54 protein-coding genes (1 of these 54 cut by a window edge) are annotated in these 56149 nt (G+C 61.5%); 30 read left to right on the top strand and 24 right to left on the bottom strand.

Annotated elements, in window-relative coordinates; all coding sequences use genetic code 11:
• The 6 genes from ACTJLA_RS22060 to pilG form a co-directional block, all read right to left on the bottom strand.
• On the bottom strand, window positions 1-455 hold a 455-nt coding region (locus ACTJLA_RS22060; protein WP_034128932.1), incomplete at its 3' end, for a chemotaxis protein CheW.
• Window positions 448-6267, bottom strand: a complete 5820-nt coding sequence (locus ACTJLA_RS22065; RefSeq protein WP_314548928.1) for an Hpt domain-containing protein — start codon at window positions 6265-6267, stop codon at window positions 448-450. The genes ACTJLA_RS22060 and ACTJLA_RS22065, both read right to left, overlap by 8 nt.
• A gap of 175 nt (window positions 6268-6442) precedes the next feature.
• Complete coding sequence (locus ACTJLA_RS22070; RefSeq protein ID WP_014720318.1) at window positions 6443-8494, bottom strand: methyl-accepting chemotaxis protein; 2052 nt, start codon at window positions 8492-8494, stop codon at window positions 6443-6445.
• Window positions 8491-9015 carry a chemotaxis protein CheW gene (locus ACTJLA_RS22075; protein WP_034128935.1) on the bottom strand — a complete coding sequence of 175 codons (525 nt, stop codon included), beginning with the start codon at window positions 9013-9015 and terminating at the stop codon, window positions 8491-8493. Before ACTJLA_RS22075 ends, ACTJLA_RS22070 begins: the two co-directional genes overlap by 4 nt.
• An 11-nt stretch (window positions 9016-9026) precedes the next feature.
• Window positions 9027-9392 carry a twitching motility response regulator PilH gene (gene pilH, locus ACTJLA_RS22080; protein WP_014720320.1) on the bottom strand — a complete coding sequence of 122 codons (366 nt, stop codon included), beginning with the start codon at window positions 9390-9392 and terminating at the stop codon, window positions 9027-9029.
• Between the two features lie 46 nt (window positions 9393-9438).
• Entirely contained in the window at window positions 9439-9846 is a 408-nt protein-coding gene (gene pilG / locus ACTJLA_RS22085; protein ID WP_014720321.1) for a twitching motility response regulator PilG, read from the bottom strand.
• Between the two features lie 238 nt (window positions 9847-10084).
• Between pilG and gshB the strand changes: the two genes are divergently transcribed.
• From gshB to ACTJLA_RS22120, 7 genes are all read left to right on the top strand, one after another.
• Window positions 10085-11038 (top strand): glutathione synthase, encoded by a 954-nt coding sequence (gshB, locus tag ACTJLA_RS22090; RefSeq protein ID WP_054897572.1) that lies wholly within the window; start codon window positions 10085-10087, stop codon window positions 11036-11038.
• 77 nt (window positions 11039-11115) lie between these two features.
• Window positions 11116-12021, top strand: coding sequence for an energy transducer TonB (locus ACTJLA_RS22095; protein WP_034128937.1), 906 nt, complete (start codon window positions 11116-11118; stop codon window positions 12019-12021).
• 181 nt (window positions 12022-12202) lie between these two features.
• Window positions 12203-12772, top strand: coding sequence for a YqgE/AlgH family protein (locus tag ACTJLA_RS22100; protein WP_017139445.1), 570 nt, complete (start codon window positions 12203-12205; stop codon window positions 12770-12772).
• Window positions 12772-13209 carry a Holliday junction resolvase RuvX gene (ruvX, locus tag ACTJLA_RS22105; protein WP_003195067.1) on the top strand — a complete coding sequence of 146 codons (438 nt, stop codon included), beginning with the start codon at window positions 12772-12774 and terminating at the stop codon, window positions 13207-13209. Before ACTJLA_RS22100 ends, ruvX begins: the two co-directional genes overlap by 1 nt.
• 132 nt (window positions 13210-13341) lie before the next feature.
• Window positions 13342-13848 carry a bifunctional pyr operon transcriptional regulator/uracil phosphoribosyltransferase PyrR gene (gene pyrR, locus ACTJLA_RS22110; RefSeq protein ID WP_019817751.1) on the top strand — a complete coding sequence of 169 codons (507 nt, stop codon included), beginning with the start codon at window positions 13342-13344 and terminating at the stop codon, window positions 13846-13848.
• A gap of 24 nt (window positions 13849-13872) precedes the next feature.
• Window positions 13873-14877, top strand: coding sequence for an aspartate carbamoyltransferase catalytic subunit (locus tag ACTJLA_RS22115; RefSeq protein WP_034128938.1), 1005 nt, complete (start codon window positions 13873-13875; stop codon window positions 14875-14877).
• Entirely contained in the window at window positions 14874-16145 is a 1272-nt protein-coding gene (locus ACTJLA_RS22120) for a dihydroorotase (protein WP_054897574.1), read from the top strand. Before ACTJLA_RS22115 ends, ACTJLA_RS22120 begins: the two co-directional genes overlap by 4 nt.
• Before the next feature lie 125 nt (window positions 16146-16270).
• Here ACTJLA_RS22120 and ACTJLA_RS22125 read toward each other — a convergent pair whose 3' ends face one another.
• Entirely contained in the window at window positions 16271-16699 is a 429-nt protein-coding gene (locus tag ACTJLA_RS22125) for an NINE protein (protein ID WP_054897575.1), read from the bottom strand.
• A gap of 249 nt (window positions 16700-16948) precedes the next feature.
• Here ACTJLA_RS22125 and ACTJLA_RS22130 point away from each other — a divergent pair, with 249 nt between their 5' ends.
• The gene (locus tag ACTJLA_RS22130; RefSeq protein WP_060763954.1) at window positions 16949-17587 is read left to right on the top strand and encodes a C40 family peptidase; all 639 of its coding nucleotides are present in this window, start codon (window positions 16949-16951) and stop codon (window positions 17585-17587) included.
• 148 nt (window positions 17588-17735) lie between these two features.
• On the opposite strand, the gene ACTJLA_RS22135 is transcribed toward ACTJLA_RS22130, so the two are convergent.
• Window positions 17736-18770, bottom strand: coding sequence for a type IV pilus twitching motility protein PilT (locus tag ACTJLA_RS22135; protein WP_060763953.1), 1035 nt, complete (start codon window positions 18768-18770; stop codon window positions 17736-17738).
• 57 nt (window positions 18771-18827) lie between these two features.
• On the opposite strand from ACTJLA_RS22135, the gene ACTJLA_RS22140 reads away from it, so the two are divergent.
• The 9 genes from ACTJLA_RS22140 to ACTJLA_RS22180 all read left to right on the top strand — a co-directional run bounded on the left by ACTJLA_RS22140 (window position 18828) and on the right by ACTJLA_RS22180 (window position 25532).
• Window positions 18828-19514, top strand: coding sequence for a YggS family pyridoxal phosphate-dependent enzyme (locus ACTJLA_RS22140; protein ID WP_054916915.1), 687 nt, complete (start codon window positions 18828-18830; stop codon window positions 19512-19514).
• Window positions 19515-19548: 34 nt separating this feature from the next.
• The gene (proC, locus tag ACTJLA_RS22145) at window positions 19549-20367 is read left to right on the top strand and encodes a pyrroline-5-carboxylate reductase (RefSeq protein ID WP_072445590.1); all 819 of its coding nucleotides are present in this window, start codon (window positions 19549-19551) and stop codon (window positions 20365-20367) included.
• 25 nt (window positions 20368-20392) lie between these two features.
• On the top strand, window positions 20393-20980 hold the full coding sequence (locus tag ACTJLA_RS22150) for a YggT family protein (RefSeq protein ID WP_003195087.1): 588 nt from the start codon (window positions 20393-20395) through the stop codon (window positions 20978-20980).
• Between the two features lie 192 nt (window positions 20981-21172).
• Entirely contained in the window at window positions 21173-22324 is a 1152-nt protein-coding gene (gene metX / locus ACTJLA_RS22155; protein ID WP_034128945.1) for a homoserine O-succinyltransferase MetX, read from the top strand.
• The gene (gene metW, locus ACTJLA_RS22160; RefSeq protein ID WP_003195091.1) at window positions 22321-22941 is read left to right on the top strand and encodes a methionine biosynthesis protein MetW; all 621 of its coding nucleotides are present in this window, start codon (window positions 22321-22323) and stop codon (window positions 22939-22941) included. The genes metX and metW overlap by 4 nt, the downstream gene beginning before the upstream one ends.
• Before the next feature lie 21 nt (window positions 22942-22962).
• On the top strand, window positions 22963-23397 hold the full coding sequence (locus ACTJLA_RS22165; protein ID WP_054916920.1) for a DUF4426 domain-containing protein: 435 nt from the start codon (window positions 22963-22965) through the stop codon (window positions 23395-23397).
• The gene (gene rdgB / locus ACTJLA_RS22170) at window positions 23394-23990 is read left to right on the top strand and encodes an RdgB/HAM1 family non-canonical purine NTP pyrophosphatase (RefSeq protein WP_057976466.1); all 597 of its coding nucleotides are present in this window, start codon (window positions 23394-23396) and stop codon (window positions 23988-23990) included. Before ACTJLA_RS22165 ends, rdgB begins: the two co-directional genes overlap by 4 nt.
• Window positions 23987-25189: a radical SAM family heme chaperone HemW gene (gene hemW / locus ACTJLA_RS22175; protein ID WP_200583585.1), complete on the top strand. Its 1203-nt coding sequence runs from the start codon at window positions 23987-23989 to the stop codon at window positions 25187-25189. Before rdgB ends, hemW begins: the two co-directional genes overlap by 4 nt.
• A gap of 19 nt (window positions 25190-25208) precedes the next feature.
• Window positions 25209-25532, top strand: a complete 324-nt coding sequence (locus ACTJLA_RS22180; protein ID WP_003195099.1) for a DUF3392 domain-containing protein — start codon at window positions 25209-25211, stop codon at window positions 25530-25532.
• A gap of 138 nt (window positions 25533-25670) precedes the next feature.
• Here the strand turns inward: ACTJLA_RS22180 and trmB are convergent, their stop codons facing one another.
• From trmB to ACTJLA_RS22200, 4 genes are all read right to left on the bottom strand, one after another.
• Window positions 25671-26396, bottom strand: coding sequence for a tRNA (guanosine(46)-N7)-methyltransferase TrmB (trmB, locus tag ACTJLA_RS22185; protein WP_003195101.1), 726 nt, complete (start codon window positions 26394-26396; stop codon window positions 25671-25673).
• Between the two features lie 9 nt (window positions 26397-26405).
• Window positions 26406-27200: a thiazole synthase gene (locus ACTJLA_RS22190; protein WP_054897581.1), complete on the bottom strand. Its 795-nt coding sequence runs from the start codon at window positions 27198-27200 to the stop codon at window positions 26406-26408.
• A 54-nt stretch (window positions 27201-27254) separates the two neighbouring features.
• On the bottom strand, window positions 27255-27455 hold the full coding sequence (gene thiS / locus ACTJLA_RS22195) for a sulfur carrier protein ThiS (protein ID WP_020301926.1): 201 nt from the start codon (window positions 27453-27455) through the stop codon (window positions 27255-27257).
• 79 nt (window positions 27456-27534) lie between these two features.
• A complete protein-coding gene (locus ACTJLA_RS22200; RefSeq protein ID WP_054917012.1) occupies window positions 27535-27909 on the bottom strand; it encodes a DUF423 domain-containing protein in 375 nt (124 codons plus the stop codon).
• Between the two features lie 74 nt (window positions 27910-27983).
• Here ACTJLA_RS22200 and mtgA point away from each other — a divergent pair, with 74 nt between their 5' ends.
• Window positions 27984-28706 (top strand): monofunctional biosynthetic peptidoglycan transglycosylase, encoded by a 723-nt coding sequence (gene mtgA, locus ACTJLA_RS22205; RefSeq protein WP_200583588.1) that lies wholly within the window; start codon window positions 27984-27986, stop codon window positions 28704-28706.
• Window positions 28707-28894: 188 nt separating this feature from the next.
• Here mtgA and rpoH read toward each other — a convergent pair whose 3' ends face one another.
• The 4 genes from rpoH to ftsY form a co-directional block, all read right to left on the bottom strand.
• Window positions 28895-29749 carry an RNA polymerase sigma factor RpoH gene (gene rpoH / locus ACTJLA_RS22210; RefSeq protein ID WP_003176698.1) on the bottom strand — a complete coding sequence of 285 codons (855 nt, stop codon included), beginning with the start codon at window positions 29747-29749 and terminating at the stop codon, window positions 28895-28897.
• A 130-nt stretch (window positions 29750-29879) separates the two neighbouring features.
• Window positions 29880-30905 (bottom strand): permease-like cell division protein FtsX, encoded by a 1026-nt coding sequence (gene ftsX, locus ACTJLA_RS22215; RefSeq protein ID WP_160049728.1) that lies wholly within the window; start codon window positions 30903-30905, stop codon window positions 29880-29882.
• Window positions 30902-31573: a cell division ATP-binding protein FtsE gene (gene ftsE / locus ACTJLA_RS22220; protein ID WP_003195112.1), complete on the bottom strand. Its 672-nt coding sequence runs from the start codon at window positions 31571-31573 to the stop codon at window positions 30902-30904. The genes ftsX and ftsE overlap by 4 nt, the downstream gene beginning before the upstream one ends.
• Window positions 31570-32970, bottom strand: coding sequence for a signal recognition particle-docking protein FtsY (gene ftsY / locus ACTJLA_RS22225; protein ID WP_197900333.1), 1401 nt, complete (start codon window positions 32968-32970; stop codon window positions 31570-31572). Before ftsY ends, ftsE begins: the two co-directional genes overlap by 4 nt.
• Before the next feature lie 232 nt (window positions 32971-33202).
• Here ftsY and ACTJLA_RS22230 point away from each other — a divergent pair, with 232 nt between their 5' ends.
• The 4 genes from ACTJLA_RS22230 (at window position 33203) to ACTJLA_RS22245 (ending at window position 37817) form a co-directional block, all read left to right on the top strand.
• Window positions 33203-34558 (top strand): M16 family metallopeptidase, encoded by a 1356-nt coding sequence (locus ACTJLA_RS22230; RefSeq protein WP_003195117.1) that lies wholly within the window; start codon window positions 33203-33205, stop codon window positions 34556-34558.
• Window positions 34551-36041 carry a M16 family metallopeptidase gene (locus tag ACTJLA_RS22235; RefSeq protein WP_440842134.1) on the top strand — a complete coding sequence of 497 codons (1491 nt, stop codon included), beginning with the start codon at window positions 34551-34553 and terminating at the stop codon, window positions 36039-36041. The genes ACTJLA_RS22230 and ACTJLA_RS22235 overlap by 8 nt, the downstream gene beginning before the upstream one ends.
• Window positions 36041-36658 carry a 16S rRNA (guanine(966)-N(2))-methyltransferase RsmD gene (gene rsmD, locus ACTJLA_RS22240; RefSeq protein ID WP_034128953.1) on the top strand — a complete coding sequence of 206 codons (618 nt, stop codon included), beginning with the start codon at window positions 36041-36043 and terminating at the stop codon, window positions 36656-36658. Before ACTJLA_RS22235 ends, rsmD begins: the two co-directional genes overlap by 1 nt.
• Before the next feature lie 160 nt (window positions 36659-36818).
• On the top strand, window positions 36819-37817 hold the full coding sequence (locus tag ACTJLA_RS22245) for a hydrolase (protein ID WP_314548852.1): 999 nt from the start codon (window positions 36819-36821) through the stop codon (window positions 37815-37817).
• A 116-nt stretch (window positions 37818-37933) separates the two neighbouring features.
• Here the strand turns inward: ACTJLA_RS22245 and ACTJLA_RS22250 are convergent, their stop codons facing one another.
• Complete coding sequence (locus tag ACTJLA_RS22250) at window positions 37934-38788, bottom strand: sulfurtransferase (RefSeq protein ID WP_440842137.1); 855 nt, start codon at window positions 38786-38788, stop codon at window positions 37934-37936.
• Window positions 38789-38821: 33 nt separating this feature from the next.
• On the bottom strand, window positions 38822-39493 hold the full coding sequence (locus ACTJLA_RS22255; RefSeq protein ID WP_005792294.1) for a TetR/AcrR family transcriptional regulator: 672 nt from the start codon (window positions 39491-39493) through the stop codon (window positions 38822-38824).
• 145 nt (window positions 39494-39638) lie between these two features.
• Here ACTJLA_RS22255 and ACTJLA_RS22260 point away from each other — a divergent pair, with 145 nt between their 5' ends.
• The 5 genes from ACTJLA_RS22260 (at window position 39639) to ACTJLA_RS22280 (ending at window position 44287) form a co-directional block, all read left to right on the top strand.
• Window positions 39639-41066: a coniferyl aldehyde dehydrogenase gene (locus ACTJLA_RS22260; RefSeq protein WP_197881949.1), complete on the top strand. Its 1428-nt coding sequence runs from the start codon at window positions 39639-39641 to the stop codon at window positions 41064-41066.
• Window positions 41067-41095: 29 nt separating this feature from the next.
• The gene (locus tag ACTJLA_RS22265) at window positions 41096-41641 is read left to right on the top strand and encodes a hypothetical protein (RefSeq protein ID WP_020301931.1); all 546 of its coding nucleotides are present in this window, start codon (window positions 41096-41098) and stop codon (window positions 41639-41641) included.
• 53 nt (window positions 41642-41694) lie between these two features.
• Window positions 41695-43290 carry a GMC family oxidoreductase gene (locus ACTJLA_RS22270; RefSeq protein ID WP_057976454.1) on the top strand — a complete coding sequence of 532 codons (1596 nt, stop codon included), beginning with the start codon at window positions 41695-41697 and terminating at the stop codon, window positions 43288-43290.
• Window positions 43291-43393: 103 nt separating this feature from the next.
• Window positions 43394-43873 carry a pantetheine-phosphate adenylyltransferase gene (gene coaD / locus ACTJLA_RS22275; RefSeq protein ID WP_003195136.1) on the top strand — a complete coding sequence of 160 codons (480 nt, stop codon included), beginning with the start codon at window positions 43394-43396 and terminating at the stop codon, window positions 43871-43873.
• Between the two features lie 162 nt (window positions 43874-44035).
• The gene (locus ACTJLA_RS22280; protein WP_003195146.1) at window positions 44036-44287 is read left to right on the top strand and encodes a YfhL family 4Fe-4S dicluster ferredoxin; all 252 of its coding nucleotides are present in this window, start codon (window positions 44036-44038) and stop codon (window positions 44285-44287) included.
• Between the two features lie 123 nt (window positions 44288-44410).
• Here ACTJLA_RS22280 and mutM read toward each other — a convergent pair whose 3' ends face one another.
• Together mutM and ACTJLA_RS22290 are read right to left on the bottom strand one after the other, a co-directional pair.
• Complete coding sequence (gene mutM / locus ACTJLA_RS22285) at window positions 44411-45223, bottom strand: bifunctional DNA-formamidopyrimidine glycosylase/DNA-(apurinic or apyrimidinic site) lyase (RefSeq protein WP_003195148.1); 813 nt, start codon at window positions 45221-45223, stop codon at window positions 44411-44413.
• Window positions 45224-45244: 21 nt separating this feature from the next.
• Window positions 45245-46057: an HDOD domain-containing protein gene (locus tag ACTJLA_RS22290; RefSeq protein WP_169918786.1), complete on the bottom strand. Its 813-nt coding sequence runs from the start codon at window positions 46055-46057 to the stop codon at window positions 45245-45247.
• A 276-nt stretch (window positions 46058-46333) separates the two neighbouring features.
• Here ACTJLA_RS22290 and ACTJLA_RS22295 point away from each other — a divergent pair, with 276 nt between their 5' ends.
• The 3 genes from ACTJLA_RS22295 to ilvD all read left to right on the top strand — a co-directional run bounded on the left by ACTJLA_RS22295 (window position 46334) and on the right by ilvD (window position 50917).
• Window positions 46334-47530, top strand: coding sequence for a class I SAM-dependent rRNA methyltransferase (locus tag ACTJLA_RS22295; RefSeq protein WP_003195152.1), 1197 nt, complete (start codon window positions 46334-46336; stop codon window positions 47528-47530).
• A 125-nt stretch (window positions 47531-47655) separates the two neighbouring features.
• Window positions 47656-48846 carry an MFS transporter gene (locus ACTJLA_RS22300; protein WP_314548807.1) on the top strand — a complete coding sequence of 397 codons (1191 nt, stop codon included), beginning with the start codon at window positions 47656-47658 and terminating at the stop codon, window positions 48844-48846.
• 229 nt (window positions 48847-49075) lie between these two features.
• On the top strand, window positions 49076-50917 hold the full coding sequence (ilvD, locus tag ACTJLA_RS22305) for a dihydroxy-acid dehydratase (protein WP_003195159.1): 1842 nt from the start codon (window positions 49076-49078) through the stop codon (window positions 50915-50917).
• Between the two features lie 205 nt (window positions 50918-51122).
• On the opposite strand, the gene ACTJLA_RS22310 is transcribed toward ilvD, so the two are convergent.
• The 4 genes from ACTJLA_RS22310 to ACTJLA_RS22325 form a co-directional block, all read right to left on the bottom strand.
• On the bottom strand, window positions 51123-53564 hold the full coding sequence (locus ACTJLA_RS22310; protein WP_089041484.1) for a TonB-dependent siderophore receptor: 2442 nt from the start codon (window positions 53562-53564) through the stop codon (window positions 51123-51125).
• 129 nt (window positions 53565-53693) lie between these two features.
• Window positions 53694-54641 (bottom strand): FecR family protein, encoded by a 948-nt coding sequence (locus ACTJLA_RS22315; RefSeq protein WP_054917027.1) that lies wholly within the window; start codon window positions 54639-54641, stop codon window positions 53694-53696.
• Window positions 54638-55171: an RNA polymerase sigma factor gene (locus ACTJLA_RS22320; RefSeq protein WP_034128963.1), complete on the bottom strand. Its 534-nt coding sequence runs from the start codon at window positions 55169-55171 to the stop codon at window positions 54638-54640. The genes ACTJLA_RS22315 and ACTJLA_RS22320 overlap by 4 nt, the downstream gene beginning before the upstream one ends.
• 212 nt (window positions 55172-55383) lie before the next feature.
• Window positions 55384-56149: the 3' portion of a hypothetical protein gene (locus ACTJLA_RS22325; protein WP_054917029.1), read on the bottom strand. The gene runs 296 nt beyond the window's last position; only the last 766 of its 1062 coding nucleotides appear in the window; the start codon falls outside the window, past its right edge; its stop codon occupies window positions 55384-55386.

The raw sequence follows: 56149 nt of genomic DNA on the forward strand, positions 1-56149 counted from the left end.
CAGGCCAGGCCGGACTCTACCAGCAGCGCTTCAAGCCCCATCAAGTCCGGCACCTTCGCCACCTGCTCCCCCACTTGCACTGCCGCCAGTTCCAGCGGGCACAGGGGCACGTCCACGTAGCTCAATTCGCTGTCGAGCTTGTACGAGCGGGGAATACCCTGGATCACCAGGGCAATGAACTTCAACGTGGGCCTGCCACCCAACGCATTCAACACCACGATCCTCGAGCGTTCGCCCGTCACGCTGGCTTCGCCGCAGGCCGCTTCAAAGCTGATCAGCGGAATCTGTCGATCGCGCCAAGTGACCTGCCGCAGGTACCACGGCGGCGCATCGCTGGCCGGTTCGCCACGCTGGAAATCGATCAGTTCGGCCACGGCAACGTTGGGCAGCACCAAGTGGCGGTCGGCCAGGGGCAGCAGCAGGCCGGTGAGTTGGCTGGTGCGGTGCTCAAGCATGGGACTTGCTCCAGTAGGCGATGCTCTCCAGCAGCACCGACTCTTGGTACGGTTTGCCGAGGTAGTCGTTGACGCCAATGGCCATGGCGCGGTCGCGGTGTTTCTGGCCGGTGCGTGAGGTGATCATGATGATCGGCAAGCGCATCAGGCGTGGGTCGTTGCGTATCTGGATGGCCACTTCGAAGCCGTCCATGCGCGGCATTTCGATGTCAAGCAGCATCAGGTCCGGGGTATGTTCTTCCAGGATGGCGAGGGCGTCGATACCGTCTTTGGCGGTAAGCACGTTCATACCGTTGCGCTCCAGCAGGCGGCTGGTGACTTTGCGCACGGTGACCGAGTCGTCCACCACCAGCACCAGCAGCGGGCGTTTTTTCAGTGGGTCGTTGAGGATCAGCGGCGCATCCACTGCCTGGGCCGGCAAGGCCGGTTGCCGAGCGCGGATGTGCGCCAGCAGGTCGATGATCAGCACCACATGGCCGTCGCCCAGGATGGTCGCGCCGGTCACGCCCTGCACCCCGGAGAATTGCGGGCCCAGGCCCTTGACCACGATCTCGCGGGTACCGGCCATGGCATCCACGTGCACCGCCACGCGGCGTTCATTGCAGTGCACCAGCAGCACCGGCACCGGCTGGTACTGGCCCAGCAGTTTAGGGCGGCTGGCGGTGTGCAGCAGGTCACCGAGGTAGAACAACTCGTAGCGCTGGCCGGCGTATTCATAGTGCGGCGGGTCTTGCTGGTAGTGCCCCGCCAATTCGTGGGGCAGCACGCGCACCAAGCCTTCGATGGTGTTGAGCGGGATCGCGTATTGGTCGTCCGCGCAGTGCACCATCAGCGCACGATTGACCGACACGGTAAACGGCAGGCGAATGCGAAAATGCACGCCCATGCCCGGCGTCGAGTCGATCACCATCGAGCCGCCGAGCTGGCGCACTTCCTCATGCACCACGTCCATGCCCACGCCGCGCCCGGAAATCTGGGTGATTTTTTCGGCAGTGGAAAAGCCCGGTTGCAGGATGAACTGCAACACGTCACGGTCGCTGATCTCTTGATGGGGGGCGAGCAGGCCGCGCTTGATCGCCTTGCGTCGCACCGCTTCGAGGGGTACACCCGCGCCGTCGTCACGCATGTCGAAGACGATGTCGCCGCCTTCGTGGGTCAGGTCCAGGGTGATGCGGCCCTTCTCCGGTTTACCCGCAGCCAGCCGCACTTCGCGGGACTCCAGGCCGTGGTCGACCGCGTTGCGCAGCATATGCTCCAAGGGGGCCGCCATGCGTTCCAGCACATTGCGGTCCATCTCGCCTTCGGCATTGCCGACGATAAACTCCACGTCCTTGCCCAACTCGCCCGCCACTTGCCGCACGATGCGCTTGAGGCGTGGCAACATGCGCTCGAAAGGCACCATGCGCGTGCGCATCAGGCCTTCCTGCAATTCGGTGTTGATGCGTGCCTGTTGCTGCAGCAGGTTGTAGGCATCCTGGTTGCGACGCTCAAGGGTCTCTTTGAGATCGAGCAGGTCGGAGGCAGATTCGGACAGCGCACGGGCCAGCTGTTGCAGCTGCGAGTGGCGGTCCATTTCCAGCGGGTCGAACTCTTCGTAGCCCAGGCGTTCGGCCTCGGCTTGCTGGCGGCTCAAGAGGCGGCCCTGGGTTTCGCTGTCGAGCCGGCGCAATTGGTCGCGCATGCGCTCGATGGTGGTTTCCATCTCACTCAAGGCAATGCGCGCATCCTTGACTTGCTGCTCGATACGCCCACGGAAGATCGAAGTTTCGCCGGCCAGGTTGACCAGGTCATCGAGCAAGTCGGCAGAGATTTTCACCATGTCGGCGGCCGGGTCGGCGACCGCTTCGGCCTTGCCCGCCGGCAGCGCCACCGGTGTGACCGGCTCATCACTGGGGTGCACCAGGCTCTTGATGCGCTCGATGAGTTTATCCACCGAACCCACCGGCAATCCCTCGGCCACGGCGTCGATCATTTGCGCCAGGCGATCATGGCAACCTTGCAGCAGTGCGAACAACTCAGGGGTCGGCGCGAGCAAACCGGCGGAAAGCCCTTCGTAGAGAAATTCCAGCTCATGGGCCAGATCGCCGATCGGCCCGATCTCGACCATGCGTGCACCGCCCTTGAGGGTGTGCAGGTCACGCAGCAGGGTTTCCACTTCCTGGCGATTGCCCGGCTCGTCCTGCCAGCGCAAAAGCGCGCTGCCTGAGCTGTCGAGGATATCGGCGGCTTCTTCGAGGAATATATCCAGCAATTCCGGGTCGGCACCCGAGGCTGGCGCCACCGCAGCCGGCGCTGCCGGGCTGCTGGCCTGGCGCAATTCCCGCAGCCTTTCGACCAGTTCGGCGCCGTCACTCAGGGGTTGCTGTTGTTGCAGCTCTTCCAATTGTTGAGCCAAGCGTTCGTGGCTGGCCATCAGTGCCTGGGATAGCTCGACAGAGTAGCTATAGCGGCGGTCCACCAGCCCCTCATAAACGCATTCCAGCTCGTGGGCCAAGTCGCCCACCGGGTCGATTTCGGCCATGCGCGCGCCGCCCTTGAGGGTGTGCAGATCCCGCTGCAACGAGGACAAGGGCGCAGCGCTGTCGGGCTCCAGTAACCATCGCTTGAGCGACTGGCCGGCGCTGTCGAGGATGTCTACGGCCTCCTCAAGGAAGATCTCAACAATCTCGTCGTCCATCGCGGTGGCGTGATCCAGCTGCGCGGTGGCCGCGCCCAATTCGGAGATACTCAGGGCGCGGCTGCCGTCGCTTTTGATCAGGCCTGTGGCGGACGGGTCTAAGGCTTCGTCCAGCAACGCGCGTAACGCCTGCAGCCGTGCAGGCGCGGGGCTGATTTCCTGGCCGGCGGCCAACTGGTCGAGCATGTTGATCAGCGCGTCGTGGGCCTGTTCAGCCTCTTGGAAGAACCGGGCGCTGACCGCCAGGCTGCTTTCCTCTACCGCGCCATACAGGTCGAGCAAGGCTTCGCACAACGCGTCGATAGGGTGCAGGTCGGCAAGGTGAGCGCCCTCGCCCAACGTAGTCAGCTCGTCCAGCAATGCCGTGAGTTCCTGACGGTCGCCGGGGTGCTGCTGCCAGCGGCGCAGCAGGCTTTCGGCGTCGAGCAGGATGTCCATGCCCTGGGCCAGGAAGTTGGTGATCAAGTGCGGGTCACGCTTGACGTGCAGGCCGGTCGTGGGCGCGTCGAGCAAGGCGGCAAGTTGATGCTCCAGCAGGTGTTGGGTGCGGCTGATCACGCTGGCCGCGCCGTGGATCGGCGCCAGGGGATTGTTGTCCAGGTCACGCACCCCGCGCTGGAACAGCCCTTGTGCCTCAAGCAACAACGCCACTTCGTCCTTGCCCAGCGGCACGCGGTGGGCCTTGTACTCACGGGTGAGGTGATCCAACGGGCGCGCCAGTTCGGCAATGGGCAACACGCCGGCCATGTAGGCGCTGCCCTTGAGGGTGTGCAAGGCGCGTTGCAGTTCATCACTGACCTGCAGCGGCACCTGCTCGGCGGCCTGTTGCAGGAAGTGGTCGAGGCTGTCCAGATGGCCCTGGGCTTCGTTGCGAAAGATCTCCAGAAGCATTGGGTCATGGGGCTCGGTGGTCGACGTTGCAGCGCCACTGGCCAGGGCATGGGCACGGGCGGCCAAGGCGTCGACTTCATCGCGCTGGCGCTGGTCGTCGCTAGCGAAATCGGCGATCAGCTCCGGCAGCAGGGCCACGGTCTCATCCAACACCTGCTGCACCTCAGGGCCAAGGACTAAGCTGCGTTCCAGCACGCGATTGAGCAGGTTCTCCACGGCCCAGGCCAGCTCGGCCAGCACCAGGGCGCGCACCATGCGGCCGCTGCCCTTGAGGGTATGGAAAGCCCGGCGCATTTCGCCCTGGGCGGCTTTGTCCGCGCTGTCGGGCAGGTAGCGATGCAGCACGTCGAGGACTTCATCGGTTTCTTCAAGGAAAACTTCGCGCAGTTCATCGTCAATCGGTTCTTCACCGGCCGGCGGCGGCAACAGGCTACCGGGACGCTGCAAGGCTGGAGGGTTGAGACGTGATGCAGGGCTGGCCAAGGCATCGAACTGGGATTGGTTTGGCGCAGCCTCGGTGGACAGCGCCCCCTCAGGCGCAGCCAGGGCCTGGCGCCAGGGTTTTTCCACCGGCAGGTAGCCCAATGCGTTCAAGCCCTGGGTGGCCAACTCCAGCACTTTTTCCCCTGCCGCGTCAGGGTCTTGAAGCATGCGCTCGAGGTAGTACTCCAGGCTGCTGACCACCTCGGCGAAATGCGCCAGTTGTGGCGCCGAAGGGGCGGCCTCGCTGATCATCAATTGCTCGTCGACGTAATCGGTGCAACCGCGCATCAGGCTCGCCGCACGCGGCAAGGGAATCATCGCCAGGGCACCACGCACCTGGCTCAGTAGCTCGGGCAAGGACTCCAGGCGCTGACGATCCCAATCAGCCTCAATGCAGTCGATCACCAGCTCCTTGGCTTGGCGCAGGCACTGGCACGATTCACGAATCACCAACTGATGGATCTGGGTCAGGTCGGTGGTGGGCAAGCGGCTGTCTTCACTGCTTTGCGGTTCGACGGTGCCGATCATCCCGGCCAACGTCGCTTCGACATACAGCAACGCGCCGGCCACATCCATCAACACCGCGTCATTGGGTTCGCGCTGCCCCTGGACCAGGCTCAACACCACGGCGAGTTGGTCGATGATCACTTTGCGCGGCTGACCGAAACCCAGCACCGCGAGGGTATCGGCTATCTGCCGCAACGGCGCCAGCAACGGATCGAGGTCCTGGGTGTGCTGGCGATCACTGCGCACGAACAGATCCAGGCGTTCCTTGACCCGCACCAGTTCCTCACACAACGCCCCGAGTACCGAGCCCATGGCATTGCGATCCGGCCCGGCCAGCCGTGCACGTTCAGCATCGACCACGGCGCTGTCGGGCAAGGCTTCGTCCAAGCCGTAGCGCTCCTTCAGGCTCTGCATGCGCGGCGTCGGCCGGGTGACTTTGGCGACGTAGAACAACAGGCTCTTGAGCAACTCGTCCGGTGCCGGCTGGTTGATACCATTGATGCCTTGAACCAGCAAGCGCTTGAGTTGCTTGTCGCTGGCCTTGAGCAGGCTGCGTAGCGCCGGGCTGTTGGCGACCACGCCGGTGAGCATGCCTTCGACCAGCGCCGAGGTGACCTGCCACAACGGCAGCAGCGGCGCACCCTGGCATAGCGCTTCAAGGCGTGCGAACACCCGCGCCATGTCTTCCAGGTTGCTGGGGCCGTGGTCTTCACGCAGCAATCCGGCGAGGGCTTGTTGCAGCAGGTGGCGCCATTGGCGCAACTGCTCATGCAGATCCGGCGTGGCCCGCTGGGCCAGGGCTTGCTCAGGCAACGGTTCGATCGATAGCAGTTGCGGGCTGAACAGGCTGGTCTCCGATAGCAGGCTTTCACCACGGGCGCTGCGCAGGTCGTTGAGCAGCGGTAGCACCACCAGCGGCAAGTCGCGGCGGGCACTGTGCACGCGGTCGAGGTACAGCGGCAGTTGGCCGAGGGCTTGTTGCAGCAGCCGGATACCTTCATCGCGTTGGCCAACGTGCCCGGCCTGTAGTGCCAGGGCCAGTTCCTCGATTTCTTCGGCCAGCAGCGCCGCGCCGTAGAACTCGACTATTTGCAGCGCGCCATGTACCTGGTGAATACCGGCCAGGCATTCGTTTAGAGCGTCGTCATCATGGGTTTCAACGTACGCGTCCAGGGCCGACCGGGCCTGCTTCAGGGTTTCGGCAATATCGCCCTTGACCCATTCGAGGGCCACATAGTCGTGCCGATCAACCATAACTGCTCCGCTTAGAATTCATGAGTTGCTGGTATCTCACAAACAATGGAGATCCAATGTGGGAGCTGGCTTGCCTGCGATAGCGGTGGGTCAGCACTATTTCTGTATCTGACAGACCGCTATCGCAGGCAAGCCAGCTGCCATAGTTGGACTGTGGTGTTCTTCAGGTCGTATTTCAATCATCGACCTGCTTGGGCGGCGGCAAGGTAAAACCCGATACCGACCTGCGCAACTGGCTGGCCATCTTCGCCAGGTTACCAATGCTTTCTGCGGTGGCGGTGGAACCCGACGACGTCTGGGTGGTGATCTGCTGGATCACGTTCATGGTCAGGGAAATCTGCCCCGCCGATGAGGTCTGTTGCTGCGCCGCGTTGGAAATACTCTGGATCAGCGCCGCCAGGGTTTTGGACACGCCTTCGATCTCTTCCAGCGCCACCCCGGCGTCCTGGGCCAGGCGCGCGCCGCGCACCACTTCCGTGGTGGTCTGTTCCATGGAGATCACCGCTTCGTTGGTGTCGGCCTGGATGGTGCGTACCAGGGTTTCGATCTGCCGGGTGGCCGCCGAGGAGCGTTCGGCCAACCGTTGCACTTCATCGGCCACCACCGCAAAACCGCGCCCGGCGTCACCGGCCATGCTGGCCTGGATCGCGGCATTGAGGGCGAGGATATTGGTCTGGTCGGCGATATCGTCGATCAGGCTGATGATGTCGCCAATTTCCTGGGACGACTCGCCCAAACGCTTGATGCGCTTGGCGGTGTCCTGGATCTGCTCGCGAATGTTGTCCATGCCGTGGATGGTGTTGTGCACCACCTCGTTGCCTTTGTTGGCGATCTCTACCGAACGTTCAGCTACCGCCGAGGATTCGGCCGCGTTGGCCGACACCTGGTCGATGGACTGCGCCATCTGGTTGATCGCCGTGGACGCTTCGGCAATCTGCTGGGCCTGATGCTCCGACGCCTGGGCCAGGTGCATGGCGGTGGCCTGGGTGTCCTGCACGGCACCGGCGACCTGCCCGGCAGTGAGGTTGATGGTGGCGACCAGGTCGCGCAGTTGGTCCACGGAATAATTGATGGAGTCTGCGATGGTGCCGGTGAAGTCTTCGGTGACCGAGGCGGTGACGGTGAGGTCGCCGTCAGCCAGGTCTTCGATTTCATCCAGCAGGCGCATGATCGCGTTCTGGTTGCGCTCGTTCTTCTGCGCGGTTTCATGCAGTTGGCGGTTGGTCTCGCGCACCATGACCAGGCCGATCAGGATGATCGAGGCCAGCGCCAGCAAGCCCAGCACGTAACCGCCGATGGTGTCGAAGCTGCGCCCGCTGGCGAGGTTTTCAAAACCCGTGGCCAGGTGCGAGGCTTCATCGAGCAGGGTTTGCGACAGGTTGAAAATATTGCTCGCCGAGGCGCGCACCTGGAACAACTGTGGCGAGGTCTCGAGAATTTCATCCACGGAGCCGGAGACAAATTCGAACAGCTCGGCGATGTCCGCCAGCCGCGCACGGGCGTCCGGGTCTTCGACCTGGGTGATACGCAGGCCCGGGTTGCCGTTGAGCATGCCATTGAGCACCACGCCAAAACGGTTGGCATCGCGGCCAAAGGCATCGGCGGCCTGCACGGCGGTTTCATCCCCCGCCAGCACAGTGTTGACCGCCCCCAGGATACGTTCGGCCAGCAGCGACTGGCGTTGGGCCAAGGCAACTTGGCTGGCCGGGGCGCCGCGTTGCAGCAGGATATCCACGACCTTTTCCGACTCGATCTGCAGTTGCGGCACGGTTTCGGCCAGGGTCGCCGCCACCTGGTGCAACGACAATACGGTCTGCTCGCTGGCCAGGATGGCGTCGGTGTTTTTCAGCAGCGCCTCCCAGTCGGTCTGCACCGCCCGCATTTCGGCGCGCACCGCACTGGGCGCCGCCGGCAAGCCAGTTTGCGGGTCACCTTTTTTCAGGTAACCCCAGCGCTGGGCAAAATCGTTGCGCGCATCGCCCAGCAGCTTGAACGCCGCCGCTTTCCCGGCAGCGGCCTCGGTGGCGTTCTTGGCAATGCGCTGGGACAGCACGCGCAGCTCACCGGCGTGGCCGATGTACTGTTTATCGTAGGTGGACTGGGTGTTGAGGTACGCGAAGTTGGCGAACAGCAGCATGATGAACACGATCAAGGCGATAAACAGCACGATGATCTGCGAACGGCTGCGCGAAGCGGCCTGGGGTTTGGGCGTGGTAGCGGTGCTCATGCGGCAACATCCATGAAGCCAGGGGCCTGGGCCAGGGCGAAGGGGCTGAAGACTTGCCACGGCGGGTCGCCGTCGAACTGGCCCTGAATAAACGGCGCGCTCGAGGCAGCGCTCGCCACCCAGGCATCCAATGGGAAATGCTGCATGCCTACCACCTCATCTACCAGCAGCCCGACAAACAGGTCGTTGAACTCCACCACCAGCACCCGCCGTTGCTTGCGCGCCCTGGACAACTCAAGGCCCAGGAAACCGCCCAGGTCCATCACCGGAAGCAAGCGCCCGCGCAGGTTGGCCACGCCCTTGACCCAGGGCTTGACCCCCGGCATCAAGGTGCAACGTGGCTCATGCAACACCTCGGCGACTTCGCCCATGGGCGCCACGTAGGCGTTTGGCCCTATGCGGAAAGCGATGCCGCTCCAGCGTTGCAGGCGCGTTTCCTGGGACGGCAGGTCCGCGGCCAGCAAGCGGCAGCGGCGGTCGATGTCCAGCAGCAGCTCGAAGGCGGTTTGCGACTCGGTCATGATCGCAAGCCTTAGCCGGCCAGCACCTTGTTCAGGGTGGCAATCAGGGTTTCTTCATCCACAGGCTTGGTCAGGTAGTCCTTGGCGCCCTGGCGTGCGCCCCAGATCTTGTCGGTTTCCTGATCCTTGGTGGTGATGATGATGATCGGGATACCGTTGGTTTCCGGCTCCTTGGACAACTGGCGCGTGGCCTGGAAGCCGTTGAGGCCGGGCATCACGATATCCATCAGCACCGCGTCGGGCTTTTCCTGACGGGCCAGGGCCACGCCGTCCGCGCCGTTTTCGGCCTTGAGCACCTGGTGGCCATGCTTTTCCAGCATGCCGGTGAGTTTGTACATTTCGGTCGGCGAATCGTCGACGATCAGAACACGTGCCATGGTTTTCCCCGCTACATTGGTCGGCGCCGGCCCTCGTGAGGCGGCGTCAGTGTGCTTGTTCTACTGCGGCGAACCCAGGCACATAGGCCTTGATCGCCCCCAGCAGTTCTTCCTTGCTGAAAGGCTTGGTCAAAAATTGATCGACACCCACGATGCGCCCCTTGGCCTTGTCGAACAGGCCGTCCTTGGAAGACAACATGATCACCGGGATCGACTTGAACGCCGGGTTGTTCTTCACCAGGGCGCAGGTCTGGTAGCCGTCCAGGCGCGGCATCATGATGTCGACAAAGATAATGTGCGGGTGATGATCGACAATACGGGCCAGGGCGTCGAAACCGTCGATCGCCGTGATGACCTCGCACCCCATGTTCTTCAACAGCGTCTCGGCGGTGCGGCGGATCGTTTTCGAATCGTCGATTACCATCACCTTCAAGGCGTTGGAATGCTGTTCCATATCTGCTCTACCATCGCCACAGCGAATCGGTTTTCGGTGTGTACTGCCTGATGTTGCACAGGATGAACGCCGCAAGCCTTGGAATTCAAGGGCTGCTGCGCCGTGCCAGCCTTTTTAGCACAGTCTCCTGGCGCAATCTATCGAGGCACCCGCCCAGTGGTTTTTCCTTGACCCACAACAGCCGCAGCGCCACTCTGACGCCACTTTTATGCGCCCTAATTTGCTAGAGGAAATCCCCATGAGCGTTCGCGTCGGCATTGTCATGGACCCTATCGCCAGCATTTCCTATAAAAAGGACAGTTCGCTGGCCATGCTCCTGGCCGCCCAGGCCCGCGGCTGGACCTTGTTCTATATGGAGCAGCGCGACCTTTACCAGGGTGACGGCGAGGCCCGCGCACGCATGCGCCCGCTGCAGGTGTTTGCCAACCCCGAGAAGTGGTTCGAGCTTTCTGACGAAATCGACAGCCCGCTGAGCGACCTCGACGTGATCCTGATGCGCAAGGATCCGCCGTTCGACATGGAATTTGTGTACTCCACCTACCTGCTGGAGCAGGCCGAACGCGCGGGCGTGTTGATCGTCAACAAGCCGCAAAGCCTGCGCGACTGTAATGAAAAACTGTTCGCCACCCTGTTCCCGCAGTGCACGCCACCGACCGTGGTCAGCCGCCGCGCCGATGTACTGCGTGAATTCGCCGCCAAGCATGGCGACGTGATCCTCAAGCCGCTGGACGGCATGGGCGGCACCTCGATCTTCCGTCACCGCGCCGGCGACCCGAACCTGTCGGTGATCCTCGAAACCCTGACCGCCCTGGGCACCCAGCAGATCATGGGCCAGGCCTACCTGCCGGCGATCAAGGATGGCGACAAGCGTATCCTGATGATTGACGGCGAGCCGGTGGATTATTGCCTGGCGCGCATCCCGGCAGCCGGCGAGACCCGTGGCAACCTGGCCGCCGGTGGTCGCGGTGAAGCGCGGCCATTATCAGAAAAAGACCGCTGGATTGCCGCTCAAGTCGGTCCAACCCTGCGGGAAAAAGGTCTGCTATTTGTCGGACTAGACGTAATTGGCGAGAACCTCACTGAAATCAACGTCACCAGCCCGACCTGTATTCGCGAGATCGACAACGCATTTGGCACGAACATCGGCGAAATGCTGATGGTCGCCATTGAACGCAAGCTACAAGCCAAGTGACATAGAACAGCCGGACACCTACCAACATTGCGTTATCATGCGCCACCTGTGAAACGCGCGATGTTGGTTTTCTTGTCATGACACTCCCGTCCGATCTGCCCCCCGAATTCTCCCCCAGCGGCGTGCGCCCGGCCGATCGTCTCGGTTTTACCCTGTTTCTCGCTGCCTTGATTCATCTCGCCCTGCTCCTGGGTGTGGGGTTCACCCTGGTCGAACCCAAGCAGATCACCAAGACCCTGGAAATCACTCTCGCCACGTTCAAGAGCGAAAAGAAGCCCGAAAAGGCTGACTTTCTCGCCCAGGACAACCAACAGGGCAGCGGCACCCTTGACAAGAAAGCCGTGCCCAAGACCACCGAGGTAGCGCCCTTCCATGACAACCAGGTCAAGAAGGTCACTCCGCCGCCAGCGCCCAAGCCTGAGGTCAGGCAGGCCACGCCCAAGGCCGCGGTGACCACTGTCGCGCCCAAACCGCAAAAAGCCCCGACCCAGCGCGAAAAGGCCAAGACCGAACCCAAGCCCGAGCCAGTGAAACCTGCGCCGACGTTCGACAGCTCGACGTTATCCGACGAAATTTCCAGCCTGGAAGCCGAACTGGCCCATGAGCAACAGCTTTATGCCAAGCGCCCGCGCATCTACCGCCTGAACGCCGCCTCAACCATGCGCGATAAAGGTGCCTGGTATAAGGACGAGTGGCGCAAGAAAGTCGAACGCATCGGCAACCTCAATTACCCGGACGAGGCGCGGCGCCAGCAGATTTATGGCAATTTGCGCTTGCTGGTGTCGATCAACCGTGACGGCTCGCTGTATGAGGTGCAGGTGCTGGAGTCCTCCGGCCAGCCGCTGCTGGACCAGGCTGCGCAACGCATCGTGCGCCTGGCCGCGCCCTTTGCGCCGTTCAGCGGCGACTTGAGCGACGTGGACCGCCTGGAAATCATCCGCACCTGGCGGTTCGCCAAGGGCGACCGGTTGTCCAGCAACTGATCACGCCCGCACTACAGATCATTCCCACGCTCCGCGTGGGAATGCCGCCTGGACGCTCTGCGTCTGCTCTTGGGACGCGGAGCGCCCCGGGATGCGTTCCCACGCGGAGCGTGGGAACGATCAGCGATCAGGCTCGCGCCCGCACTTGTCAGTTCGCCCCTCCAACGCCACACTAGCGGACATGAAAAACGTCAGCCCGACCTACCTCAAGCACCAATTCCTGATCGCCATGCCCCATATGGCCGACCCGAACTTTGCGCAGACCTTGACCTACATCGTCGAGCACACGGCCAATGGTGCCATGGGGCTGGTGGTCAACCGCCCGCAGGAGCTGAACCTGGCCGATATCCTTGAGCAACTGCGCCCGGAGATCGACCCGCCGGCGCGTTGCCAGGGCGTACCGATCTACATCGGCGGGCCGGTGCAGACCGATCGCGGTTTTGTGCTGCACCCCACCGGGCCCAAGTTCCAGGCCACGGTAGACCTTGAGGGTGTGTCATTGTCCACATCCCAGGACGTGCTGTTCGCCATCGCCGACGGCGTCGGCCCTGAGCAAAGTGTGATCACCCTGGGCTACGCCGGCTGGGAAGCCGGGCAACTGGAGGCCGAACTGGCCAGCAATGCCTGGCTGACCTGCCCGTTCGACGCTGACATCCTGTTCAACACCGCCAGCGAACTGCGCCTGGAAGCGGCAGCAGCCAAGCTGCGGGTCAACCTCAGCCTGCTGACCAGCCAGGCGGGGCACGCCTGATGGCCTTGCGTCTGATCCTCGGTTTTGACTACGGCACCAAACAGATCGGCGTAGCGGTTGGCCAGGTCATCACCGGCCAGGCCCGCGAGCTGTGCACCCTCAAGGCCCAGAACGGCGTGCCGGACTGGAACCAGGTCGAAGCCCTGATTAAAGAGTGGAAGCCTGACGCGGTGGTGGTCGGCCTGCCCCTGAACATGGATGGCACCCCCAGTGACATGTGCCTGCGCGCCGAGAAGTTCGCGCGCCGCCTCAATGGCCGCTACAACCTGCCCTTCTATACCCACGACGAACGCCTCACCACCTTCGAAGCCAAGGGGGAGCGCCGCGACCGTGGCGGGCAAAAGGGCAGTTACCGCGACAACCCGGTAGACGCCATCGCCGCGGCCTTGCTGTTGCAGGGCTGGCTGGATGAAAACACCGCTTTATTTGAATCCTGACCCGCCGCGATCCTGTGGGAGCGGGCTTGCCCGCGAAGAACGTTAACGATACCGCGAGAAGACTGGATGAACGCGGTGCCCATGAGTTTTTCGCGAGCAAGCTCGCTCCTACACACTTGATAAGGAGCCACCATGAGCTTGCCGAACCCTGCCGAACTGATCAGCCAGATGGCGATACGCCTCAAGGCGCACCTGGAACACCGTGCCATCAGCGAACCGCGCTTTATCGGCATACGCACCGGTGGCGTGTGGGTGGCCCAGGCATTGCTGGAAGCACTGGGCAGCGATTCGCCCCTGGGCACCTTGGACGTGTCCTTCTACCGCGACGATTTCAGCCAGAACGGCCTGCATCCACAAGTGCGCCCTTCGGCCCTGCCCTTCGAGATCGAAGGCCAGCACCTGGTACTGATCGACGACGTGCTGATGAGCGGCCGCACCATCCGCGCCGCCATGAACGAACTGTTCGACTATGGCCGCCCGGCCAGCGTGACCCTGGTGTGCCTGCTGGACCTGGATGCCGGCGAACTGCCGATCAGCCCGGACGTCGTAGGCGCGACCCTGTCGCTTGCCCCCCAGCAGCGGGTAAAATTGTCCGGTCCCACGCCGCTCGAACTCGAACTGCAAGACCTTGCCCTTTAAACCGCCTTGTAAAGAGTCCCCGCGATGACGCCTCTAGATGCCAAGCGCCCGCTGCAGCTCAATGCTCAGGGCCAGTTGCAACACTTCTTGTCCCTCGACGGTTTGCCCCGCGAACTGCTCACCGAAATCCTCGACACCGCCGATTCGTTCCTGGAAGTCGGTGGCCGGGCAGTGAAGAAAGTCCCGCTGTTGCGCGGTAAAACCATCTGCAACGTGTTCTTCGAGAACTCCACCCGCACCCGCACCACCTTTGAACTGGCGGCCCAGCGGCTGTCGGCCGATGTGATCACGTTGAACGTGTCCACCTCGTCGGCGAGCAAGGGCGAAACCCTGCTCGATACCCTGCGCAACCTGGAAGCCATGGCAGCCGACATGTTCGTGGTACGCCACGGCGACTCCGGCGCTGCGCATTTCATCGCCGAGCATGTGTGCCCGAACGTGGCGATCATCAATGGCGGCGACGGCCGTCACGCGCACCCGACCCAGGGCATGCTCGACATGCTCACCATTCGTCGGCACAAGGGCAGCTTTGAAAACCTCTCGGTAGCCATCGTCGGCGACATCCTGCATTCGCGGGTTGCACGTTCGAACATGCTGGCTCTCAAGGCCCTGGGTTGCCCGGATATCCGCGTGATCGCGCCCAAGACCCTGTTGCCAATCGGCATCGAACAGTATGGCGTGAAGGTCTACACCGACATGGCCGAGGGCCTCAAGGATGTGGACGTAGTGATCATGCTGCGCCTGCAACGCGAGCGCATGGCCGGGGGCTTGTTGCCCAGCGAAGGTGAGTTCTACCGCCTGTTCGGCCTGACCACCGCACGCCTGGCCATGGCCAAGCCGGATGCAATCGTGATGCACCCGGGGCCGATCAACCGCGGCGTGGAAATTGAGTCGGCGGTGGCCGATGGCCCGCAGTCGGTGATTCTCAACCAAGTGACCTACGGCATCGCCGTGCGCATGGCCGTGCTGTCCATGGCCATGAGCGGGCAAACCGCGCAACGTCAATTCGAGCAGGAGCAGGCCCAGTGAAGCTCAGCATTCTCGGCGCCCGAGTCATCGACCCGGCCAGTGGCCTGGACCAAGTTACCGATCTACACCTGGACGCCGGCAAGATCGTCGCCATGGGCTCCGCCCCCGCAGGCTTCAACGCCGGCCAGAGCATCGATGCCAAGGGCCTGGTGGCCGCGCCTGGGCTGGTGGACCTGAATGTCGCACTGCGCGAGCCGGGCTACAGCCGCAAAGGCAATATCGCCAGCGAAACCCAGGCCGCCGCGGCCGGTGGCGTGACCAGCTTGTGTTGCCCGCCCAACACCAAGCCGGTGCTGGACACGTCGGCCGTGACCGAGCTGATCCTTGACCGCGCCCGCGAAGCCGGCAACTGCAAAGTGTTTCCCATTGGTGCCTTGAGCAAGGGCCTGGATGGCGAACAACTCGCCGAATTGATCGCCCTGCGTGACGCCGGTTGCGTGGCCTTCGGCAATGGCCTGGAAAGCTTTCGCAGCACGCGCACCTTGTGCCGCGCCCTGGAATACGCGGCCACCTTCGACTTGACGGTGATCTTCCATTCCCAGGACCGCGACCTGGCCGAAGGCGGCCTGGCCCATGAAGGCGCAGTGGCCAGCTTCCTCGGCCTGCCGGGCATTCCGGAAACAGCAGAAACCGTGGCTCTCGCTCGTGACCTGTTGCTGGTGGAGCAAAGCGGCGTGCGTGCGCATTTCAGCCAGTTGACCAGCGCCCGGGGCGTGGCTCTGATCGCCCAGGCCCAGGCCCGTGGCTTGCGGGTCACCGCAGATGTCGCCCTGTACCAACTGATCCTGACGGATGAGGCGCTGATCGACTTCTCCAGCCTGTACCACGTACAGCCCCCGCTGCGCACCAAGGCTGACCGTGACGGTTTGCGTGCGGCGGTGAAGTCGGGTGTGGTGTCGGCGATTTCCAGCCATCACCAACCTCACGAGCGAGACGCCAAGCTGGCACCGTTTGGCGCGACCGAGCCAGGCATCAGCAGCGTGGAGTTGTTGTTGCCACTGGCGATGACGCTGGTGGAAGACGGCTTGCTGGACCTTCCGACACTGCTGGCACGCCTGAGCGCCGGCCCGGCCGAGGCCCTGCGCTTGCCGGCGGGCCAGTTGTCGGTGGGTTCACCGGCGGACCTGGTGCTGTTCGACCTGGCAAACTCGACGGTGGCTGGTGAGCGTTGGTTGTCCAAGGGCGAAAACTGCCCGTTCATCGGCCACAGCCTGCCGGCGACGGTGCGGTATACCTTGATGGATGGGCGGATCAGCTACCAGGCTTGACGCGCAAGCTCGTTCCCACGCTCTGCGTGGGAACGCATCCTGTGACGCTCTGCGTCAGCACTCCAAAGGTGGACGCGAAGCGTCCTGGGCTGCATTCCCACGCGGAGCGTGGGAACGATCAGTGCTCAGCGCCCGCTGTTGCGCTCGGCATTGCGGATCGAGATCTGCGTGTTCAGCGTCCAGAAGTCATACAGCACCCCGATCAGGAACAAACCGCCGGTCAGCAGGTAGATCAGGCCGGTGATCCATTTGCCCTGGTACATACGGTGCACACCAAACACCCCCAGAAACGCCAACAGAATCCACGCGACGCTGTATTCAATCGGCCCAGCGGTAAACCGCAGGTCGGCTTCACGGTCCATGGCCGGGATCAGGAACAAGTCGATCAACCAGCCAATGCCGAACAAGCCGAAGGTGAAAAACCAGATCGTGCCCGTCACAGGCTTGCCGTAATAAAAACGATGAGCCCCGGTAAAACCGAAAATCCACAGCAGGTAACCAATCGCCTTGCTGTGGGTGTCTTGCTGCTGAGCAACCTGTTGATAGGTGTTCATGAAGGACCTCTTTTGCTTCGATAGATAAATTTTTTCATTTTCTTTGTGACTTTTTTACGGGCGCCCGACGTACGGCAAATGGTATCGTCCTGCCCTCAAAGCCTTGTAGGGCCTGACTTGTGTAGGACAATTGCGGCGAATCGTCGCGTTTTTCCTGAATTTGACCCCAAGGTTCAATCGACAAACGGGCTGAGAACAGCACAAAAAGCTGTTATAAAGTTGCGCGCAAACCCATAAGAGCCACGCCTAATGCGACCATTTTTCAAGACATGGCTAACCATTTGCCTATTAATGCCACTGGCCGCCCACGCCACCAATCGTGAGCAACGACTTCCGAACGTTAACGGTTTCACCCCTAAAGTCCATAGCACGCCCAGCACTGCCAAATCGGCAAAGCCGACCGTCAGCCGTCCGACTCAACTGAGCAAGGCCCACGGCAAAGCGCTTTCCACCCAGCTGGCCGTGAACACCAAGCAAAGCAGCAACGTCTTGAGCCGTGCCGTCAACGTGCTCGGTACACCTTATCGTTGGGGCGGCAGCAGCCCAAGTAAAGGGTTCGACTGCAGCGGCCTGGTGAAATATGCATTTAACGATGTAAAAGCGGTGGACCTGCCACGCACCTCCAACGCCATGGCCGCCGGCCATGGGTTGAAGGTTGATCGCAAAGACCTGAAGCCGGGCGATCTGTTGTTCTTCAAGTTGAAGAGCCGCCAGGTGAACCACGTTGCCATCTACCTGGGCAATGACCGCTTTATTCACGCACCGCGCCGTGGCAAGTCGGTGAGCATCGACACGCTGAAAAAGCCGTTCTGGGACAAGAACTACGTGATTGCCAAGCGGGTACTGCCTAAAGAGCAGAACAGCAACCTGCGGATCGTGCAGCGCTAAGCCAGGCACCACTGAAGCTCCCCCTTTGAAATGCAATCAAATGTGGGAGCTGGCTTGCCTGCGATGACGGTGTGTCAGTTGGCAGAGAGAGTGCCTGACAGTCCGCTATCGCAGGCAAGCCAGCTCCCACATTGTGTATCTGTGCGCTTTAGATATCTGCCGGCACCCTCGCCTTCTCCCGCGCTTCTTCCCGGCTAATCACTCCTACGCCCACCAACGCCTTCAAACTCATATCCAGGGTCTTCATCCCCAACGCACCACCGGTCTGAATAGCCGAAACCATCTGCGCCACCTTGTCTTCGCGAATCAAGTTACGAATCGCCGGGGTGCCCAGCATGATTTCATGAGCGGCCACGCGCCCACCGCCCACCTTCTTCACCAGCACCTGAGACACCACCGCTTGCAACGACTCCGACAGCATCGAGCGGACCATGGCCTTCTCCCCGGCAGGGAAGACATCTACCAGCCGGTCCACTGTCTTTGCCGCCGACGAGGTGTGCAGGGTGCCGAACACCAGGTGCCCGGTCTCTGCCGCCGTCAGCGCAAGGCGGATGGTTTCCAGATCGCGCAATTCACCCACCAGGATCACATCCGGGTCTTCTCGCAGGGCTGAACGCAGGGCCACCGAGAAACTGTGGGTGTCGCGATGCACCTGGCGCTGGTTGACCAGCGCCAGTTTCGGCCGGTGGATAAACTCGATGGGGTCTTCCAGCGTAAGGATATGCTGGCGTCGATGCCGGTTGAGGTCGTCGATCATCGCCGCCAGGGTCGTAGACTTGCCCGAGCCGGTGGGCCCGGTCACCAGCACCAGGCCGCGAGGAAGGCGGGCGATACGCTGGAACACCTCGCCCAGTCCCAGGTCCTCCAGGCTTTGGACCTCAGTCGCAATAGCCCGGAACACCGCACCCACGCCGCGATCCTGGCGGAACACGTTCGCCCGGAACCGGGCGACGCCTGGCAATTCGAAGGCAAAATCCGTTTCAAGAGATGTTTCGAAATCCTTTTGTTGATGTTTATTCAGCAAAGGGCTCAATAAGTCGACCACTTGGGTAGCGTTCAGCGCTGGCCCATCCAGCGGCCAAACCTCGCCATCAATGCGCAGCATCGGTGCCAGGCCGGCTGACAGATGCAGGTCTGAGGCGCCTCGGCTTACGCTGGCCGTCAGCAATTGCGTGATATCCATAGGGCTTTCCATTTCCAGTAGAATGCCGCGGACTCCATATCCACGGGCGCATCTTGAATGTCGACGATAGCAGACAACATCGGCCTGGTTATCCAGCGCATCCGCGCCGCAGCCGCCGCCGTGCAACGTGACGCAAGCAGCATCCACCTGCTGGCCGTGAGCAAGACCAAACCCGCGCAGGCGGTACGCGACGCCTATGCCGCCGGGCTGCACGACTTTGGGGAAAACTACCTGCAGGAAGCCTTGGGCAAACAGGCGGATTTGACCGACCTGCCCTTGAGTTGGCACTTCATCGGCCCCATTCAATCGAACAAGACTCGCGCCATCGCCGAGAACTTCGCTTGGGTGCATTCCGTGGACCGCCTGAAAATCGCACAACGCCTGTCCGAACAACGCCCGACCGACCTGCCGCCGCTCAATATCTGCATTCAGGTCAATGTCAGTGGCGAAGCCAGCAAGTCCGGCTGCACACCCGCCGACCTGCCGGCCCTGGCCACGGCGATCAGCGCCCTGCCGCGCTTGAAGCTGCGGGGTTTGATGGCAATTCCCGAGCCGACTGAAGACCGGGCGGAGCAGGATGCGGCGTTTGCCACAGTGCGCGACCTGCAAGCCAGCTTGAACCTGCCGCTGGACACACTTTCCATGGGCATGAGCCATGACCTTGAGTCGGCCATTGCCCAAGGCGCCACCTGGGTGCGGATCGGTACCGCCCTGTTTGGCGCCCGCGACTACGGCCAGCCGTGAAATGGCTGACATCCCTCGAAAATAAGGACCTGTCATGAGCAACACGCGTATTGCCTTTATCGGCGCCGGTAACATGGCGGCCAGCCTGATCGGTGGCCTGCGGGCCAAGGGCCTGGACGCCGCGCAGATCCACGCCAGCGACCCGGGCGCCGAGACCCGCGAGCGCGTCAGCGCCGAACACGGTATCCAGACCTTCGCCGATAACGCCGAGGCCATCCACGGCGTCGATGTGATCGTGCTGGCGGTCAAGCCCCAGGCCATGAAGGCCGTGTGCGAGAGCCTGCGCCCGAGCCTGCAACCTCACCAACTGGTGGTGTCGATTGCCGCTGGCATCACCTGCGCCAGCATGACCAACTGGCTCGGCGCCCAGCCCATCGTGCGCTGCATGCCCAACACCCCGGCGCTGCTGCGCCAGGGCGTCAGCGGTTTGTATGCCACTGGCGAAGTCACCGCGCAGCAACGTGACCAGGCCCAGGAACTGCTGTCTGCGGTGGGCATCGTCGTGTGGCTCGAGCAGGAACAGCAACTGGACGCGGTCACCGCCGTCTCCGGCAGCGGCCCGGCCTATTTCTTCCTGTTGATCGAGGCCATGACGGCCGCCGGCGTCAAGCTGGGCCTGCCCCACGACGTGGCCGAGCAACTGGCGGAACAAACCGCCCTGGGCGCCGCGAAAATGGCGGTCGGCAGCGAGGTGGATGCCGCCGAACTGCGCCGTCGCGTCACCTCGCCAGGTGGTACCACACAAGCGGCTATCGAGTCGTTCCAGGCCGGGGGTTTTGAAGCCCTGGTGGAAACAGCACTGGGTGCCGCCGCACATCGTTCGGCCGAGATGGCTGAGCAACTGGGCAAATAGTCGTCCCTTACCAAGGTAATCAAACATGCTCGGAATCAATGACGCTGCCATTTTCATCATCCAGACCCTGGGCAGCCTGTACCTGCTGATCGTGCTGATGCGCTTTATCCTGCAACTGGTGCGTGCGAACTTCTACAACCCGCTGTGCCAATTCGTGGTGAAGGCCACCCAACCGCTGCTCAAGCCGCTGCGCCGGGTGATCCCGAGCCTGTTCGGCCTGGACATGTCGTCGCTGGTGCTGGCGCTGTTGCTGCAGATTTTGCTGTTCGTGGTGATCCTGATGCTCAATGGCTACCAGGCCTTCACCGTGCTGCTGTTGCCATGGGGCCTGATCGGTATTTTCTCGCTGTTCCTGAAGATCATTTTCTGGTCGATGATCATCAGCGTGATTCTTTCGTGGGTCGCGCCAGGCAGCCGTAGCCCGGGCGCCGAATTGGTGGCTCAGATCACCGAACCGGTGCTGGCACCCTTCCGTCGCCTGATCCCGAACCTGGGTGGCCTGGATATCTCGCCGATCTTTGCGTTTATCGTGATTCAGCTGCTGCAGAGCTGGGTGATTCCACGCCTGGCGTACTTTGCCTACATGCCAAAAGAGTTGTTTGGCCTGATCTGACCGATAGATCGTTCCCACGCTCTGCGTGGGAATGCAGCCCGTGATGCTCCGCGTCACAAGGACGGGACGCAGAGCGTCCCAAGAGGCATTCCCACGCGGAGCGTGGGAACGATCACGCTAACCCCGACCATTGCTTGCCGCTAGGGTCCCCGCTCTTTAGACTTACGCCTCATTTAAACGAGAGCAGGGTCGATGCCAGCTGCCTTCCCCCCCGATTCTGTTGGACTGGTCGTGCCACAAGTGGCGCACTTCAGCGAACCTCTGGCCCTGGCCTGCGGCCGTTCGTTGCCGGCCTACGACCTGATCTACGAAACCTATGGCCAACTGAACGCCACGGCGAGCAACGCCGTGCTGATCTGCCATGCCTTATCCGGCCATCATCACGCCGCCGGCTTCCATAGCGTTGACGACCGCAAGCCCGGCTGGTGGGACAGTTGCATCGGCCCCGGCAAGCCCATCGACACCAACAAGTTCTTTGTGGTCAGCCTGAACAACCTCGGCGGCTGCAACGGCTCCACCGGCCCCAGCAGCCTCAACCCGGAAACCGGCAAGCCGTTCGGCGCCGACTTCCCGGTGCTGACGGTAGAGGACTGGGTGCACAGCCAGGCACGCCTCGCCGACCTGTTGGGCATCAGCCAGTGGGCCGCCGTGATTGGCGGCAGCCTGGGCGGCATGCAGGCCCTGCAATGGACCATCACTTACCCGGACCGTGTGCGCCATTGCCTGGCTATCGCCTCGGCGCCCAAGTTGTCAGCGCAGAACATCGCCTTCAACGAAGTGGCGCGCCAGGCAATCCTCACCGATCCCGAGTTCCACGGCGGTTCGTTCCAGGAAGCAGGCGTGATCCCCAAGCGCGGCTTGATGCTGGCGCGGATGGTCGGCCACATTACCTACCTGTCCGACGACTCCATGGGCGAGAAATTCGGCCGGGGCCTCAAGAGCGAGAAGCTCAACTACGACTTCCACAGCGTCGAATTCCAGGTGGAAAGCTACCTGCGTTACCAGGGCGAGGAGTTCTCGGGGCGTTTCGACGCCAATACCTACCTGTTGATGACCAAGGCCCTGGACTACTTCGACCCGGCCGCCAATCACGATGACGACCTGGCGAAAACCTTCGAGCACGCCACGGCCAAGTTCTGCGTGATGTCGTTCACCACCGACTGGCGCTTTTCGCCAGCGCGCTCCCGTGAGCTGGTGGATGCCCTGATGGCCGCCAAGAAAGACGTCTGCTACCTGGAGATCGATGCACCGCAAGGCCACGACGCCTTCCTGATTCCGATCCCACGCTACCTGCAGGCGTTCAGTAACTACATGAACCGTATTTCGCTTGTGAGAACGCCATGAGAGCCGACCTGGAAATCATCCAAGACTGGATCCCCGCCGGCAGCCGCGTGCTCGACCTGGGCTGCGGCGACGGCGAACTGCTGAGCTGGCTGCGCGACCACAAGCAAGTCACCGGCTACGGCCTGGAAAACGACCCGGACAACATCGCCCAGTGCGTGGCCAAGGGCATCAACGTGATCGAGCAGGACCTGGACAAGGGCCTGGGCAACTTTGCCAGCAACAGCTTCGATATCGTGGTGATGACCCAAGCCCTCCAAGCGGTGCACTACCCGGACCGCATCCTCGACGAAATGCTGCGCGTGGGCCGCCAATGCATCATCACCTTCCCCAACTTTGGCCACTGGCGCTGCCGCTGGTACCTGGCCACCAAGGGGCGCATGCCGGTCTCCGACTTCCTGCCGTACACCTGGTACAACACGCCGAACATCCACTTTTGCACCTTCGAAGACTTCGAAGCCCTGTGTGGCGAGCGTGAAGCCAAGGTGATCAACCGCCTTGCCGTCGATCAACAGCACCGCCACGGCTGGGCGAGTAAGCTATGGCCCAACCTGTTGGGCGAAATTGGTATCTACCGGGTCAGCAGTCCTGGCCTGACCGACCACAAAGTTGCCGTCTAATCATCTTCAAGAGGGACGTTCATGAGTCGTTTGGCTATTTTTCTATTGACCGCATGCCTGGGCGCCAGCGCCATGGCCGCCGACGCTATCGACGCTAATCGCAAAAAAGACTTCGGCGATATCACCGTTCATTACAACACCTTCACTTCAAGCTTCCTGCCACCCGAGACCGCCCAGAAAGTCGGCGTGGTGCGCAGCAAGGAGAAGGGATTGATCAACGTGACCGTGATCAAGGGCGTAAGCCCAGTGGCCGCGCAAGTCACCGGCACTATCAAGGACCTGGGCGGCAAAAGCGAGATCCTGACGTTCAAGCAGATCGAAGAGAAAGGCGGCATCAGCTACCTCGCGCCCTACTCGGTGACCCAACGGGAATACAAGACGTTTACCATCAACGTTGAAACCGGCGGCAAGGCCCACGGCTTCCAATTCAACCAAGAACTGTTCCCGGCCGAATGATGAACCTTACCCAACTCGTACTCGCCAGCCACAACGCCGGCAAACTCAAAGAACTGCAAGCCATGCTCGGTGAGTCTGTGCACCTGCGTTCGATTGGCGAGTTCAGCCAGGTCGAACCGGAAGAGACCGGCCTGTCGTTCGTCGAGAATGCCATCCTCAAGGCCCGCAATGCTGCGCGTATCTCTGGTCTGCCGGCCCTGGCGGATGATTCGGGCCTGGCTGTGGATTTCCTCGGCGGCGCCCCTGGAATCTACTCGGCACGTTACGCCGAAGGCCGGGGCGATGCCGCCAACAACGCCAAGCTGCTCGACGCCCTCAAGGACGTGCCGGAGGCCGAGCGTGGTGCGCAGTTCGTCTGCGTGCTGGCCCTGGTGCGGCATGCCGATGACCCGTTGCCGATTCTGTGCGAAGGCCTGTGGCACGGGCGCATCCTGCAAGCCGCCAGCGGTGAGCATGGATTTGGCTATGACCCGCTGTTCTGGGTGCCGGAGCGCAATGTCTCCAGCGCCGAACTGAGCCCGGCCGACAAAAATCAGATCAGCCACCGCGCCCGCGCCATGGCGTTGTTGCGCCAGCGCCTGGGCTTGAAATGACCCAGAACACCTCTGCGCAGCCGCTGATCCACGGTGGCGCGCAAACACAACGGGCGGCCCTGCCCCGTCTGCCGCCCCTGGCGCTGTACATCCATATCCCGTGGTGCGTGCGCAAATGCCCGTATTGCGACTTCAACTCCCACACTGCCAGCAAAGTGCTGCCGGAAGAAGAGTATGTGGACGCCCTGCTGGCCGACCTGGACCAAGACCTGCACGCCGTATATGGCCGTAAGCTGAGTTCGATCTTCTTTGGCGGCGGCACGCCCAGCCTGTTTAGCGCGGCTGCACTGGGCCGCCTGCTCAAGGGCGTTCAAGCGCGTATCCCGTTTGCTGACGATATCGAGATCACCCTGGAAGCCAACCCCGGGACGTTCGAACAAGAGAAGTTCGTGGCGTATCGCAAACTGGGGATCAATCGCCTGTCCATCGGCATCCAGAGCTTCCAGCAAGAGAAGCTTGAAGCCCTGGGCCGCATCCACAATGGCGATGAAGCCGTGCGCGCAGCCGGCATGGCACGCCAGGCCGGGTTCGACAACTTCAACCTGGACTTGATGCACGGCCTGCCCAACCAGTCCCTGGAGGACGCCTTGGGCGACCTGCGCCAGGCCATTGCACTCAAGCCGACGCACCTGTCCTGGTACCAACTGACCCTGGAACCCAACACCGTGTTCTGGAACCAGCCGCCCGCGCTGCCGGAAGACGACACGCTGTGGGATATTCAGGAAGCCGGCCAGGCACTGCTCGCCGAACACGGTTACGCACAATATGAAGTCTCGGCCTACGCCCAACCGGGGCGGCCGGCGCGGCATAACCTCAATTACTGGAGCTTTGGCGACTTTATCGGCATCGGCGCCGGGGCCCACGGCAAGCTCAGCCACCCGGACGGGCGCATTATCCGCACCTGGAAAACCCGTGCACCAAAGGACTACCTCAACCCGGCCAAAAGCTTCCAGGCCGGCGCGAAAGAACTGACCAACGATGAACTGCCGTTCGAGTTTCTGATGAACGCGCTGCGCCTCACCGAAGGGGTTGATGCCAAGCTCTACGCCGAGCGCACCGGCCTCGATCTGGCGAGCCTCGATGAAGGCCGCCGCGACGCAGAACAAAGTGGATTAATGCAGGTCGAACCGTCACGCCTGGCGGCCACCGACCGCGGGCAACTCTTTCTCAATGACCTGTTGCAGAAGTTTTTGAGCTGATAGCTCTTAAGGAAATCGAATGGATCTGGTACTCGACCTGCTCGCCACCGTATCCCGCTGGAGCCGTAGCAACCTGTCGGAAATCTCGTTGGCCCTTGTGGGCTGTTTGCTGGTGCTGTTCGGCGCCGACATCAAGGGCTGGGTCGAAGCGCGCCTGGGCAGCATCGCCGGCGCCTTGCGCGTACCCTTGATGGCCCTGCTGTGCCTGATCGGCAGCGGTGCGGCGTTGATCTACGCCACGCCGTGGATTGTGCGAGGGTTGAGCCAGTTCAATAACTACAGCCTGGCGCCGGTGTTGATCGTGGTGCTGGTGTTGATTGGCGTGGTAGCAGACCGCCGCTGACTCAGCAGGCACTACAAAACAAATGTGGGAGCTGGCTTGCCTGCGATACAGACACCTCGGTGTATCAGTGATACCGAGGTGATGCTATCGCAGGCAAGCCAGTTCCCACATTTGATTGCGTTTCAAGCTGATGACTGTTTAAGCCAGCTTCTCGAATTTCAAATCCCACACCCCATGCCCCAATCGCTCGCCACGGCGTTCGAACTTGGTGATCGGCCGCTCGGCCGGGCGTGGCACGCATTTGCCGTCTTCGGCCAGGTTGCGGTAGCCGGGGGCGACGTTCATCACTTCCAGCATGTATTCCGCGTACGGTTCCCAGTCGGTCGCCATGTGCAGGATGCCGCCCACTTTCAGCTTGCTGCGCACCAGTTCCGCGAAGGACGCCTGGACGATGCGGCGCTTGTGGTGACGGGCCTTGTGCCATGGGTCGGGGAAGAACAGCATCAGGCGGTCGAGGCTGTTGTCGGCGATGCAGCGGTTGAGCACTTCAATCGCATCGCAGTCGTAGACCCGCAGGTTTTTCAGGCCTTGGGTCAGCACACCGTTGAGCAGTGCGCCGACGCCTGGGCGGTGCACTTCCACACCGATGAAATCCTGCTCCGGCGCGGCTGCGGCCATTTCCAGCAGGGAATGGCCCATACCGAAACCGATTTCCAGGGAGCGCGGGGCCGAACGGCCGAACACTTGGTCATAGTCCACCGGCGCGTCGGCCAGGGGCAACACGAACAGCGGCGTGCCCTGTTCCAGGCCCTTTTGTTGGCCTTCGGTCATGCGGCCGGCGCGCATCACAAAACTCTTGATGCGGCGGTGCTTGGACTCGTCGCCTTCTTCCACGGTGTTCGGCGTTTCGTTTGATTCAGTCATCAATAGCTCTTACTTGATCAGACCATCCAGCGGCGAAGAGGCGCTGGCATAGAGTTTTTTCGGCATGCGCCCGGCGAGGTAGGCCAGGCGGCCCGCGACGATGGCGTGGTTCATGGCTTGGGCCATCATGATTGGTTGCTGGGCATGGGCAATGGCCGAGTTCATCAGTACGGCGTCGCAGCCCAGTTCCATGGCGATGGTCGCGTCGGAGGCTGTGCCCACACCCGCATCCACCAGTACCGGAATCCTGGCTTCTTCGAGGATGATCTGCAGGTTATACGGATTGCAGATCCCCAGGCCGGAACCGATCAGACCGGCCAGCGGCATCACCGCGATGCAGCCGATTTCTGCCAGTTGGCGCGCGATGATCGGGTCATCGCTGGTGTAGACCATAACGTCGAAACCTTCCTTGACCAGGGTTTCGGCGGCCTTGAGGGTTTCGATCACATTGGGGAACAGGGTTTTCTGGTCGGCCAGCACTTCCAGCTTCACCAGGTTGTGGCCGTCGAGCAGCTCACGGGCCAGGCGGCAGGTGCGCACGGCTTCGATGGCGTCGTAGCAACCGGCGGTGTTCGGCAGAAAGGTGTAGCGCTCCGGCGACAGCACTTCGAGCAGGTTCGGCTCGCCCTCGATCTGGCCGAGGTTGGTGCGGCGTACGGCGAAGGTGACGATCTCGGCACCCGAGGCTTCGATGGCCAGGCGGGTTTCTTCCATGTCGCGGTACTTGCCGGTGCCGACCAGCAGACGGGACTGGTAGGTACGACCGGCCAGGACGAAAGGCTTGTCGCTACGAACGATGCTCATGGGAAATCCTCTGGTTGGATGAGGTTCTGCAGAATGCGTTGCGGCCGTGGCGGGCTAGCCGCCGCCGATGGCGTGGACCACTTCGATCTGGTCACCTTCGGTGAGCGCAGTCTCGGCGTGCTGGCTACGCGGGACGATATCCAGGTTGAGCTCCACTGCGACGCGACGCCCGGTCAGGTCCAGACGGGTCAGCAGGGCCGCAACGGTTTCGCCGTCGGGCAGTTCAAAGGGTTCGCCGTTCAACTGAATGCGCATGCCACGGGCCGCCATCGTTTTTAGGGGCCCGCATTCTAGCGCGATTGGAACCTGAAGGTCAGCTCCAAGCGTCAAGCGGTCAAAGCTGCAAACGCCACGCCGCCAGGCCCAGGAAGAACCAGCCGAGCAGGAACGCCAGCCCGCCAAACGGCGTGATGATCCCCAGTTTACTGATGCCGGTCATCGTCAGCACATACAGGCTGCCCGAGAACAGCAGGATACCGACGGTAAACGAAATACCCGCCCAAGTGACCAGCCGACCCGGAATATGCGCCGCCAGCAAGGCCACGCCGAACAGTGCCAGGGCATGCACCAACTGGTAGGTCACACCAGTATGAAAGATCGCCAGGTAGTCGATGCTCAGGCGGTTTTTCAGGCCGTGGGCGGCGAACGCGCCCAGGGCGACACCGGTAAAGCCGAAAAAGGCAGCCAGCATCAGAAAGCTACGCAGCATGGGGAACTCCAGTCAGACTCATCGGGCAGGGTCTGTATAATGGCCCGCTCAACGGGTTCGGCCAAGCCATCTCTATGCTGCGTGTCCTCTTCAAACGCTTTCTCAACGTCGTGAAATGGTTTGCCATCGGCAGTGTGTTGCTGGTGCTACTGTTTCGTGTGGTGCCGCCACCGTTCACTGCGCTGATGGTGGAGCGCAAGGTCGAGTCCTGGGTCGACGGTGAGCCTATCGACCTGCAACGCAGTTGGGTGCCATGGGATGAAATATCCGATGACCTGAAAGTGGCGGTGATGGCCGGTGAAGACCAGCGCTTCCCACAACATTGGGGTTTTGATTTCGGCGCGATCCAGGCGGCGATTCTGCACAACGAACGCGGCGGCTCGATTCGCGGTGCCAGCACCCTGAGCCAGCAGGTGTCGAAAAACCTGTTCCTGTGGGCCGGCCGCAGCTATTTGCGCAAAGGCCTGGAGGCGTGGTTTACCGGTTTGATCGAGGTGTTGTGGCCCAAGCAGCGGATTCTTGAGGTGTACCTCAACAGCGTGGAATGGGATGAAGGTGTGTTTGGCGCAGAGGCAGCGGCGCGGCACCATTTTGGCGTGAGCGCCAAGGGCCTTTCGCGGCACCAGGCCAGTTACCTGGCGGCGGTATTGCCCAATCCACGGGTGTGGAGTGCCAGCCATCCGACGGCCTATGTGGCACGGCGGGCGGCGTGGATTCGCCAGCAGATGAGCCAATTGGGCGGGGATGGTTACCTGGTGGAGCTGAACAACTCTCGAAAGGCACCGTGGTCCGACTGACACAATATGGGACCTGTGGGAGCTGGCTTGCCTGCGATAGCGGTGGGTCAGTAACCCATGCTTCAGCTGACACGGCCTCATCGCAGGCAAGCCAGCTCCCACATTAAACCGAGTTGGGCTTGAGACTTTTCGAACACAAACAAAAATGCCCCGGTCTTTCGACCGGGGCATTTTTTGTTCGCTGCATTTTAAGCGGCGATCGACAACTTCAGCTTGTTCATCGCGCTTTTCTCAAGCTGACGAATCCGCTCGGCCGACACGTTGTACTTCTGCGCCAGGTCGTGCAGCGTGGCCTTTTCTTCTGCCAGCCAACGCTGGTAGAGGATGTCACGACTGCGGTCGTCCAGCACTTCCAGCGCTTCGTGCAGGTTGTGGTTGGAGTTGTCGCTCCAGTCGGCGTCTTCCAGTTGACGCGCCGGGTCGTACCGGTGGTCTTCCAGGTAGTTGGCCGGCGATTGGAAGGCGCTGTCGTCATCCGCTTCGGCGGCTGGGTCGAAGGCCATGTCATGGCCGGTCAGGCGGCTTTCCATCTCGCGCACTTCACGCGGCTCCACGCCGAGGCTTTCGGCCACGCGGTGGACTTCTTCGTTGTTCAGCCACGCCAGGCGTTTTTTCTGGCTGCGCAGGTTGAAGAACAGCTTGCGCTGGGCCTTGGTAGTGGCCACTTTCACGATGCGCCAGTTGCGCAGGATGAACTCGTGGATTTCCGCCTTGATCCAGTGCACGGCAAACGAAACCAGGCGCACGCCCATTTCAGGGTTGAAACGCTTCACTGCCTTCATCAGGCCAACGTTGCCTTCCTGAATCAGGTCGGCCTGGGCCAGACCGTAGCCGCTATAGCTACGGGCGATATGTACGACAAAACGCAGGTGGGCGAGCACCATCTGCCGAGCCGCCCCCAAATCCTGCTCATAGTAGAGACTCTCGGCCAGTTCACGCTCCTGCTCGGGCGTCAGCAATGGAATGCTGTTGACCGTGTGCACATAAGCCTCCAGGTTCGCACCCGGGACCAAGGCATAAGCAGGTTGCAAAGAAGTGGTCATACGAAAAAACCTCCGACTCACATAACTCGTGCAGTTCAGCACTGCGAAAATTGACCTGGGAACCGTAGGACAAGTTCCCTAAACCGCTGATACGGTCAATACAAACGAAACCACATTAATCTGGCATTAACTACTTCGGTGCCAGCTCGCGTAAATGCCGTGCCACCGCAATCCACGCACCGATATACCCCAACAACACCGCGCCAAGCAAGAGACTCAGACCATCGGCTACCGGCACACCGGCCAGCGCGAAATCACTGCCGTAGAGCCCGGCCAGGCCAACAACCGCGTCGTTCAACCAATCCAGGCCAAACGCCAGTACGCCCCAGGACAAGATCCCCGCACCCAAGCCATACAGCGCGCCCATGTACAGGAAAGGCCGACGCACATAGCTGTCTGTGCCGCCCACCAGTTTAATCACTTCTATCTCGGTGCGACGGTTTTCAATATGAAGACGAATGGTATTACCTATCACCAAAAGTAATGCAGACACTAATAACACCGTCAGGCCGAACACAAAGCGGTCACCCAGCTTGAGGATTGCGGCCAGGCGCTCTACCCAGACTAGATCAAGTTGCGCCTGTTGCACCTTCGGCATCTCTGCGAGTTTTTGTCGCAGGGCCTCCAGCGCCGGCTTGTCGACCTCGTTCGGCGTTACCAACACCACGCCCGGCAGCGGGTTCTGCGGCAGCTCCTTGAGCGCCTCGCCCAGGCCCGATTGTTGCTGGAACTCTTCGAGGGCTTGGTCGCGGCTGATGTACTCGGCCTCGGCTACCCCCGGGATGTTCTTGATGTCGTCACGCAGCGCTTCGCCTTCCTTGCTGCTGGTGTCCAGGTTCAGGTACAGCGAAATCTGCGCCGCCCGCTGCCAGGAACCGCCCAGGCGCTCCACATTATTAAGCAACAGCGACAAGCCCATCGGCAGGCTCAAGGCCACCGCCATCACCAGGCAAGTGAAAAAACTACCGATCGGCTGTTTGCCCAGGCGCCGCAGGCTGTCCAGCAGGCTAGCGCGATGGCTTTCAATCCAGGCGTGCACCAGGGTACCGAAGTCCGGGCCGTCGTCGTCGTCGTCGTGTTTTTTCTTTTTCGGTTGCGGGTCGGCCGGTTTCGGCGCCACGCGTTCGGATACTTTAGGGCTGCGTGTAGCACTCATACGCCCGCCTCCCCATCGCCGATCAGGCGGCCGCGCTGCAGGGTCAGCATGCGATGACGCATACGGGCAATCAGGGCCAGGTCGTGGCTGGCAATCAATACGCTGGTGCCCAGGCGGTTGATATCTTCGAACACCCCCATGATCTCGGCCGCCAGGCGCGGGTCGAGGTTACCGGTGGGTTCGTCCGCCAGCAGCAAAGCCGGGCGATGGACGATGGCGCGGGCGATACCGACACGCTGTTGCTGGCCGGTGGACAGGTCGCCGGGGAAGAGGTCGGTCTTGTCCGACAAGGCTACACGCTCCAGGGCCGAGTCCACGCGCTTGACGATCTCGGCCTTGGACAGCCCCAGTATCTGCAACGGCAGGGCCACGTTGTTGAACACCGTACGGTCGAACAGCAACTGGTGGTTCTGGAACACCACGCCGATCTGGCGGCGCAGAAACGGAATTTGCGCATTGCTGATGGTAGCCAGGTCCTGGCCCGCCAGCAGCAACTTGCCTGTGGTCGGGCGTTCCATGGCCAGCAGCAGGCGCAACAGCGTACTTTTGCCCGCGCCCGAATGGCCGGTGACAAACAAGAATTCGCCGCGACGCACTCGAAAGCTCAGCTCATGCAAGCCCACATGCCCGTTGGCATAGCGTTTACCGACCTGTTCGAATCGAATCATGAACGCTCCCGCTCGGCAAACAGTGCCTGTACAAAGGGTTCGGCTTCAAAGGTGCGCAGGTCGTCGATGCCTTCACCGACGCCGATATAGCGAATCGGTAACCCGAACTGTTTGGCCAGGGCGAAAATCACACCGCCCTTGGCCGTGCCGTCGAGCTTAGTCAATGCCAGGCCGGTCAGTTGCACCGTCTGGTTGAATTGCTTGGCCTGGCTGATGGCGTTCTGGCCGGTACCAGCGTCGAGCACCAGCAAGACTTCGTGGGGTGCATCGGCGTCAAGCTTGCCGATCACGCGGCGCACTTTCTTCAGTTCTTCCATCAAATTGTCTTTGGTGTGCAGGCGGCCGGCTGTATCGGCGATCAGCACATCGATGTTGCGCGCCTTGGCGGCTTGCACAGCATCGAAAATCACCGACGCAGAGTCGGCACCGGTGTGCTGGGCAATCACCGGGATCTTGTTGCGCTCGCCCCACACCTGCAACTGCTCGACGGCTGCGGCACGGAAGGTGTCACCGGCGGCGAGCATGACTTTCTTGCCCTCCCCCTGCAGCTTCTTGGCCAGTTTGCCGATGGTGGTGGTCTTGCCAGCGCCGTTTACACCTACAACGAGGATGACGAACGGCTTTTTCGGGGTGATCACCAGCGGCGCTTCAACCGGCTTGAGCATGGCGGCCAGCTCAGCCTGCAGGGATTTGTACAGGGCGTCGGCGTCGGTCAACTGCTTGCGCGCGACCTTCTGCGTCAGGCTCTGGATGATCACGGCGGTGGCTTCGACGCCCACGTCGGCGGTGAGCAGGCGGGTCTCGATGTCTTCCAGCAGCTCGTCATCAATGACTTTCTTGCCCAGGAACAGGCTGGCCATGCCTTCGCCAATACTGGCGCTGGTCTTGCTCAGGCCCTGCTTGAGACGGGCAAAAAACCCGGTTTTGCTGGTTTCGGTGGTGGCGACGACAGGCTCTGGCTCGACGACGGCAGGTGCGGCAACAACCGGTGCCGGCACTTCAACGACGGGCGGAACTTCAGCCACAACCTCTACCGGCGCCGGCTCAACCACTGCAGGAATCGGCGGCACGACGTGCTCGGCCTGAACATCCTCCACCAACGCCACAGGCTCTTCGGCCACCGGCAGTTCCAACCAAGGCTTGTGCTCAGGCGCAGGCTCAGGTTCCGGCTCGGCCTCGACGACCGGCTGCAACACCGGCTCAGCCATCGGCAACACCACCGGAACTGGCGTCTCGGCAACCGGTTCGGCTTCTATTACGGGTTCAGGGGTGGGTTCAGCTTGAACCTGCGGCTGTTCGACGACGGTTTCCTGCGGCTTTTTGCGCAGCCATCCGAACAGGCCTTTCTTCTCGCCAGCCGCAGCTGGGGTCTTCTTGTCGTCGTTGGAACCAAACATGGAGACGGCTATCTCAAGGTAGCGACGCGCCACAGGGCGCGTCGGTAAATAAAATTCGATGCGTAACAGACTGTTTTTTAGCCAGCTCGTTCATGCGCAACATTTTGTAAGGCCTAAATAGGGCCTCAACAAGACAGCCACAGTGGCCGTCCCTAGGTCGGATCAGTATCCTAGCACCTCCTCGCCCGCCGACGCTAAGACCAAGCGGGCAGCCCAACAGGTTTAAAAACGAATGAATGCTCTAGCCCGCCGCGCCGCAGGCCTGCTGTTCAGCACAGTTTGTCTGCCTCTCTCAGCTTTGGCTGCCGATCCACAACCCACCCATGAATTCACCCTCGATAACGGCCTCAAGGTGGTCGTGCGCGAAGATCATCGCGCGCCGGTGGTGGTTTCCCAGGTCTGGTACAAGGTTGGCTCAAGCTACGAAACACCGGGCCAGACCGGTTTGTCCCACGCCCTGGAACACATGATGTTCAAGGGCAGCGCCAAGGTTGGCCCCGGTGAAGCCTCGCTGATCCTGCGCGACCTGGGCGCCGAAGAAAACGCCTTCACCAGCGACGACTACACCGCGTACTACCAGGTATTGGCCCGTGATCGCCTGGGTGTGGCCTTCGAGCTGGAAGCCGACCGCATGGCCAGCCTGCGCCTGCCGGCCGACGAGTTCAGCCGTGAAATCGAAGTAATCAAGGAAGAACGCCGCCTGCGCACCGACGATAACCCCATGTCCAAAGCGTTCGAGCGCTTCAAGGCCATGGCCTTCCCCGCCAGCGGCTACCACACGCCGACCATCGGCTGGATGGCCGACCTGGACCGCATGAAGGTCGAGGAACTGCGCCACTGGTACCAATCCTGGTACGTGCCGAACAACGCCACCCTGGTGGTGGTCGGCGACGTGACCCCGGACGAGGTGAAAAACCTCGCCCAACGTTACTTCGGCCCGATCCCCAAGCGTGACGTGCCGCCGGCAAAAATCCCGATGGAACTGGCCGAGCCCGGCGAGCGCCTGCTGACCCTGCACGTGCAGACCCAACTGCCAAGCGTGTTCCTGGGCTTCAACGTGCCTGGCCTGGCCACCGCCGAAGACAAACGCTCGGTGCAGGCCCTGCGCCTGATCTCGGCGCTGCTGGACGGCGGCTACAGTGCACGGATCTCCGAGCAACTGGAGCGCGGTGAGGAACTTGTGTCCGCGGCTTCCACCAACTACGACGCCTACACCCGTGGCGACAGCCTGTTTACCCTCTCGGCCACGCCGAACCAGCAGAAGAAGAAAACCGTCGCCCAAGCCGAAGCCGGCCTGTGGCGCCTGCTCGATGAGTTGAAGGCCAAGCCGCCGACCGCTGAAGAACTGGAGCGCATCCGTGCCCAGGTGATTGCGGGCCTGGTGTACCAGCGTGATTCCATCACCAGCCAGGCCACGGCCATCGGCTCCCTGGAAACGGTCGGCCTGTCCTGGAAGCTCATGGACACCGAATTGGCCGACCTGCAAAGCGTGACGCCGGAAGATATCCAGAAAGCCGCGCGCACCTACTTCACCCGCGAACGTCTGAGCGTCGCCCATGTTTTGCCTGAGGAGACCGCTCATGAGTGATCGCAAAAACAGCCGCCTGATCCTGCCCGGCCTGATCGCCGTCACCCTGATGGCGGCCAGCGCCGTTTACTTTTTGCGCCCGAGCGAGTCGGTCGCCAGCCAGGCCCTGGACAAGGCTCAAACGGCCAGCACCCTGCAGTCCCTGGCGGAACTGGATGGCAAGGCACCGACCAACCGCAAGCTCGACGTACAAACCTGGACCACCGCCGAAGGCGCCAAGGTGCTGTTCGTCGAAGCCCACGAATTGCCGATGTTCGACATGCGCCTGCTGTTTGCCGCCGGCAGCAGCCAGGATGGCGACGTGCCAGGCCTGGCGCTGATGACCAACGCCATGCTCAACGAAGGTGTGCCGGGCAAGGATGTCAGCCAGATCGCCAGTGGTTTCGAAGGCCTGGGGGCCGACTTTGGCAACGGCGCGTACCGCGACATGGCGCTGGTGACCCTGCGCAGCCTGAGCGACAGCGCCAAGCGCGACGCCGCCCTGTCACTGTTCAACCAGGTGATCGGCCAGCCGACTTTCCCGGCAGACTCCCTGGCACGCATCAAGAACCAGATCCTGGCCGGTTTCGAGTACCAGAAACAGAACCCCGGCAAACTGGCGAGCATCGAGCTGTTCAAGCGTCTGTACGGCGACCATCCTTACGCGCATCCGAGCGAAGGCACCCCAGAAAGCGTGCCGAAAATTACCCTGGCACAGTTGCAGGCGTTCCATGCCAAAGCCTATGCGGCGGGCAATGCCGTGATTGCGGTCGTCGGCGACCTGACCCGTGCAGAAGCCGAGGCCATGACGGCCAAAGTGTCAGCCTCGCTGCCCAAAGGCCCGGCCATGGCCAAGATCGCCCAGCCGACCGAGCCAAAAGCCGGCCTGAGCCGTATCGAGTTTCCGTCCAAGCAAACCCACCTGCTGTTTGCGCAATTGGGCATCGACCGAGCCGACCCGGACTACGCAGCCTTGTCCCTGGGCAACCAGATCCTTGGCGGCGGCGGCTTCGGTACCCGTTTGATGAGCGAGGTGCGTGAAAAACGCGGCCTGACCTACGGCGTGTACTCCGGTTTCTCACCGATGCAGGTGCGCGGCCCGTTCATGATCAACCTGCAGACCCGCGCCGAAATGAGCGGCGGCACCCTGCGCCTGGTTGAGGATGTACTGGCTGATTACCTCAAGAACGGCCCAACACAAAAAGAACTGGACGACGCCAAGCGCGAACTGGCCGGCAGCTTCCCGCTGTCCACCGCCAACAACGCCGATATCGTCGGGCAGTTGGGCGCCATGGGTTTCTACAACCTGCCGCTGAGCTATCTGGAAGATTTCATGAAACAATCACAGGCCCTGACCGTCGATCAGGTCAAGGCTGCAATGAACAAACACTTGAGCGCCGACAAGATGGTCATCGTGACCGCCGGCCCGACGATTGCGCAAAAGCCACTACCGCCCCCCACTGATAAACCTGCCGAGCAGCCGCTCGGGGTTCCGGAGCATTAATGGCCAGTTCATCTCGCCCGAAAAAACCTGTCCACAACGTGCATAACGGTGTGGGCCAACTGCGCATCATTGGCGGTGAATGGGGCAGCCGCAAGCTGAGCTTCCCCGACGTCGTGGGCCTGCGCCCGACGCCCGATCGCGTGCGTGAAACCTTGTTCAACTGGCTCGCGCCGTACATAGGCGGGGCCAAAGTGCTGGACCCGTTCGCCGGCAGCGGCGCGCTGTTCCTGGAGGCGCTGTCCCGTGGCGCGGCCCAGGGCCAGGCGCTGGACGCCAGCAATGTGGCGGTGTCCAGCCTCAAGGAGCACCTGGGCACGCTGCGCTGCACCACCGGCCAGGTGCAGACGGCCGACGCGCTGCGCTACCTGGAAACCCAGGCGGCCACTGAATACGACGTAGTGTTCCTCGATCCACCGTTCAACCAGAACCTGCTGCCGACCGTCTGCACACTGCTGGAAGAACGCCAGTGGCTGGCACCGGATGCCTGGATCTACACTGAGAGCGAGACCGCGCCCTCCACGCTCGGCCTGCCAAGTGGCTGGCGCCTGCACCGGGAGCAGAAGTCCGGGCGGGTGTATTACGCGTTGTGGCATCGTTTGGTCGAAAACGCCGCCTGATCGTGTGGCTAGAGATTGCTCCCGCTGGGCTGCGAAGCGGCCCTGAAACCTGCCAAGGTGTTCCGACTGAATAAACGCAGTGTTCTTGATGGGGCCGCTACGCGGCCCAGCGCGAGCAAGCTCGCTCGCCACAGTGAGTTCACTTGCCACCGAGAGCGTCATGACCCCTTCTTGCGACCTGTTCAAACCCGCCTTCGGCCTCGGCAACCCTCACTTGCAGACACTGTGGGGGCCGCTGTGGCGGCCGACCACCCACATCGAGCGTCAGCGTGAGCGCCTGTGGCTGGAGGATGGCGACTTCCTCGATCTCGACTGGCACGGGCCTCATGACGTGCAAGCGCCTTTGGTGCTGGTGTTGCATGGGCTGACCGGTTCGTCCAATTCACCCTATGTGGCCGGCCTGCAAAAAGTCCTCGCCACCCAAGGCTGGGCCAGTGCTGCGTTGAACTGGCGCGGCTGCTCTGGCGAGCCCAACCTGCTGGCTCGCAGCTATCACTCCGGCGCCAGCGAAGACCTGGCAGCCGCGATTGCTCATCTGCGCGCCAAGCGGCCTTTGGCGCCCTTGTACGCGGTGGGTTACTCCCTGGGCGGCAACATGTTGCTCAAGCATTTGGGGGAAACCGGCGAGGCTTCAGGGCTGCAGGGCGCGGCGGCGGTGTCGGTGCCGTTTCGCCTGGATCAATGCGCGGATCGCATTGGGCTGGGGTTCTCGCGGGTGTATCAGAAGCACTTCATGCGCGAGATGCTGGCGTATATCCGCGTCAAGCAACGCCAATTCCTGCAGGACGGTCGTGAGGATGGGCTCAAAACCCTCGAGGCCCTTGGCTCCCTGGAAAAGATGCGCACGTTCTGGGACTTCGACGGGCGGGTAACCGCGCCGCTGCACGGTTTCTTGGGTGCCGAGGATTACTATCGCCGCGCTTCCAGCCGCTATTACCTGGGCGGTATCCGCACGCCGACGCTGATTATCCAGGCGGCTGATGATCCGTTTGTGTTTGCGCACAGCTTGCCTGACGCCAGTGAGCTGTCGGCCTGCACCGAGTTCGAGTTGCTGGCCAAGGGCGGGCATGTGGGGTTTGTGGAGGGTTCGCTGAAGCGCCCTGGTTACTATCTGGAGCGCCGGATCCCACAATGGCTCCAGACCCAATACGGTCAATAGTGTGGGAGCTGGCTTGCCTGCGATAGCGGTGGGCCAGCCAACGTTGAGGTGGCTGACACTCTGCTATCGCAGGCAAGCCAGCTCCCACACCTTCATGAAGTGCTCACACCTATCGTTTAGTCGCCCTTCGCAATTTCCCGGGCTGGATCGGTAATCCACTCACTCCACGACCCCGCATACAACTTGCCCAACGGGTACCCCGCCAGGCTCAACGCAAACAGGTTATGGCACGCCGTCACCCCAGACCCGCAATACGCCACCAGCTCCTGAGCCGGGCGCCCTTGCAACTGCGCGGCAAAGCGTTGCTTGAGCTGATCAGCCGGCAAGAAACGACCATCACTGCCCAGGTTTTCACTGAACGCCGCGCATTGCGCGCCAGGGATATGCCCGGCAATCGGGTCGATGGGTTCTACTTCGCCACGAAAGCGCGGCTGGGCGCGGGCGTCGATCAAGGTCAGGCCGGGTTGGCCCAGGCGTTTTTGCAGGTGTTCGGCATCCAGCAACAGACGATGATCCGGCGTACCGGCGAAGGTACCTGGCTCAACCACGGGCGCGTCCAGGCTCAGGGGGAAACCGGCGGCATGCCAGGCCTTGAGGCCACCATCCAGAATGAACACGCCATCACGCTTGCCCAGCCAGGCCAGCAACCACCAGGCACGGGCGGCGTAGGCTCCGGGGCCGTTGTCATACAGCACCACATCGGTGTCGGCACTGATACCCCAGGCCCGCAGTTGCCTGGCGAACGTGTCCGCCGCCGGCAAAGGATGACGACCGGTCACGCCCTTGGTCACCGGGCCGCTCAGGTGGCGCTCCAGGTCGGCGTATTGCGCGCCCTCGATATGCCCTTCGGCGTAACTGCACAAGCCATAGTCGGGGTCTTCCAGGGCAAAGCGGCAATCCAGGATCACCCACCCGCTCGACTGTTGGCGCTCGGCCAATTGCTGGGGGCTGATCAGTTGGGCAAGCGGCATGACTGACTCCTGTGAATACAAAGGGGAAAGGTCTTACTTCACTTCTTCCAGTGCCTGATTCAACGGCACGTAAAACTCTTTGAACAAGGCGTCCACCGCCTCTTTGGCCTGTGGCGTGACAAACCCCGCCTCCAGCACCAGCACCTGATAAACCCCACGCTTGATCGCCTCGGCGCTCAGGTGGGTGGATTTTTCATTGGTGGTACATAAAAAGCGCACCCACGAGGTGAGGATGATCCACGCATTCAGGGTCAGGGCTTCTGTTTGCACCGGGTCCATATTGAGAATGCCGGCATCGACAAAGCCCTGGTAGATCGCGCCGCCCTGAATCAGGCAACGCTGGGAAAAACGCCGGTAGCCGGTCGCCAGTTCCGGGTCGCTCTCCAGCAGGTGTTCGAGGTCGCGATGCAGGAAGCGATAACGCCACATGCCGGCCAATACGGCTTGCAGGTAAAAGCGTTTATCCTCCACCACCATCGTGCGTCCCTGGGGTGGGCGCAGGAAACTGTCTACCAACGCTTCATATTCGCGGAACAGCACGGCGATGATCGCCTGCTTGTTAGGGAAGTGGTAGTACAGGTTGCCCGGGGAAATTTCCATGTGGGCGGCAATGTGGTTGGTACTGACACTGCGCTCGCCCTGCTGGTTAAAAAGCTCCAGGCTGGTTTGCACAATGCGCTCGCTGGTCTTTACTCGTGGTGCCATAGGGGATCAGCTTCTATACACGGGATGGGGCATCTTACGGCCTAACCCGGCCAGGATAAATCTGGATGTTACTGCAATGTTATTTGACAATTTAGAGCAATGACTCTAAAAATCCAGGCAGACCAATAACAATCGGTGCCGCGCCATGTCTGCCAACGTTGCCTACCTGCAAGATTCCCAGGCGCTGGATCAACTCCAGGACCTGTTCGACGCCCAACGCCGCGCCTATGCCGCCAACCCGATGCCGCCGGCCGGGCAGCGCCAGCAATGGCTCAAGGCTCTGCGGGATCTGCTGAGCGACGAACGCCAGGCGCTGATCAATGCGATCAGCCAGGATTTCAGCCATCGCAGCGCCGACGAAACCCTGTTTGCCGAATTGATGCCTAGCCTGCATGGCATTCACTACGCGAGCAAACACCTCAAGGGCTGGATGAAACCTTCCCGCCGCGCTGTAGGCATTGCCTTCCAGCCCGCCTCAGCCAAAGTCATTTACCAGCCACTGGGCGTCGTCGGCGTCATCGTGCCGTGGAACTACCCGCTTTACCTGGCCATCGGCCCGCTGGTTGGGGCATTGGCTGCCGGTAACCGGGTGATGCTCAAGCTCAGCGAGTCCACGCCGGCCACCGGTGAACTGCTCAAGGCGTTGCTGGCCAAGATCTTCCCCGAGGACCTGGTGTGCGTCGTGCTGGGCGAAGCTGACGTGGGCATGGCGTTTTCCAAGTTGCGCTTCGATCACCTGCTGTTCACCGGCGCTACCAGCATAGGCAAGCACGTGATGCGTGCGGCGGCCGAAAACCTCACGCCGGTGACCCTGGAGCTGGGCGGCAAATCGCCAGCCATTGTCTCGGCCGACGTGCCGCTCAAGGATGCTGCCGAACGCATCGCTTTCGGCAAAGCCTTGAACGCCGGACAAACCTGCGTGGCGCCGGATTATGTGCTGGTACCGGAAGATCGCGTGGAGGGCTTTGTCGAGGCGTACTCCAAAGCCGTGCGCGGGTTTTATCCGACGCTGGCCGACAACCCGGACTACACCGCCATCATCAACGAGCGCCAACTGGCCCGGCTCAATGCCTACGCCAAGGACGCCACCGACAAAGGCGCCACCTTGATCCCGCTGTACGAGCAAGGCCAGGCGCGGCGAATGGCCCACAGCCTGCTGTTGAATGTCAGCGACGATATGACCGTTATGCAGGACGAAATCTTCGGCCCGCTCCTGCCCATCGTGCCGTATCGCGGCCTTGACCAAGCCTTTGCCTACATCAACCAGCGCCCTCGCCCACTGGCCTTGTATTACTTCGGCTACAACAAAGGCGAACAAGCGCGGGTGCTCCACGAAACCCATTCCGGCGGTGTGTGCCTGAACGACACCTTGCTGCACGTCGCCCAGGACGATATGCCGTTCGGTGGCATCGGCCCGTCAGGCATGGGCCATTACCACGGTCACGAAGGTTTCCTGACGTTCAGCAAGGCCAAGGGTGTGCTGGTCAAACAGCGCCTGAACGCGGCGAAGTTGATCTACCCGCCCTATGGCAAGTCGATCCAGAAGCTGATCCAGAAGCTGTTTATACGCTGATAACCGCCACCTTCGGGACTATAAAAACAATGAACCCCAGCCTGACTGATTCACCCGCGCTGTCACGGCGCGGCGTCTTGAAAATCGGCCTGTGTGCCAGCGCCTTCCTCGCCACCGCCGGGTTGGGCGCCAGCCTCAGTGGTTGCTCCAGCAGTACACCGGCCAGCGGCTTTGCGATGTTGCGCACCAGCGACTTGCCGTTCTTGCGGGCGGTAATCCCGGTGCTGCTAGAAGGCGCGGCCAGTGCCGAACAAGTGCTTGCAGGTATTGAGGGCACCCTGAAAAAGCTCGATTACAGCCTGCAGCACTTGTCGCCCGAGATGTTCAAGCTCACCCAGCAATTATTCGACGTACTGGGCATGGGCATTACCCGCGGCCCGCTGACCGGTATCTGGGGCAGTTGGGAAAACGCCAGCAGCGAACAGATCCGCAATTTCCTGCACCGCTGGGAAAACAGTTACCTGAACCTTTTGCGCATGGGCCAGGGCTCGCTGCTCAAACTGGTGATCATGGCCTGGTACTTCCGGCCCGAGTCCTGGGCCCATTGCGGCTACCCCGGCCCGCCCAAGATCTAGCCTGGGCAATCCCCCAAGATTGCATCTTCCGACAAGAATAAGAGAGCACACCTATGCCCGTACCCGATCTGTTCCGCGACGGCCTGGCCCGTGGCTGGAAAACCCACAATGGCGCCGCCCTGGATCACGACCTGACCCTGGAAGCGGATGTCGCCATCATCGGCAGCGGCGCCGGGGGCGGTACCACCGCCGAAATCCTCAGCGCCGCCGGCTACAAAGTGTTGCTGATCGAAGAAGGCCCGCTCAAGACCAGTAGTGATTTCAAGCTGCTGGAAGACGAAGCCTACGCCAGCCTTTACCAGGAAGGCATCGGCCGCATGAGCAAGGACGGCGCTATCACCATCCTGCAGGGCCGGGCGGTGGGCGGTACCACCTTGATCAACTGGACCTCCAGCTTTCGCACCCCTGACGCTACCCTCGCGCATTGGGCCAGCGAATATGCGGTCAAAGGCCACAGCAGCGCCGAAATGGCGCCCTGGTTCGAAAAAATGGAACAGCGCCTGGGCATCGCGCCCTGGGCGCTGCCGCCGAATGCCAACAACGATGTGATCCGCAAAGGCTGTGAAAAGCTCGGCTACAGCTGGCATGTGATCCCGCGCAATGTGCGCGGCTGCTTCAACCTGGGGTATTGCGGCATGGGCTGCCCGGTCAACGCCAAGCAGTCAATGCTGGTGACGACCATCCCGTCCACCCTGGAAAAGGGCGGCGAACTGCTTTACCTGGCCCGCGCCGAACGGCTCACATACAGCGGCGACACCATCAGCAGCCTCGAATGCGTGGCCATGGACGAACGCTGCGTAGCGCCCACAGGGCGCAAGATCAGGGTGAAAGCCAAGCACTATGTGCTGGCGGGCGGCGGCATCAACAGCCCTGCTTTGCTGATGCGCTCCGACGCGCCCGACCCACACTCGCGGCTGGGCAAGCGCACCTTCCTGCACCTGGTCAATTTCTCCGCTGGGCTGTTCGACGAGGTGATCAACCCCTTCTACGGTGCGCCGCAATCCATCTACTCCGACCATTTCCAATGGCAGGACGGCACTACCGGCAAAATGTCCTACAAACTGGAAGCACCGCCCCTGCATCCAGGCCTGGCGAGCACCCTGTTTGGTGGCTACGGCAACCAGAACGCCCTGGACATGAACCAATTACCCCACACCCACGCCATGCTCGCCCTGCTGCGCGACGGCTTTCACCCCGACAGCCCGGGCGGTACGGTGGAGTTACGCGGTGACGGCACCCCAGTGCTCGACTATCAGGTCTCGCCCTACGCCTGGGACGGCCTGCGCCGGGCCTTCCACAGCATGGCCGAGATTCAGTTCGCGGCGGGGGCCAAATCGGTCAAGCCCCTGCATCACGACGCGCGTTTTGTGAACAACTTGGCCGAAGCGCGCAGCGTGATCGACGGTCTGAACCTGGAACTGCATCGCACCACCCTGGGCAGCGCCCACGTGATGGGCGGTTGTGCCATGGGTGAAGATCCGAAAAATGCCGTCGCCGACAGCCTGGGTCGCCATCATCAGTTGCGTAACCTGTCGATCCACGATGGCTCGCTGTTCCCCACCAGCATTGGCGCCAACCCGCAATTGTCGGTGTACGGATTGACCGCGCAACTGGCGAGCGCATTGGCCGAACGTCTGAAAACGGCATGAAAAGACAGGGTATTCACGGTATCTATCTACATAAGTCGACTTGGCCCACCGGTAATGCTGCGATACCATCCGGTTCCCCAACGGACTCCGCCAGGACGACGCGATGAACCGAGTGTTGTACCCAGGTACCTTCGACCCGATTACCAAAGGCCATGGCGATCTGGTCGAACGCGCCTCTCGCCTGTTCGACCATGTGATCATCGCGGTCGCGGCCAGCCCCAAGAAAAACCCGCTGTTTCCCCTGGAACAACGTGTGGAGCTGGCGCAAGAGGTCACCAAGCACCTGCCGAATGTGGAAGTAGTGGGCTTTTCGACACTGCTGGCGCATTTCGCCAAGGAGCAGAACGCCAATGTGTTCCTGCGTGGCCTGCGTGCGGTGTCGGACTTCGAATACGAATTCCAGCTGGCCAACATGAACCGCCAATTGGCGCCGGACGTGGAAAGCCTGTTCCTCACGCCGTCGGAGCGTTATTCGTTCATTTCCTCGACGTTGGTTCGTGAAATCGCTGCTTTGGGCGGAGATATCACCAAGTTCGTGCATCCAGCTGTAGCAGACGCACTGACATTGCGCTTCAAGAAGTAAGGCTCATTGTGGCGAGGGAGCTTGCTCCCGCTGGACTGCGCAGCAGTCCCAATCCTTTCATCCCTCACCACAGAGACAGGCTCGCACTGCGGGCGTCAATGCGGCACAATTGCGCGCATTAGTTTTCAGATGCCTTGGCAGAGTGCCCTGGCAGGAGTTTCCATGTCCCTGATCATCACCGACGATTGCATCAATTGCGACGTCTGCGAACCCGAGTGCCCGAACGCCGCCATTTCCCAAGGCGAAGAGATCTACGTGATCGACCCCAACCTGTGCACCCAGTGCGTCGGCCACTACGACGAACCGCAGTGCCAGCAGGTATGCCCGGTCGACTGCATTCCTCTGGACGAGGCACACCCTGAGACTGAAGAGCAGTTGATGGAGAAGTACCGCAAGATTACCGGTAAGGCCTAAGCCTCTTCATTGCCCGTAAAGGCCTCATCGCAGGCAAGTCAGCTCCCACACTTGGATATGTGAATACATTCAAATGTGGGAGCTGGCTTGCCTGCGATAGCAATCTCAGCCCTCACCCAACCATCAGCTCTGACACCTAGGGCAAAACACACTCGCCCGCTGCCCCAGCACCACATTGCGCAGCTCAGTGCCGCAGACCTTGCACGCCTCGCCGCCCCGGCCATACACGAACAGTTCCTGCTGGAAATACCCCGGCTGCCCATCGCCGCCGATAAAGTCCCGCAACGTGGTACCGCCCCGCTCGATGGCAGCGGCCAGCACCCGCTTGATCTCAATCGCCAGCTTCAAATAACGCCCGCGTGAAATTCCCCCGGCGGCGCGGCGCGGGTCAATCCCCGCTGCAAACAGCGCCTCTGTCGCATAGATGTTACCCACGCCTACCACCACCGCGTTGTCCATGATGAACGGCTTCACCGCCATCGACTTGCCGCGAGACAGCTGGAACAAACGCTCGCCATCAAACAGGTCGGTCAACGGCTCCGGCCCCAGCCGCATCAGCAACTCATGGTTGTGCGGGTCGAGGCTCCAGAGCATCGCACCGAAGCGCCGCGGGTCGGTGTAGCGCAAGGCCATCCCCGACTCCAGCTCGATATCCACATGTTCATGCTTGGCCGCCGGCATACCGACCTCAACCAGACGCAGGTTGCCCGACATGCCCAAGTGACTGATCAAGGTGCCCACTTCGGCATTGATCAACAGGTACTTGGCACGCCGTTCCACCAGCACGATGCGCTGGCCCGACAGGCGCACATCCAGGTCTTCCGGAATTGGCCAGCGCAGGCGCCGCTCACGCACTACCACGCGGCTGACGCGCTGGCCTTCCAGGTGCGGGGCAATGCCGCGTCGGGTGGTTTCGACTTCTGGTAACTCGGGCATGTGTACCTCTTGAATGACGGGTCAGTGCGCGCCCAGTTCGCGGATCGACAACTTCAGGCTCTCGAAGTCGTAGTCCGACAGGCCCACGTAATCCAGCACCAGGTGGCCGATGGCATTCCACTCATGGTCCACCGCCTGGTTACCCAGTACGCGGTAAGACGAACAGATATGCTCGGCCATCTTCAAAATGGCCAGCAGGTTCTTGAGCTGCGGGTTGCGCGTCGTCTCATCGCTGAAAATCACCAGGGCGTTATGGTGATTGGCGATGGCGTCGGTGACATGCTCCGGCAGGCGCCAGGACTTGGCGGTGTAGTAGCCGACTACCGCATGGTTGGTGTGGAACGCATTGTTCTCGGTATCGACCACGCGGCAATCCGGGCCGGCGTTGGCGTAAGCCTGTTCCAGTACGGACATGTAGTTGGGGAAGCGCTTGAGCATCAACGGCACGCCGCAATCGTGGAACAGGCCCAGGGCATAGGCTTCGTCGACGGTTTGCGAGCCGGTGCGCTTGGCCAGTGTGAGGCAGGTCATGGCCACATCCTGGGCAGTGTCCCAGAAGCGGTTGAGGGTGACGATAGTGTCGTCGCACATCTCGCCCTTGATTGACTGCGCGTTGATCAAATTGATGATCGAACGGCTGCCCAGCAGGTTCACCGCACGCTGGATCGAAGCGATCTTATTGCTCAGGCCGTAATACGGCGAATTGACGATCTTCAGCAGTGCACCGGACAAGCCCGGGTCTTGGGAGATCAACCTTGCAATCACTTCCAGGTCCGGGTCGGGCATGTACTGCTCCATCTGCAAATCCACCATGATTTGCGGTTGGGGCGGCACGCTGATGCCTTGCAGGGCCTGTTGGATCTGCTCGGGGGAAAGCTCTTGGGACATAAGTACACACTCTGGGCTAGGCGCGAATTCTACCCCTTATGCAGACGTGGCCGACACCCAAAAACCCAACTGAAACCCGATCAAATGTGGGAGCTGGCTTGCCTGGATAGCCTCACCACCGTACGTCTGATACACCGCGCCGCCCATATCGCAGGCAAGCCAGCTCCCACATGAAAGAGTGCGCAAAGGGTATACTCCCGCTCTTTTTTCCGGAGCGACGTCATGTCCCTGCCAAGCCTGCGTCTCAAAGCCAACGCCGATCGTCGTTTGCGCAACGGCCACCTGTGGGTCTACAGCAACGAAATCGACGTGGCCGCCACCCCACTCCACGGCTTCCAGGCAGGCGACCAGGCTATCCTGGAAGCGGCCGGCGGCAAGACCCTGGGCATCGTGGCCATGAGCCCGAACAACCTGATCTGTGCCCGCCTGCTGTCGCGCGACATCAAGTTGCCGCTGGACAAGTCGCTGCTGGTGCACCGCCTCAACGTCGCTCTGTCCCTGCGTGACCGCCTGTTCGACAAGCCCTTCTACCGCCTGGTCTACGGTGATTCCGACCTGCTGCCGGGCCTGGTGGTCGACCGTTTCGGCGACATCCTGGTGGTACAGATCGCCTCGGCGACCATGGAAGCCCATAAAGAAGACGTGATCGCCGCGCTGACCCAAGTGCTCAAGCCCAGCGGCATCCTGTTCAAGAACGACTCCGCCGCACGTGACGCCGAAGGCCTCAACCGCTACGTCGAAACCGTGTTCGGCCTGGTGCCGGAGTGGGTGGCGCTGGAAGAGAACGGCGTCAAGTTCGAAGCCCCGGTGATCCAGGGCCAGAAAACCGGCTGGTTCTACGACCACCGCATGAACCGCGCCCGCCTGGCCCCGTATGCCAAGGGCAAGCGAGTACTGGACCTGTACAGCTACATCGGCGGCTGGGGCGTGCAGGCTGCAGCCTTCGGCGCCAGTGAAGTGTTCTGCGTCGACGCTTCGGCCTTCGCCCTCGACGGCGTAGAGCGCAACGCCGCGCTGAACGGTTTTGCCGAGAAGATGACCTGTATCGAAGGCGACGTCTTTGAAGCGCTTAAAGAACTGAAAGCCAGCGAAGAACGCTTCGACGTGATCGTCGCCGACCCACCGGCCTTCATCAAGCGCAAAAAAGACATGAAAAACGGCGAAGGCGCCTACCGCCGCCTCAACGAGCAAGCCATGCGCCTGCTCAGCAAGGACGGCATCCTGGTCAGCGCGTCGTGCTCGATGCACCTGCCGGAAGACGATCTGCAGAACATCCTGCTGACCAGCGCCCGCCACCTGGACCGCAATATCCAGATGCTCGAACGCGGCGGCCAGGGCCCGGACCACCCGGTGCACCCGGCGATTGCCGAGACGCGCTATATCAAGAGCATTACGTGCCGGTTGCTACCCAATAGCTGATGCTGTTCCCCTGTAGGGACTTGCGGGTTCCTACAGGTTTTCAGGAAATGTCGTACTGCCCCAGGCTTTGACTTTCCGTAGCGCAGACTCGATCCTCGCCCCTCTCATGGAACCGAGGCTCGCGCATGTCGAAGGCAATTACACAGGCTGAAAAACCGCTCTTGGTTTTCTGGCTGATGACCATGACTTTGCTGGGCGTCTTCCCCCTTGACGTCGTACTGCCCTCCTTTCCCGCCCTGGCTGAACACTTCCATACCTCGACCACCCATATCGCTCGATCCGTCAGCCTGTTCGCCATTGGATTTTCCTGCTCAATGCTGCTGATCGGCCCGCTGTCCGACAGAATCGGTCGCAAGAAGCTACTCCTGGCCAGTATGGTAGTAGCCATCCTGGGTGCAGTCGGGTGTCTGGCCGCCAGAAACACGCCCCAATTCCTGTTCTTCCGAGTCATTCAGGCCATAGGCTGCGGTGGTTTCATACTGTCCCAAGCGCTGGTGCAGGACCTTTTTTTCGGCAGGGAACAGGAGCGGTTGCGCATAGCAATGGCCACGGCCGGAGGCATTTTCATCTCGATTTCCCCAGTGCTGGGCGCATGGCTGCAATTGCACTGGGGATGGAAAGCCAGCTTCTACGCGTTTATCGCCCTCTGTGCCGCAACGTGGATTATGGCTCACCGATTACTGCATGGCGGCTTCCCTCCAACCGCGCCAGGCGAGCGGGGTATTTTCAGGGCCTACGCCAAGGTTTTCGCCAACAGACATTTCGCCAGCTACGCCACGATCTCCGCGATCACCTTCGCCTGTCATTTCTCATTCATCGTTGTGTCACCGCTCATTTTCATGGACCAGTTAAAGCTGTCACCCCATGAGTACTCATTGACCTTGCTTCTCTACGGCGCCGCCTACGTAGTGGGTGGCCTCTGTGCAGGCGTCCTGCACAAACGGCTGGCGGCGGCTACCCAGATGGCAGTCGGGCTGGTTCTGATCGCTATCTCTGGCGTGGTCATGCTGCTGTTGGCCTACCTGTTCGGCTTATCAACCCCGACAGTGTTGGTGCCCATGCTGCTCTGCACGGCGGGCACCACCATCACCCGGCCCATTTCCAACTCCAAGGCCATGAGCCTGTTTCCAGACAATGCGGGAGCCGCGGCTTCCGCCGTTGCGGCAGTGCTGTTCATTGCTGGCGGCTGTATCAGTGCGTTTATCAGCACCTTTACCCACCAGTTGAGTACTGCGCTTGGCTTGTGTTTTCTGATCCTGAGCCTCGCCGCCCTTGCGTTGAACTCATGGGCAAGGCGCCACCCGCACGTCCTGTAGCGGCTAACTTCAAGGTTGCGCCCATTCCCTCCAGCCGCCAGCGGTGTAGAATCGGCCCTATTCATCGCCAGTCATCCCCCGGCGGGTTTATGAGCTCGAGGCCCAAGCACGCGGCGATCCCGCGACGCGAGTGGCAACTTCCGGACACACGGCCATTTTCTGAGTGTTCCAGTCGTCAATTAGAAGCTCACTCCCCTTTAGTACTTGATTAGCCGCCCGGAGTGCTCCAATGCCTGATTACCGCTCGAAAACATCCACCCACGGCCGCAACATGGCCGGTGCGCGCGCGCTGTGGCGTGCCACGGGGATGAAAGATGACGACTTCAAAAAGCCGATCATCGCGATTGCCAACTCGTTCACCCAGTTCGTGCCTGGCCATGTCCACCTCAAGGACCTGGGCCAACTGGTCGCCCGCGAGATCGAACGCGCCGGTGGCGTGGCAAAGGAATTCAACACCATTGCCGTGGATGACGGCATCGCCATGGGTCATGACGGCATGCTGTATTCCCTGCCGAGCCGCGAGATCATCGCCGACTCCGTGGAGTACATGGTCAACGCCCACTGCGCCGACGCCATCGTGTGCATTTCCAACTGCGACAAGATCACCCCCGGCATGTTGATGGCTGCATTGCGCCTGAACATCCCGGTGATCTTCGTCTCCGGCGGGCCGATGGAAGCCGGCAAGACCAAACTCGCCTCCCACGGCCTCGACCTGGTCGACGCCATGGTGATCGCCGCCGATTCCAGCGCTTCTGACGAGAAGGTCGCGGAATACGAGCGCAGCGCCTGCCCGACCTGCGGTTCGTGCTCCGGCATGTTCACCGCCAACTCGATGAACTGCCTGGTGGAAGCCTTGGGTCTCGCCTTGCCGGGCAACGGTTCCACACTGGCCACTCACAGCGACCGCGAGCAGTTGTTCCTGCAGGCCGGCCGCACCATCGTCGAGCTGTGCAAGCGTTACTACGGCGAGAACGATGAGTCGGTGTTGCCGCGCAATATCGCCAACTTCAAGGCGTTCGAAAACGCCATGACCCTGGACATCGCCATGGGCGGTTCCACCAACACCATCCTGCACCTGCTGGCCGCGGCCCAGGAAGCCGAGATCGACTTCGACCTGCGCGACATCGACCGCCTGTCCCGTCACGTGCCGCAACTGTGCAAAGTCGCGCCGAACATCCAGAAGTACCACATGGAAGACGTGCACCGCGCCGGCGGGATCTTCTCGATCCTCGGCTCCCTGGCCCGTGGCGGCCTGCTGCACACCGACCTGCCAACCGTGCACAGCAAGTCCATCGCCGAAGGCATCGCCAAGTGGGACATCACCCAGACCGACGACGAAGCCGTGCACACCTTCTTCAAGGCCGGCCCGGCCGGTATTCCGACGCAGACGGCGTTCAGCCAGTCGACCCGTTGGGACACCCTGGATGACGACCGTGAAAACGGCTGCATCCGCAGTGTCGAGCACGCCTACTCTCAAGAAGGCGGCCTGGCCGTGCTGTACGGCAACATCGCCCTCGACGGCTGTGTGGTCAAAACGGCAGGTGTGGATGAGTCCATCCACGTCTTCGAAGGCCGCGCCAAGATCTACGAAAGCCAGGACAGCTCGGTACGCGGCATCCTCGCGGACGAAGTCAAGGAAGGCGATATCGTGATCATCCGCTACGAAGGCCCCAAAGGCGGCCCGGGTATGCAGGAGATGCTTTACCCCACGTCCTACCTGAAATCCAAAGGCCTGGGCAAAGCCTGCGCCCTGCTGACCGACGGCCGTTTCTCCGGCGGCACGTCAGGCCTGTCCATCGGCCACGCTTCGCCGGAAGCCGCTGCCGGTGGCGCGATTGGCCTGGTGCAGGATGGCGACAAGGTGCTGATCGACATCCCGAACCGCTCGATCAACCTGTTGATCAGCGATGAAGAACTGGCAGCACGCCGCGTTGAGCAGGACAAGAAAGGCTGGAAGCCAGTGGAGAAGCGCCCGCGCAAAGTCACCACCGCGTTGAAGGCCTACGCGTTGTTGGCCACCAGCGCCGACAAAGGTGCGGTACGCAACAAAGCCATGCTCGACGGCCTGTAAGCCCCGCGCATAAAAAAGCCCCGCCAGGTGCGGGGCATTTTTTTGCCTGGAAATCCCATATGGGACGGGGCTTACCCCTAATGCCAGTGTAGGAGCGAGCTTGCTCGCGAAAAGCGTCAACGATAACGCGTACTTACTGAATAAACGCGGTGCCTTTGAGTTTTTCGCGAGCAAGCTCGCTCCTACAGCAATGATGCGTCAAGCTTTAGAACTGTGGGGTATAGGTCATGGTGAACATCACATTCCGTGGGTCCCCGTAGTAGTTGCTGCCCCAGTTCGCGTTGTAGGCCGGGATGTAATACTTCTTGTCGAACATGTTGTTCAGGTTTGCCGCCACGGTGAATTCCTGGTTGATCTTGTAGGCCACCCGCGAATCCCACAATGCATTGCCCGGCACGCTGAACGTACGGTCATAGGCTTCGGTGCTGCTTTGCGCGGTCACACCGGCACCCACGCTCCAATGTTGCCAATCGCCCGGCAACTGGTAATCACCCCAGACCTTGAGCAAGCGCTTGGGGGTCCAAGTGCTGAAAATCTTGCCTTGGTAGGTGTCGTCCTTGAGGAATTCAGTGGTGTTGTAGGTGTAGCTAGAGGCCAGCTGCAGGCCTGGCAGCACCTCACCACTGAGTGTGGCTTCAAAGCCTTGGCTGCGGACCTTGCCAGAGGCGACCGAGCAGTACCAACCATTGCAGTTCATTGGCCCTTGCAGGTCCTGCACGCTACGGTTTTCCTGATCGTAACGGAAGATCGCAAACGAGGTATTGAGGCGCCCGTCAGCCAGCTCTCCCTTGATGCCCAACTCGTAGTTTTTGCCCTCGATAGGCTTGAGCAGGGAGCCGGAGGTGGTCAGGTTGGTTTGCGGCTCAAAGGCATCGGCATAGCTGGCGTAGGCCGACCACTGCTCGTTGAGCGCATAGACCAGGCCGGCGTAGGGCGTAACCTTGCCATTGGACTGGGTGGTATTGTCCTGCGGGGCACCATATGTGCCTTTGAAACCACTCTGGCCAATGTAGGAATAGTCATACCAACTGGTACGCGCACCGACGATCAACGTCAGCGGGTCCAGGACTTTCACACGCCAGGTGCCATAGATGCCTTTCTGGCGAATGTCATACCAGCTCTTCGAGGCGGCACCCTCCTGGAACAATTGGTATTTGTCGCGCTGTGGGCGGTTGTGGTCGATGTTGAAGATATCCGCGCCGGGGTTTGAAGCCCGTGCCCACTGGTCGTCGGTGGTGAGCTTGGAATAGTTGGCGCCCAGCACCACTTCCTGCTGGAAGCCCAGCCCCTCAAACTTGCCGTTTACATACACATCCGCGCCGCGGCTCTTGGTATTGAAGTCGGTGATCCAATCTACATAGGGCACAGTGCCACCGCCGACGGGTACCGTGTCCCACGTCGCCTGGTAGGTTGCGTCGTTGTGCTCATCCATGGCTACCAGTGCGGCTTTCACTTTCCAGTTATCGTTGAAGCGGTGCTCGATGTCGGCAAACACCTGAGTCTGATTGTTGACGCTGCGGTTCCAACTGGCGCCGACAAATGTCGAACGCGGCAGACCGATATCACTGCCGTCGGCATAACGGGGCAACGACATGAAGTTGGGGCGCGAATGGCCCTTCTGGTTACTGATGCCCAGGCCGACGGTGGTGTCGGGAGTGAAATCGTAGTCGACGGCGCCATAAACCGTCTGGTTCCAGCCGCCCGCATAGTCGACGAAGGAGTCGGTGGTGTCGTAATCCGCCACGAAGCGTCCGCGCAAGGTGCCTTCGGCGTTCAGCGGGCCACCGACATCGACCTGAGTGCCGTAGTGGTCCCATGAGCCAGCCTTGGCGGTAATGGTCGCCGTCGGCGCTTGCTGCCCGCGCTTGCGCACCAGGTTCATGGTGCCGCCGGGGCTGTTGGCACCTTGCAGCAAGGCGGCCGGGCCGCGCAGCGTCTCGACGCGGTCGTAAATGGCCATGTTTTCGGTGAGATAGCTGCCCAAGGTGTAAGTGTTACGTGGAATCCCCACACCGTCGTATTGCAGGGTGCCAACCTCGAAGCCACGGGAGAAGATGAACATACCGGAGCCGGGAGACTTGGTCGCTGTCAGGCCGGGCGTGCGCTTGACCACTTCAGAGAGCTTGGTGGTGTTCTGATCATCCATCTGCTTGCGGGTCATGACGCTGACCGACTGCGGGATGTCCTTGAGTTTTTGCTCGCCCTTGCCCAGGGTCACGGCCCCCGTGGTGTACGAGCCCGTGCCTTCGGTGGTGACGCCCAGGCGTTCGGCCGTGATGGTGGTGGCGCCCACTTCCAGGGCAGAACCTGGTACCACACGTTTTTCCAGGGTGACGGTATCGGCATTGATAAACGCCGCGCTCAGTCCCGTGCCGCCGAGCAGTTGCCCCAAGGCTTCACGCTGCCCCAGGTTGCCCTTCACACCCGGCGATATCACCCCCTGGGTCAACTCCCCATTCACTAGCACCTGAACCCGCGTCACCGCCGAGAACGCCGCCAGCGCAGCGTCCAGGCCCTGCCCGGGAATATCGAAGCGGTAGGTCTGGGCCTGCTTGGCCTCAGCGGCCTGCAGGTACGACGGCGCGATACAGCTGGCCAAGGAAATGGCCAAGGCCAGCAAGGGCCGTGTGGCGAATCGGTGTGCCATGAATGGTGCTCCCCGGTACAAAAGTCTGTGATCGGCGCCGCACTACTTGAGAGTGCTTACTATTTACGCCTCAGTGATCAAGGACGATGGCTTGCGGGGAAACCCTGAAAATATTTTGAGAAATTGCCGTCAGGACGCATTGCCTTCACGCAACACCAGCAAATACGGGGTGTAGTGCTCGGCACGCAGGTTGAGGGTGTATTCCAACGCCTTGAGCACGGCATCGGGCTTGTCGATTTCGAACACGCCGGACACTACCCGACTGCGCAACGCATCACCGAGCACCAGCGTCTTGCCGGGCCAGTAACGGTTCAGTTCAGAGACCACCACCGACAAAGGTTGCTGACGGAACACCAGTTGCCGCTGACGCCAGGCAAAGCCGCTGGCCGGGTCGAAACCGTGGACGTGTGCAAGGTGCCGGCTCTGATACTCCACGGCCCGCCCCGGTTCCAGATAGACCGGCGTGCCGCTCCCTGCACTGACTTCAACCTTGCCCTGCGCCACCTGCACACGCGTCTGGTCATCACGCCGCGCCACACTGAACTGGGTGCCGACCACTCGCACCCAGCCGTCGCCCGACTGCACCACGAAGGGCCGTGCGGGGTCCTTGGTCACATCGAAGAAACCTTCGCCACGCAGCAAACGAATCTGCCGCTCACCCGCAGTCATGCGGATTTGCACCGCACTGTCGGTGTTGAGTTGAAGGTGGGAACCATCGGCCAGTTCAATGCTGCGCGACTCGCCAGTGCCGGTGGCGTAGTCGGCGCGCAAGCGGTCAAGCCAGGGAGTGTTCTGCACGGTCAGGCCCACGGCCAGCAACACGGCAGCCGCATACGCCCAGCGCCGCAGCGGTTTACGCCAGGTGGCCTGCTCGGCACGGCGAATGACGCGCGCCGGCTCACGCAGGCCACCGAGCATCGCCTGCACTTCCTGCCAGGCATCATCCTGCGCCTGGCCCTGACCGAGCCACGCAGCAAAGGCGTCCATTTCAGCCGGGGTCAAGTCCTCGGCGTGCAGGCGGAAATACCAGCCGGACGCCTCTTCGAACAACACATCAGCAGTAGGCAGGGCAGTCATGACCGACGTCCTTGTGCATCGCAGGCTAGGCGCGTCTTGATGTACCCACGGCATTCAATCAAGGCGCGACGCAATTGGTATTCCACACTGCGCGGGCTGATCGACAGGCGTTCGCCAATCTCGCGGTAGGAAAGCTCGTCGACATGATAGAGCAGGAAGATCTGCCGAGTCGCCTCGGGCAGGCCCAGGATCGCATCCTGCATCAGTTGCTCCTGCTGATAGGCGGCCAGTTGTTCGTCGGCACCGGGGTTGCTGCAGGGCAGTTCTTCGCTCGGTGCGCCGGCATCCAGACGCTCGCGGCGGATAGCCTGGCGCTGGTGGTCGCGCACCAGGTTGCTGGCAATGGTGAAGAGGAACGCGGGTAGGTTATCGATCTTCTCGCCGGACTCCAGGCGCGCCAGGCGCAGGAAGGATTCCTGGGTCAGGTCGGCAGCCACCTGGGCGCTGCCGGTGCGGCGCGTGACGAAGGCTTCGAGGGCTTTCTTCTGCTCCGCGAACAGGCGCGCGATCTGCGTATTCCAGGAGGACACAGCACTACCTTGAGAAGAACGGACGGTTCAGGGAGTGCGCACGCTAGCAAAGAATGAGATTAGTTCGCAATTGATATCTATTTTGCCTTTGAGTCTGCGGTGTTCTTAAGACCGCCTTCGCGGGCAAGCCCGCTCCCACAGTTGACCGCGCCCCAACATGAGAATGCGGTCGACGGTGGAAGCTGGCTTGTCTGCGATGCAGTGACTCGGTCTTACTGGATCTCTTCCGGCTTGACGACCACCCAGTTCTTGTCCGCCGTCACCGGCAGCCCTTCCTTGGCTTGCGCCGCCGCGTGCTTGGCGATCATGCCGTTGAGTTGGGTCATGTACTTGTCTTTGCGGTTGATCCACAGGTGGACGCCGCCCTTGGCCACGTCCACATCGTGGAACAGCATGTAGCCGTCGCTGGTCGGTGTGTCACCGCCGACAATCACTGGTTTTTTCCATTCGTCGATGTAGGTGAGGATCGCCGCGTGCTTGCCGGCCATCCAGGTCGCCGGGGTCCATAGGTAGGGGGTCAGTTCCAGGCCGAGGTTGCTCTTCTCGTCATACTTGCCGGCAGTGATCTGTTTGCGTGCGGTGGTCAGCTCGCCGGTCTTGCGGTCCTTGAGCATCGTGGTCACGCCGATGACGTTCTCGGGTTTGACGTTGTAGCCGTACTTCGGATCAGCCGCGACCATGCGCACCAACTCCTCGGACGCGGCGGTCATCACATAGACCTCGATGCCGTTTTCCATCAGTTTGTTGTACAGCTCGGCCTGGCCGGTGAAGACTTTTGGCGGCTGTACCTCGGATTTTTTCACCACGTCGCCTTCGAAATAGCTGACCGGCACGGGCTTGCCGGAGGCCATCAGCTCGTCGACCTGCACTTTGAGTTCCTTGAGGGTGAAGCCGGAAAAAATCTGCGCAACCCAGGGGTAGCAGACCATGTCGTCGACTTCGCACAGGCGATAGTAGTAGCTGAACAGACTTTCCTTA

Source organism: Pseudomonas sp. 22072 (genome assembly GCF_052046095.1).
GTDB classification, from domain to species: Bacteria; Pseudomonadota; Gammaproteobacteria; order Pseudomonadales; family Pseudomonadaceae; genus Aquipseudomonas; species Aquipseudomonas paracarnis.

Coding starts and splice junctions, on each gene's coding strand:
- ACTJLA_RS22065 (WP_314548928.1), bottom strand. CDS start 6,267: ATGGTTGATCGGCACGACTATGTGGCCCTCGAATGGGTCAAGGGCGAT.
- ACTJLA_RS22070 (WP_014720318.1), bottom strand. CDS start 8,494: ATGAGCACCGCTACCACGCCCAAACCCCAGGCCGCTTCGCGCAGCCGT.
- ACTJLA_RS22075 (WP_034128935.1), bottom strand. CDS start 9,015: ATGACCGAGTCGCAAACCGCCTTCGAGCTGCTGCTGGACATCGACCGC.
- pilH (WP_014720320.1), bottom strand. CDS start 9,392: ATGGCACGTGTTCTGATCGTCGACGATTCGCCGACCGAAATGTACAAA.
- pilG (WP_014720321.1), bottom strand. CDS start 9,846: ATGGAACAGCATTCCAACGCCTTGAAGGTGATGGTAATCGACGATTCG.
- gshB (WP_054897572.1), top strand. CDS start 10,085: ATGAGCGTTCGCGTCGGCATTGTCATGGACCCTATCGCCAGCATTTCC.
- ACTJLA_RS22095 (WP_034128937.1), top strand. CDS start 11,116: ATGACACTCCCGTCCGATCTGCCCCCCGAATTCTCCCCCAGCGGCGTG.
- ACTJLA_RS22100 (WP_017139445.1), top strand. CDS start 12,203: ATGAAAAACGTCAGCCCGACCTACCTCAAGCACCAATTCCTGATCGCC.
- ruvX (WP_003195067.1), top strand. CDS start 12,772: ATGGCCTTGCGTCTGATCCTCGGTTTTGACTACGGCACCAAACAGATC.
- pyrR (WP_019817751.1), top strand. CDS start 13,342: ATGAGCTTGCCGAACCCTGCCGAACTGATCAGCCAGATGGCGATACGC.
- ACTJLA_RS22115 (WP_034128938.1), top strand. CDS start 13,873: ATGACGCCTCTAGATGCCAAGCGCCCGCTGCAGCTCAATGCTCAGGGC.
- ACTJLA_RS22125 (WP_054897575.1), bottom strand. CDS start 16,699: ATGAACACCTATCAACAGGTTGCTCAGCAGCAAGACACCCACAGCAAG.
- ACTJLA_RS22130 (WP_060763954.1), top strand. CDS start 16,949: ATGCGACCATTTTTCAAGACATGGCTAACCATTTGCCTATTAATGCCA.
- ACTJLA_RS22135 (WP_060763953.1), bottom strand. CDS start 18,770: ATGGATATCACGCAATTGCTGACGGCCAGCGTAAGCCGAGGCGCCTCA.
- ACTJLA_RS22140 (WP_054916915.1), top strand. CDS start 18,828: ATGTCGACGATAGCAGACAACATCGGCCTGGTTATCCAGCGCATCCGC.
- proC (WP_072445590.1), top strand. CDS start 19,549: ATGAGCAACACGCGTATTGCCTTTATCGGCGCCGGTAACATGGCGGCC.
- ACTJLA_RS22150 (WP_003195087.1), top strand. CDS start 20,393: ATGCTCGGAATCAATGACGCTGCCATTTTCATCATCCAGACCCTGGGC.
- metX (WP_034128945.1), top strand. CDS start 21,173: ATGCCAGCTGCCTTCCCCCCCGATTCTGTTGGACTGGTCGTGCCACAA.
- metW (WP_003195091.1), top strand. CDS start 22,321: ATGAGAGCCGACCTGGAAATCATCCAAGACTGGATCCCCGCCGGCAGC.
- ACTJLA_RS22165 (WP_054916920.1), top strand. CDS start 22,963: ATGAGTCGTTTGGCTATTTTTCTATTGACCGCATGCCTGGGCGCCAGC.
- rdgB (WP_057976466.1), top strand. CDS start 23,394: ATGATGAACCTTACCCAACTCGTACTCGCCAGCCACAACGCCGGCAAA.
- hemW (WP_200583585.1), top strand. CDS start 23,987: ATGACCCAGAACACCTCTGCGCAGCCGCTGATCCACGGTGGCGCGCAA.
- ACTJLA_RS22180 (WP_003195099.1), top strand. CDS start 25,209: ATGGATCTGGTACTCGACCTGCTCGCCACCGTATCCCGCTGGAGCCGT.
- trmB (WP_003195101.1), bottom strand. CDS start 26,396: ATGACTGAATCAAACGAAACGCCGAACACCGTGGAAGAAGGCGACGAG.
- ACTJLA_RS22190 (WP_054897581.1), bottom strand. CDS start 27,200: ATGAGCATCGTTCGTAGCGACAAGCCTTTCGTCCTGGCCGGTCGTACC.
- thiS (WP_020301926.1), bottom strand. CDS start 27,455: ATGCGCATTCAGTTGAACGGCGAACCCTTTGAACTGCCCGACGGCGAA.
- ACTJLA_RS22200 (WP_054917012.1), bottom strand. CDS start 27,909: ATGCTGCGTAGCTTTCTGATGCTGGCTGCCTTTTTCGGCTTTACCGGT.
- mtgA (WP_200583588.1), top strand. CDS start 27,984: ATGCTGCGTGTCCTCTTCAAACGCTTTCTCAACGTCGTGAAATGGTTT.
- rpoH (WP_003176698.1), bottom strand. CDS start 29,749: ATGACCACTTCTTTGCAACCTGCTTATGCCTTGGTCCCGGGTGCGAAC.
- ftsX (WP_160049728.1), bottom strand. CDS start 30,905: ATGAGTGCTACACGCAGCCCTAAAGTATCCGAACGCGTGGCGCCGAAA.
- ftsE (WP_003195112.1), bottom strand. CDS start 31,573: ATGATTCGATTCGAACAGGTCGGTAAACGCTATGCCAACGGGCATGTG.
- ftsY (WP_197900333.1), bottom strand. CDS start 32,970: ATGTTTGGTTCCAACGACGACAAGAAGACCCCAGCTGCGGCTGGCGAG.
- ACTJLA_RS22230 (WP_003195117.1), top strand. CDS start 33,203: ATGAATGCTCTAGCCCGCCGCGCCGCAGGCCTGCTGTTCAGCACAGTT.
- ACTJLA_RS22235 (WP_440842134.1), top strand. CDS start 34,551: ATGAGTGATCGCAAAAACAGCCGCCTGATCCTGCCCGGCCTGATCGCC.
- rsmD (WP_034128953.1), top strand. CDS start 36,041: ATGGCCAGTTCATCTCGCCCGAAAAAACCTGTCCACAACGTGCATAAC.
- ACTJLA_RS22245 (WP_314548852.1), top strand. CDS start 36,819: ATGACCCCTTCTTGCGACCTGTTCAAACCCGCCTTCGGCCTCGGCAAC.
- ACTJLA_RS22250 (WP_440842137.1), bottom strand. CDS start 38,788: ATGCCGCTTGCCCAACTGATCAGCCCCCAGCAATTGGCCGAGCGCCAA.
- ACTJLA_RS22255 (WP_005792294.1), bottom strand. CDS start 39,493: ATGGCACCACGAGTAAAGACCAGCGAGCGCATTGTGCAAACCAGCCTG.
- ACTJLA_RS22260 (WP_197881949.1), top strand. CDS start 39,639: ATGTCTGCCAACGTTGCCTACCTGCAAGATTCCCAGGCGCTGGATCAA.
- ACTJLA_RS22265 (WP_020301931.1), top strand. CDS start 41,096: ATGAACCCCAGCCTGACTGATTCACCCGCGCTGTCACGGCGCGGCGTC.
- ACTJLA_RS22270 (WP_057976454.1), top strand. CDS start 41,695: ATGCCCGTACCCGATCTGTTCCGCGACGGCCTGGCCCGTGGCTGGAAA.
- coaD (WP_003195136.1), top strand. CDS start 43,394: ATGAACCGAGTGTTGTACCCAGGTACCTTCGACCCGATTACCAAAGGC.
- ACTJLA_RS22280 (WP_003195146.1), top strand. CDS start 44,036: ATGTCCCTGATCATCACCGACGATTGCATCAATTGCGACGTCTGCGAA.
- mutM (WP_003195148.1), bottom strand. CDS start 45,223: ATGCCCGAGTTACCAGAAGTCGAAACCACCCGACGCGGCATTGCCCCG.
- ACTJLA_RS22295 (WP_003195152.1), top strand. CDS start 46,334: ATGTCCCTGCCAAGCCTGCGTCTCAAAGCCAACGCCGATCGTCGTTTG.
- ACTJLA_RS22300 (WP_314548807.1), top strand. CDS start 47,656: ATGTCGAAGGCAATTACACAGGCTGAAAAACCGCTCTTGGTTTTCTGG.
- ilvD (WP_003195159.1), top strand. CDS start 49,076: ATGCCTGATTACCGCTCGAAAACATCCACCCACGGCCGCAACATGGCC.
- ACTJLA_RS22310 (WP_089041484.1), bottom strand. CDS start 53,564: ATGGCACACCGATTCGCCACACGGCCCTTGCTGGCCTTGGCCATTTCC.
- ACTJLA_RS22315 (WP_054917027.1), bottom strand. CDS start 54,641: ATGACTGCCCTGCCTACTGCTGATGTGTTGTTCGAAGAGGCGTCCGGC.